Below are 57,671 nucleotides of genomic sequence, written 5' to 3' on the forward strand. Positions count from 1 at the left end.
TTCATTGCTACCTAGCTGCATCACCTTTTTATCTTCAATGACATGAAGAAGCTTTGCTTGCATGGAAGGAGAAATCTCTCCAATCTCATCTAGAAAAATCGTCCCTTTATCTGCAGCAGCGAATTTTCCGATTTTCGTTGTTACAGCTCCGGTAAATGCTCCCTTCTGATAACCAAACAACTCACTTTCGAGAAGGTGCTCAGGTATAGCCGCACAGTTAATCGATAGCATTGGGCCCGCCCCTCGATAACTATTTGAATGAATCCAATGAGCAAGAGCCGTTTTGCCCACGCCACTCTCACCTAGCACTAAAATACTTGCATCCGTATCCTTCACCTGATTTAGAAATGCCATCACACGCTTCATCTCAGGACTTTGAAATACAAATGGATCGTTTTCTTTTGGCGGAGGCTCTACCTTTGTATCGAGTTGTTTCATAACCAAGTCTTTCACTTCTTCGAGCTCCATCGGTTTGTTCAAATAATCGACGGCGCCCAGTTTCATTGCCCCGACAGCACTCTCGACATTTCCATAAGCCGTCATCATAATGACCGGCACATCTGGCTTAAGCCTTTTCATTTCTTCCAATACTTGAAGACCTGTCATATCTGGTAGCATATAATCCAGAATTACGACTGCCGTTTCTTTTCTTTTAAATAAGTCGATAGCAGCACTTCCCTTATGAGCCAAAACTGACGATAGGCCTGCCTTCGTTAACTTCCTGCCGATTAGCTTCGCAAGCTGCATTTCATCATCTACGATCAAAACGGTTTTCTCCATAACGCCACCCCTTTTCTATCGTTGGAACCAACAATGAATCGTTGTCCCCTCACCCTCTACGCTCTCAACCGTAAGATCGCCATTATTTTCTTTAATGATATCTCTCGCGATCGTTAACCCAAGTCCATTCCCTTCTTCCTTAGTCGAAAAAAATGGATCAAAAAGCCATTCAAGATTACTCGTAACAATGCCCGTTCCTGTGTCTCCGATAGCGACATGAACATATTTCTCATCCTCTTCAATCGTAACGGTTAATGTTCCTTCCTCTTTCATTGCATCGATTGCGTTAAGAATGATATTTAAAAAGGCTTGAATTAACTCATCATAGAAACCGACGAGGTCTCCGCTTGTCTCATAGTGCTTTACGACCTCTATATTTAATTCTTTTAGCTTAAATCTCACTAGATGTAGGACTTCATCAATCACTTTCTTTAACTGGATTGGTCGAGCATCGGCTTTGTTAACTTTTGCAAAATTCAAGAAATTATTCACAATGAGCTTCATTCGTTTCACGACTTGATCAATATCACGCGATAATTCAAGAATCTCTTCTGAACTATTGGCTTCCTCCACTTCTTCTCTTAACATCTCAGAAGATCCTGTTAAAATCGCAAGCGGGTTTTTGATTTCATGAGCAATACCCGTGGTAATTTGCCCTATTAATGCAAGCTTATCATTTTGTTTCAAACGTGACTCTAGCATCTTCATTTGTGAAATATCCTGTAGCACAGCAATGCTGCCAATAATTTTATTCTGAGCATTATAGAAGCGAGACGTAGCGATATTCACAATGTGACGCCTTCCATTTGCATCGATAATGTAACTTTCACATTCGATGCTAGGGTCCTCAGAGATTAAGGCTTTTAACAACATAAAGTCTTCATCGGTACTTTTAATCGGAAGTTCTGATAATGACTTTCCGACGAGATCATTTCTACTATACCCAATGAGGTTTTCGAATCGATTGTTCACATGCGTTACGATCGCGTGATCATTAATCGTAATCATGCCATAAGGGATTCCTTCAATCATGTCATTTAAGTAGCGTTCACTTTCTTCTAGCTGATGCTGCTTCTCATAATTACTATTGCCGACAGAAATGATCGTTCGAGTCAATTCTCCCACTTCATCTTTTCGGACACTTTGCGATGGATCATGCTCCTGGTAAAAAACCTTCTCCCTATAATCCTTTGCATAATCTGTTAATCGAATAATGGGATAAACAATATTTCGAATACCGGCAACGATGAAAAAGAATGAAAGAATGAGAATGCCGAGAAAGGATAACGTAAGCACTAGTGATAGTTTTCGAACAGGGGCAAAGGCAATATCTTCTGACACCCCGTAAACTAGACCCCATTCATCACGCAGTGTTTGATAAGCGATGATGCTCTGATTCCCTCCATAAGATGAACGTGCAACCCCTGAAACTTCCTCAAATATTTGCTTAGAAGGTAAATCACTTGAAATAGCTGAGCCGATTGATTGTTCATTGGTAGAAGCCAGGACAATTCCTTCTAGATCAACCATCATCCCAAAATGTCCTTCACTCATGCTGATACTTCTTACGATTTCAGATAAATAATCCTGACTAAATTCAGCAATTAAAGCACCTTGAAAAGCGTTTTTTTCATCAAAGACTGGAATCCCCACCGAAACAATATCCTCACCGCTAAAATTTTGAATAACACTAGAAACAGCATAATTGTGCGTCCATTGAATTCGATCAAACTCTGGATAGTGATAAGAGACACCTTCAAGCTCAGGGGCAAAAGGAGATTCAAATATGACGTTACTAGTGTCATCTAAATAATAGATAGACCGAATAATAGAGCTCTGCGCAATCGCCTGTCTGGATCGCTCATACATACGTTCCGCGTTAATTTCGCTTCCTTCTCCATTTCCTGCCATTAAATGCAGCTGCAAAACAACACTGGAAATTTCATTATTTACACGCTTCACGATACTTTCCGTGTTCGCGACATTCTCACTAATAATGTCCTCTTCAATCATATCTTCCGCATAGTTAATGATCAGCTGATAGATCATTAACGTTGGTATAACAAGAATGAAAACAAAAATCATGACAGACTTTCTTAAAATACTTCCATGAACTGACTCAAATAAACGAATGAGCTGTTTTGTTATGGTTTTCATTCCATCCCACCAGTTGTTGTGATATGTCGAACTTGTCTCATTTAAATTCATCATAATCGTCCACTCGCTCAATTGGCAATAGGAGATTTAGAGATTATACCTTGCTCCCTATTTTCAACACATTCTTCCCCAGCGGAACGAAAAGTAATGTTTCATTCGACTTCTTCCATTCATTTCCCCGGAAATGGTCAACTAAATTACAAAAGAATTCGCTTAAACTAGACAAGGAATTTTTTCCCGGCTCGACACCAATATCCCATTCTTTTACGGAACGTTATGTATAATGATGTCATCAACTTACTTCAGTAGGGAGGAATCATATGAAAACGCTTCGTCTCGTATTGTTGTTTACTTTACTACTCATCGTCACGTCATGTAACTTCTTAACTACTTCTGACTCATCGGAAAAGGTAGAAGCGGAGAAAGAAACGGTGGACAAGCCTTCAGAGGAAGCCGTACAAAAGGACATTCTATTTCAAGATGGCACGTACAAGTGGGAGAAAGATGGAGAAATCCACGGGGGGCTTGATGTAACAGATTCAACTTCTACTTCCTTTACATTTATGCTTCAATCCTATGATGGTCAAAATGTTGGAGAGCTTTCAGGGACTGCTGAGGTTAACGGAGAAATGGCTCATTTCACACACCCTGATAATGAGGCTTGCAAAGCCTCGTTCGGTTGGAAAGAGGACCGCTTAGCCATTGATACGAGTGAAGCATGTGAATCAATGAATGAGAATAGCGCCTCTTTTACAGGCGTATATACTCGAATCGAACTGGAATCGAATACGAATAATGAAGCAGCGAACGAAGAAAGTACTTCTGAATGGAAAGAAGCACTTTATATTGATCCTGCATTCGATCAAGGGAACTTAAGCATATCAAACGTGACGAAAGAATCCTTTCAGTTTACGATCGACGTTAGTAGCGGATCGGATGTTGGGAATTTGAATGGAACAGCTACAATAAACGGTGATGAAGCAACGTTTGAGGATACGGAAGACCCCTCTTGTTCAGGTACGTTTATTCGAACGAATGACGTTATTACATTCATTGAAGAAGCTTGTCTTAGTTACCATGATGCAGCTGTTGGATTCAACGGTGATTATAAGATGACAGATGAAAAACCACTAACATTAGAAGAGGCTTCTTCCTGTGAAAAAGCTCCATTCCATTCAGAATTACTGGATTTTGCAGAGCAAGGTCATCTTAAGGATGCCTCCATTTTTCTTGGTATGTCTGAAGAAGCCCTAAAGAAGATAAAGCCTGAGATGACCTATGATGAAACATTCTATGAAGGAACACCCGGTTTCTATGATGAAAAGTACGCTTACCTAACTGCAAACGAAACGGTAAGTCATTTACGTTATAACGCGCTATCGGAAGGACCCGCTATCCCTTATACAGATGTAGTTTGTCAGTTTGGCGAGCCTGATGAAGTTGTATTTAACGAACTTGATAACGAATACTTGCACGTATATTATACTGGTGAAAATAAGCTAGCGTTTGTTTCAGAAGCAAAGGAAGGTGCTATAAAAGCAGTTGAGCTTGAAACAGCAAATATCCAATAACCTTTCACTTCTCACTACCGCAAAAAAGTTAAGCGCATTTAAGCTTAACCTTTTTGCGGTTTTATTTAATTTGATAAGTAACGTCCATTATCTTCAGCGAAGCCCTTAACAAATGTTCCAGCTTAAACTAGGTAAGAAAAATCTCTCCACTCTTTAACATTTTTTCATCATTTTATTCTTCAACTAAGACTTTTCGTTCTTTAAAAAACATAAGCGTTCGCTTTTGACGAACGCTGTCGGAATTTAAAATATTTATATCGAAATATCTACATAAAATATGGTATTTTATTAATTTATATGCAATTCTATTATTAAGAACTTACCAGCTATTATAACCATTCCTCGTATGGAAATGAACAAAACCATTAGATTCAGCATAAGAAATGCTATTCCATTTCTGCTCTGTTGAAACCGTAAGAACTGCTAAGTCTGTTTCTTGCTGAATTTCTTTTAAATCAGCCATACGATCTTTTGACCATTCGTCCTTCGATACGGTTGAATAATTGAAGTTCTCCCACATAATCGCATCAACGTAAGAACTTGTGTAATCTTTTAACGTTTGAAAGCCCCAATTTTGTATGAGAGAAAGTGAAGGATGTTGTTGCTTGATTTGTTGTAAGAAGGCTACCATTCCTTCTTGTTGAGCTTGAAGGACAGTTGGGTTCTCCCAATGTTCATTATCAATATTACCGACTGTATCAAGGAAAACACCATCAAGTCCCTTTTCAGCGATTTGCGCTGTCACTTCTGATAGAAGAACGTCACGATAGTGAACAGAAGTGATATCGGTGAGATAGGAATCCCATTCGGTGTAGTGAACTCTTTCTCCGTTACGGTGAAAGAAATCAGCTTCATTTAATTGATTGATAAGTGCTGTATTCCAATTATCAGCTTCCATCGTATTAATATAGCCATAAACTTTTGTACCAGAACTTTTAATTTCTGAAATTTGTTGTTTACTATAGTAAACAGGTTCTATGATCATTACGTCGTATTGCTTCATTTTTGTAATTAATCGTGGCGTAGGAGCATCATAATAAACTTTGTAAGAAGTGACGTCAGATAGTGGATGACTGGCGGCGTGAGAGGTCAGAGGAGAAATCATGATAAATGTAAACAGAATAGCACATGACATTGCAACAATTTGCTTTGTTGAGATAACACCCATTGGTTGGCCTCCTGATTAATCAGAGAGCGGCTCTGGCATTGTAGACTGGCGATCGGTATTCACAAAATAGAATCGACGACCCATGTCTTTGCGCCCTTATTTTTCAATAAGTTTGCCCTTCTCCATATTTAGTTTTCAAAAATAGTATATCAGAAATTGGAATTAATTCCACAATATTTTTTGCATAAAAGTATTTAATTTTCTTAGATGAGGATGATTGTATGATTTACACACAGAAAAACACGCTAAGGAAACTGGTTGAGGTCATTATTGTTATTGCACTTATCGGTATTAGTGACCAACTCTTTCAGCTTCACTTAACTACCTGGGAGCTTGATCCATTATTTTTCTTTGTTCTTCTTTTCTCTTTAAGGTATGGATTAACAATGGGGTTGCTTAGCTTCTTTCTAGCCCTTATTTATCATATGATGGCCATCGGCTTTAACGGAGGAGATATATACCTGCTTTTCTATGATACGAGTGAAGCCTCATGGATTTTATTCACCTTATTATTAGCCATCATTTGTGGCTTATACAGTACATCCTTCCAGGAACGATATGAAAGCCTTCATTATCGTCACGATGAGTTAAAAGATGAGAATGAACAATTAACTGAAGCTATTAAACTACTAGAACATTCTCAGAAAACGATGCAAGAAAAAATGCTGGAATCTGAACATAGTCTGACACGTATCTATCAAGTGGGGAAGGCACTTGATCAATCATCACCTGAACTAATTCGAAATGAAGCCATTACGATTATCTCGAATCTCTTTAAAGCGAAAGAATTAGCGATCTATCATTTGGATTCTTCTAAAAGAACTTTACGCCTTCACATTCGAAAGGGCGACTCCAACCATCTTCCGCAAACGGTTTTTATTGAAGAAGATTCGGCGGTTTACAAACGCCTCTTCCGTAATAAAACGATCACACTTCGAACGATAGAAGATGAGAACAATTCCCCAGTTCTAGTTGGACCAATTATTTATGATAACCAGATCAAAGAAGTACTCGTTATCTATCAAGTTGATTTTGCTAAACTAACAACTTATGAAATTCAAATCATGTCGCTTGTCCTTGATTGGATGTCATCAAGGATTGAAAAAGCAACTGAGCTTGAACTGAAAGAAGAGAAAGTAAAGATGTTCCAGGGAACAAATATTTATTTCAAAGAAGCCTTTGATCATAAGGTGCAAATACAGAAGAAACGAAACGAGGAATTTGATCAATCCTATAGTGTTATTCACGTTCACTTTGCTAAATTCGATCGTATTACACCTGTTGAAGCTGAGATCATTCTTAGGTCTTATCTTCGAGAAATTGACATTATGGGATATGATCCATCAGAAAACATTTTCTCTTTCTTATTACCTGGAACAGCTCCGGAAAATGCAGAAATTGTCAAACACCGAATCAAGAAAGCCTTAACCGAAAAGGGTGGCATGCATGTTGGATAATTTATTCTATCCTCTTATCCTTCTTTATATTATCCATGCGATATTCATGTTCATCTTATCCTTTCTGTTAAAACGGGTTGTGGATCAAAACCATCATGGTGTAATTACATGGATTGCTATCGTTTCTTGCTTTTTACCTCTGATTGGTGAGCTTTTCGGAGTCATTTCGTGGCTCTTAGCGAAACGCTGGGTGTCAGATAAAATGCTCGTTGACTACGGAGAATATGTGTCATTCGATGTTTTAAACCTGGAATCGCTTCGTCATGAAGCAGCAACTAGCCTTGACTTAGTCCCGTTAACGGAAGCACTTAACGATCATGAACATACTACTAGAAAAGATTTAATAGTCCGTCTCATTAATTCAAACATTACGAATCAAGGAAAATATTTAAACCTTGGCTTAAATAATAGCGATTCTGAAACCGTTCATTACGCGGCGGCCACGATGAACATTCTTCTTGATCGGTATGAGAAAGAACTCCAGAAAGCGAAAGATCTTTACCGTCTTCATGATGAAAGTAGCTTTCTAAAGGTTGCTGATGTGTACGAGCGTTATATAAAAAGCGGATTACTTGAAGATAGTTCACTTCGTAACGTGCAGAAAGAATATGCTACTTTACTAGAAAATGAAACAAAAAACCCAACAAATGATACGCAGCGATATGTTTATCTTGGTGATCTTTATTTAGAGATGGGTGATGAAGAAAAAGCTATCGAAACGTATACATACATGACCGAGGCCTTTCAGAATGAACCAGAAGGCTACTTTAAATTAATTGAATACTATTACGGAAAGCGGAATTGGGCGATGATCAGACCCCTTCTCAATGCGATAGAAATATACGTACCAGAATGGAAAATACCTGACAAACAACACTTTGTCCTAAAACAACTTGGGGGAAATGCAGAATGAAAAAGCAATCGTATCAATATGTGATCGCCATATTTGTTCTTCTTCTCATCTTTATTGGTGGCTTACAAATGCTTCGTCTTGATCTCTTTCAACAACTTCTTCCTGCAAAGGAATCGAAAGAGGTTTCTTACGCAACAATGAGCTCCTCATCCAACGAGTTGAAAGGAGAAAAGATGAAAATATATATCCATGAAGATGATAGCGACTTATCGAAATCGGTTCTCTCAAATCTCCAACATGCTCTTGATTATGCCAAAGTAGCTTACGAGCCCATTTCGATAGATGAGATTCCTTCCATCGAGGCTTCTCCTTACAATGTCCTCGTCCTAGCAGGAGAACACTCGAAAGACTGGCCTTATGAAGAAATTAAATCGTTCGTCGAGGATGGAGGACGACTTTATATAGGTTCTCGGTTTATTAATGCCGAATGGAATGAGCTTCTTGGCGTAACTGATTTTGGAGATTTTATGGACGGCTATAACGGCCTTTCATTTAAAAAAGAACTGTTTCCAGGTTATATAGATTTAGACAGCAGCTCTACGTTATTCGCCCATAGCATTGCCGATGTGGAACTTAAGAAAACTTCAGAAGTATTCATTAAAGTCGAGGACGAACCTATTTTGTGGACACATGAATTTGGGAAAGGAAAAATCCTATTCTGGAATACTACTTCCGTTGCCGAAAAAATTTCTCGGGGGCTATTGCTACAAGCTATGTCGTTCCTCACCCCAGCTTTTGTCAGCAGTCAGGCCGGTATTAAAGTGGTGTATCTGGATGACTTCCCGTCCCCTGTTCCTTATGAAACAACCGACACCATTCAAAATAAATATGATATGACGATTAAAGAATTTTACACGAATGTTTGGTGGCAGGATATGAAACAGCTTGCTGAGGATTACAATGTATTATACACAGGTGTAATCATTGGAACGTATCGTGATACAACCGAACAAACTAGCGAAGACCTCAATGAGCGAATCCGCTATCCAATGCTGAATTTTGGAAGAGACATATTGAAGCATGATGGAGAGCTAGGCTTACATGGGTATAACCATCAATCACTTGTTCTAGATAACGAACCAATCGATCCTAAACTTGGCTATTCTCCATGGGAAAGTCAGGAAGAAATGACCGTCGGAATCAAGCGCATCAAATCTTCATTCGATTATTTCTTCCCAAAAGAACAAATTAAAAGCTACGTCCCTCCTTCTAATATTATTAATAAAACTGGCATAGCTGCGCTTGTGGAAAGTCTCCCTCACTTGGAGGTGATCGCTGCTCTCTATTCAGGAACCGATCAGGATGGTAGCTATATCCAGGAATTTGGACAAGACGAGTCGTACGATCGCTTATATAACTTCCCAAGAATTTCTAGTGGGTATCTTGAATCTGAAGAAGATCAATTTATCCAAATTGATGCCATTGCGAACTTTGGCATGGTGTCCCATTTTGTTCACCCAGATGATGTGCTAGACCCCGCACGATCCACGGGAGATGGCTGGGAGGGTATGAAAACAAACCTTGAAGCTATGTTAAAGAAAACAAATGATTTCTACCCATACCTTGAACCTTTAACACAACATAATGGTTTATTGAAATACAAAAAATATGAGGAAGCAAGCATTGATGTGACGTATGAAGAAGATTATATTCATGTATCTGGAGAAGACCTGTTAAATCCTTCCACAATGCTCATTCGAGTACAGCAAGGTAAACGAATTGAAACAGGTTCTTTCCCTTATGGAGAAGTGAGCTTATTGAGTAAAGAGGGCTCTCTCTACCAGCTCACTCTTACAAAACCTGAAGCAGACTTACTTATAAAGGATGTTACATCATGAAAATCGGAATTGTTGTCGAAGGAAGCTACCCTTACGTAAGTGGTGGTGTCGCAAGCTGGGTGCATATGATTGCTAATCGTATGCCTCAGTTTGAATTTCAAATCATTGCGATCACACCATCTCAGCTTACAGAAAAAGACTATCGATATGAACTACCATCTAACATAACAGGTATTACGAATTTACCTTTAAATATGAAACAACCGAACAGTAAACAAAAGATCCAGCTCACCCCTTTCGAAGAGGAGGCCCTGACGGATTGGATGATGTTTCGCAAGGTTACACCAGAGGCACTTCATGTTTTTACGACAAAGCTTGGTGGAACGAACAGCTTTTTCTCTAGCAGACTTTTCTGGAATATGGTTCAAGAAAGTTATCAACAGGAAAGCCAAACTGGCTCCTTTATTGATTACTTCTGGATGTGGCGCGGTATGTACACGCCGATTTTAGAATTACTTCAATTCGATTTTCCTGAAGTCGATTTGGTTCACTCTGCTTCAACTGGTTATGCCGGACTGATCTCAGCTGCAATCAAGCAGCAGCAGAACATTCCTTTTCTCTTAACAGAGCATGGCATTTATTCAAGAGAAAGAGAAGAAGAGATCCTGCAAGCTTCCTGGATTCCAGATTATTATAAAAAACGTTGGATTTCGTTCTTCCATCACCTTTCAAAACAGGCTTATGAAGAAGCTGATGACGTCATTACCTTATTTGATAAAAACAGTGACCTTCAAAATGAACTTGGAGCAGCATCAGAAAAACGATCGGTTATCCCAAACGGCATTCACTATGAGCGCTTATCAGGTATTAAAAAAATACAGGGAGATAATAAAGTACTACGCATCGGGGCAATCGTACGAGTCGTTCCGATTAAAGATATTAAAACGATGATCCACGCTGCTAAACTATTACAAGAAACCGAGACTCCGTTCGAGCTAACAATTATGGGCCCACTTGACGAAGAAGAAGAATACGCAGCTGAATGTCAGCAGTTAATCGACCAGCATGAACTCAATCAAAGCGTCTTTCTAGTTGGTAAAGTTAACATTATCGACTATCTACCAAACTTTGATCTGTGTCTGTTAACAAGCATTTCAGAGGGGCAACCTTTAGCCGTACTTGAAGGTATGGCTGCTGCGATTCCATGGATTGTAACAGACGTAGGGTCTTGCTCTGAGCTAATATATGGCCGTGAAAATGATCCTTATGGCCCCGCCGGATTCGTCGTTCCACCTGTTAATCCTAAGAAAATCGCAGAATATTGCACGTGGTTTTATCATCACCCCATCGAAGCGGAGAAATTTGGGCGTAACGGCCAAAACCGCGCCAAAACATTTTATCAAGTGCATCACTTTATCGATCAATATGTTGACTTATATGAAAGGAGAGGTGCTGAATATGGCCGGAATCGGATTTAAATTACAAAAGCTATTTCAAGAAGATTACTTTTCATCACGCCTAAAAGCTTATGCTTTTGCCGGCCTCGTCACTTCAGGACCGTGGCTTATCGTTATCGTCACGATCGCCCTTATTCAGTGGTTAACCTCTTACTTTTCTATTGTAACGCTTGAAGAGCGAGGCATTTTCAATTTATCTGTCTCGTATTGCTTTATCTTTTCACAAGTGATTCTTGGGATTCAACAGCTCGTTGTCACGAGATATGTTGCAGACCTATTCTACGAAAAAAAATTCAAAGAGATATTTGCGACATTTATCGGGATGACGAAATTTACACTTCTCATTGCGACAATCGCCTGGCTGATCTTTATCTGGGTCTCGCCTTTACCTTTTGTGTTTGAGCTTGTGATTTTCTCATTATTTATTACGATTAATTTAATTTGGGTACTTTTTCTATTTTTAAGCGCGGCTAAATTCTATCAAGCAGTTGCATATAGTTTTCTAATCGGAGCCACCATTTCAGTTGGTCTTGTCTATCTTATTAGTGTAAACATTGACCGCCTCCCAAGTTTTGAGCACGCATCTAGTTTATTCTTACTTATTGGATTTACAATCGGCATGATCGTTACGTTGTTTGGTCTTCTGATGTCGATGCTAATGACTTTTCCTGAGAGGGAAATGAAAAGGCAATTTAACTATTTAAGCTATTTTGATCGGTTCCCTTCTCTCTTTTGGACTGGTTTCTTATACAATATCGGTATTTGGGTGTGCAACTGGGTCATTTGGTTTGGAGAAGGAAGTTCTACGTTAGTAGATTCGTTTATTTACAATCGAACATACGACACAGCAATCTTCTGGTCATACTTAACGATCATTCCAACATTGATTATCTTTGTTGTATCTGTCGAAACGCGATTTTATGAGCGCTATCGCGTTTTTTATGGCTATATCAACGAAGGCGGTACTTTGCAGCAAATCAAGCGAGCGAAGGCAAGTATGCAATTGGTTCTGAAACAGGAGATGGAACGCTTATTTCGAAGTCAGGGCGTTTTCACTCTTTTGGTCGTCGTTACAGCAGGTTATCTTCTCAGCTCACTTGCATTAGAATCTACCATCATTTCTATTTTCCGATTCACGACACTTGGTGCCTTTTCAAATGCAATGGTGTTAGTTATCACGTTAATCCTCTTATACTTTGAAGATCGAAAAGGTGCAATGATCACTTCGATTTTATTCTTTGGCTTAAATTTCACTCTCTCCTTTGTCTTTCTACCATTGGGCTATGAGGGGTACGGACTCAGCTTTGCAATTGGATCTTCACTTGCCTTTCTTTATGCCGTCATTCGTTTAATCACGTTTATTGATGAAGTTGATTATTACGCTTTTTGCACTCCGAATGAAAACAATTCTTCCTATTCCAGACAGCCCTTCAGTCGAATGGGTCAGTGGTTAGATGAGAAAACGTTTTTATAATATCGTAGACAGAGCCCCTCGGATTATCGAGGGGCTCTGTGATTTTCCAACAAAAATTCACATTTATTATCAAAAATGATCTTGATTCAAATAATGAAATCAACTAATCTAATAAAGTAATCCAAAATTAACTACTAATGTTATCTTACGAAGGATGGTGTCAGAATGCTACCAATTGAACGAAAGCAACAAATTTTAACATGGATTGAGAAAGAAGGTACGCTTAAAATCTCGGACATTAGCAAACGATTAAGCGTTTCTGAAATGACAGTTTATCGAGATATTAAACCGCTCATCGAAGAATCTAAGGTTGAAAAAACAGCCAACGGCATTGCACTGAAAACACGTACAGAAATTCCATCTGATGTATGCGCTTACTGCCTCAAGCATGTAAGTACACGTTTATCTGTACAGCTCATCAAGCACAACCAGCAAATTGAACATACATGCTGTGCTCACTGTGGTCTTCTTCGTTATCGAGATATTGAGAAGGAAGTCTCTCAAATTATATGTAAAGATTTTTTGAAAGACACCACGATTAGCGCAAAAGTGGCTACGTATTTGTTGAATGCTGAGCTAAATCTTAACTGTTGCCAGCCTCAAGTGATGGCTTTTGACTCTTTGAAACACGCCAAACAGTTTCAATCCGGATTCGGTGGAGAAGTATATACTTTTGAGAAGGCCATTAAGGAGATCGTACGAGAAATGGAAGGAACGTCCTGCTGTCATAAAAACTGAAGAGGTGTCGTTACATGGAAGCAGTCAAAGTAGAGCAACACGTAAATAAAGAGGAAAAACGATCTCACCAAAAGAAGAAAGCTTCTTTTTACCAAACAGTATGGAGATGGCATTTCTATGCAGGTATTATCTTCGCCCCATTTCTCTTAATCCTGGCGTTTAGCGGAGGGGTTTATCTTTTCAAACCACAAATTGAAACAATGCTTTATCAAGATATGTATTATGTAGAAGCTCAAAGTACTGCGATGGCCCCAACTGAATTAGTGAACAATGTAACAGAAGCCAATCCACGTGGAACGGTTACTTCGATTCGATTCTATGACGATCCTACCCGTACCGTAGAAATTGGGTTAATGGAGAATGAACAACTGTCTTCTGTCTTCGTAAATCCATACAGTGGATCGATTGTTGGTTCACTAAATAATGAAGAGAAATTCACGGAAATCTTCAAGAAACTACATAGCGAATTAATTGTTGGAGGAACGGTTGCTAATCGACTCGTTGAGCTAGCCGCTTGCTGGGCGGTTATCCTTCTCTTAACTGGTTTATACATCTGGTGGCCAAGAAAGAAAGCCTCGATTTTTGGAACGGTTATCCCACGATTCAAGAGTAAAGGCAGAACGTTCTGGCGCGACCTTCATGCTGTCCCTGCTTTTTGGCTCTCGATTTTTATCGTTATTTTAATTGCAACAGGACTTCCATGGTCAGGTGTAATGGGAGAACAAATCAATCGCGTTGCGACATCAACAAATACTGGTTATCCCCCCTTTACGTTTGGGGAGAAACCTGACTCTCTTACATTAACAAAAGATGTTGCCGAGGACATCCCATGGGCAGCTGAGAACGTATCTGTTCCGGAATCTGCGTTAAGCGGATATGTTCCGCTGGCACTAGAAGAAATGACGGCTCTAGCAAATGAAGAAAGTATTGAAAAACCTTACACGATCTCAATGCCTCAAGGGGAAACTGGTGTCTATACCGTCTCAACTTCTCACACGAAACCAGGAGACAATGCCACCCTCCATGTTGATCAATATTCAGGAGAGATCCTTGCCGATGTTCGTTTCTCTGATTATGGGGTAATGGCCAAAGGAATCACGCTTGGTATAGCTCTCCATGAAGGTCGACTATTTGGACTTATGAATCAAATCATTGGACTTATTGTCTGTATTGGATTAATCGGTGTAGTAATTAGTTCGTTCATCATGTGGCGTAAGCGGAAACCTACTGGTCATTCAGGTGCGCCGAGAAGTTCCATAGATAAGCGAACAACTCGGACTGTGTTTGCGATTATGATCGTTCTTGGCGTCATTATGCCACTCGTCGGCCTATCCATTATCATCGTTTATTTACTCGACAAATTTATATTTCCACTCGTTACGCCATTAAAAGCGTGGATTCACTAGAAGATGGGAGAAACGGCATGAAGAACATTACATTGTCTATGCTCCTCTGTTTAACTTTAATTACTGCTTGTACTGCAACCGAAGATACAACAAATCCCGTCCTTCAAGCGGATATTCAATTACCAGAACAATTAACATTAAATACACCCTTCACGCTTGCAGTAACATTAACTAATGACGAACAACCAGCAGAAGTGATTTTCAACATTTGGAAAGCTGGAAGTAAGAATACGACTAGAGTCCTTCAAGCAGAAAAAAGCGAGGATAATCTTTATACGGTAACAACGCATTTCGAAGAGGAAGGTCTTTATTACGTTCAAACGCAGATCTCAGCTGGCGAACTCCGCGCAATGCCCAAGAAGCAGTTTATTGTAGGAAAGCTTAGTGATGATGAAATCAATACGCTAACGAAACAAGCAGATTACCCTAAGAATGTAGAAAATCACCATCATTGATCAGATAAGCCGCCCCCTCTAGGGAGCGGCTTTTCTTTATTTAGGCGGATAGAGCTTCTGCATATAATCGACTGACTGATCGATAAGCTCTTTCAATACACCAAGATCAATGTCCGCAAGCTTATTTACATAAACACAGGCCTTCCCTGTTGTATGCTTGCCTAATCGTTCTAAAGCTTCCTCGCGCTCTGGTTCTCCTTGAGCGAGATACAAACTAATCTTAGCCTTCCTAGGAGAAAATCCAACGAGCGGTGCATCCCCCTCATGCCCCGTAGCGTATTTATAATGATAACTTCCAAATCCAATAATACTTGGTCCCCACATTTTCGCTTCATACCCTGTCGTTTCAGTAAAAAGATCTAACAAACGATAGCCATCTTCTCGCTTCTTTGGATGATCAACGCTTTCAATGAATTCAATCACACTATTATCCGTTTCTTTCGTTTTCAGTTCATACATCAATATCCCCCCTCTTTTCATTACTTTCACTTTATATCTACTCCGCTCATTCGCTAATTCCTTTTTATTTGCTCTTGTTCAACAAGGGCAAACTTCGAAAGCTTATTACCGCGATGAACTTATAAGTAAAAATGTATCAAGAGTATTTCTTTTATTACCGTTTCATGTTTCTTATCGAAAATCAGTTAGGAAACGGGTAAACCGGGAACGTTCCTCTTTATAGTCATACCGAACTAGCATTGATACTTACATCTCGGAGGTATAACCATGTTTACTTTAAATGATATTCCAATGTTCTTTGTGAATTTCTTCATAATTCTTCCTATCGTCACTCTTATTCATGAAGCAGGTCACGTGCTCATAGCGCGGCTGTTTGGAGGTAAGGTGAAATTTTGCATCGGTACAGGACGTACACTGTTTCATATAGGACCTCTGGAAATTAGAAGAAAGTATTTCATGGAAGGTTGGTGCCAATACGAAGAATTAACCTACAATAAGACGTGGGCACACGTTGCAATCTATTTAGGTGGCAGTCTATTCAACCTCATCGTGATTTTAATTATTAACTATTTAATCATCTCGAACACAATACCTGTTACGCTATTTTTCTACCAGTTCACATACTTCTCTATCTATTTCATTTTCTTCTCACTTATGCCTTTCCGAAATGACAATGGAAGACCAAGTGATGGGATGGCAGTATTCGATGTTCTTCGATACGGAAAATCCGTCGATCCAATTGATTAGAAATAAATGATAAGAGCCAGATCCTGTTCTCACACAGTATCTGGCTTGTTTCCATTTCGTACCATTATTCTCATTCCTATCGAAATGAAAACCCCAAACCTACTCATAACACCATATATCTATTCGAAGAATTGTAGTAAAATAAAGGTAGAAGAAAACAAAGGGGTGATCACTTGACTAGCAAGATGAACCAGTTGTTCGAGGAGCAGAGGAGTGTTCATGTGCTTTATGCCTACCATGGGGTGAAGAATTACCTGGAACAAGTCGTTAGTTATACTGAAATAGGGGTCGCAAACGGAGATTATGTCATCTTAATCGAAAATGACCGCCTGTATCCGATGATTGAGAAAGAATTATCGTCAAGGTTAACCGCTAACGAAATGAAGTTTGTCCACAGAGTGAACAGCTTCGACTTTTACTTTTCTAGCGGCAGTTATCACCCTCCTGCCATTCATGAATATTTCAAAAAGACCGTTCAACCTTATGTGGAATCTAATCTCTCCTTCCGCTCATGGGCACATGTGGAATGGGCCTCGATGGAAGAGCCTCTTCACCTTATAGAAGACTTCGAAAAAATTGTAGACGAAGCAGTAAACGACCTTTCTTTCCCTCTTATTTGTGCATACGATGGAGAAAGAATGCCAGATTACCTCATTAACATTTTGATGGAAACCCACCCTTACGTGTTAATGGAAGAAGAATTTTTCACTTCAAAACAATATTTAGCTTAAATAGAAATGCACCCCTCTAAGGAAATCTCAGAGTGGTGCATTAGCTTTGATAAGGCTAAACGATGAGACTAGACGTTGATTCTTTCATTCGTCTCCATTGTTTTAACATTTACTTCAAAAGCATCTGGATATTTAATACCAACACCTGTGTTTAAACAAATGACCTGTTCATCTTCTTTGATCCAATTTCGTTCCCTTAATCTTTCCGCAGCAGCGAATGTACTCGCGCCTTCAGGACAAATGAATTGCCCTTCTAACGCAGCAACTTCTCGCTGAGATATTCGAATGGCTTCTTCAGAAACAGTAACGGCACACCCTTCTGTTTGATAGATCGCATCCAACACAAGAAAGTCTCCGATCGCTTTAGAGACGTTTATACCAAATGCATGCGTCGTTGAATTTTCCCAGAACTCAGACTCCGTTTTCCCTTCTTCGAATGCCTTCACAATAGGGGCACACCCCTCCGATTGCACAGCAACTAACCTTGGAAGTTTTTGACCCTTAATCCAACCAAGCTTTTGAAGCTCAAGAAACGCTTTATAGATCCCGATAAGACCAACGCCACCACCTGTTGGATAAAGAATCACATCAGGAAGCTCCCAATTCAGCTGTTCCGCTATTTCATACCCCATCGTTTTTTTTCCTTCAATGCGATAGGGCTCTTTTAGGGTAGATGCATCATAAAATCCTTGCTCTTTCACGAGATCACCAACTATTTTACCAGCGTCACTTATTAACCCGTTGACCAAATAAAGATGAGCACCAGAAATACTCACTTCTTTTCTCGTAATCTCAGGTGCATCAACAGGCATAACGATATGAGCTTCCAACCCAGCCTTTGCTGCATAAAGTGACCAGGCAGCTCCTGCATTTCCATTTGTTGGCATCGCAAGGTTCTGAACGCCAAGCTCCTTCGCCTTCGAAATGCCGACTGCCGCTCCCCGAGCTTTAAATGAACCAGTTGGCACCATTCCCTCGTTTTTTATGTATAAGTTTGAGAGATTCATTTTCTGACCAAGGGATGGTAGTGGCAGGAAAGGCGTCATCCCTTCTTCGAAACTTACTTTATTCTTTTCTTCTTTAACAGGAAGTAATTCATGATAGCGCCAGAGCGACTGTTCTCTTCCGGTTATCATTTCCTTCGTAAGATGCTTTTTCACTTCATCAAGGTCATATTCGACAAGAAGTGGTGAACCACAAATACAAAGCTGTTGAATCGTATCTGAATCATAAGTCTCGTTGCACTTTGGACATGATAAATGAGAAACCATACTGTACGGCATTAAAGCACCTCCAACGATTTAATGAAAGACGTGTTGAAACCCAAAGTTCACACGTGATGAACTTCGGGCTTCATTTCGTCATAACTAGCTATGAAAATCAAGTCCTGATCGCACTTCTTCCACATATCCTGCTCGAATCACATAATCACCGAAATGCTCATGCTCCTCTTTTTCTTTCGCATAGTTAAATAGAATCGGTTTTAATGACGCAAGAATTTCTTCTTCGCCAATGTTTTCTTTATAAAGCTTGCTGAGACGATCCCCAACAAACCCTGCTCCCATGTACATATTGTACTTACCAGGTGCTTTCCCAATAAAGGCAATCTCCCCAAGCGTAGGGCGTGAGCAGCTATTTGGACAACCGGACATGCGGATCACGATTTCTTCTTCTCTCAGTCCCGCTTCATCCACGATCTCTTCAATCTTATCAATGAGAGAAGGTAGATAACGCTCTGCTTCTGCCATCGCTAGGCCGCATGTGGGGAACGCCACGCAGGCCATCGAATTACGGCGCAGTGCTGAATTCTGTTTTCCATCTGTTAAACCATATGTTGCCACAAGTTCATCAATCTCTGCTTTCTTCTCCTCTGATACATTCGCTATGATGAGATTCTGGTTCGGCGTTAGTCTGAAATCCCCTTCGTGAACCTTTGCGATCTCCCGAAGTCCTGTCATAATCTGATAATCTTCTAAATCCACAATACGACCATTTTGGATAAAGAGCGTTAAATGCCACTTGCCATCACCCTTTACCCATCCATAGCGATCACCATTATGATCGAAATGATAAGAACGAGCTTCTTCTAGTTCATAACCCAGTCTATTATTCAATTCGTTCCGAACCCAGTCGAGTCCTCTTCGATCGATCGTATATTTGAAGCGAGCGTTCTTCCGCTCTGAGCGATTGCCATAATCCCGCTGAATTGTAATGATTTTCTCAGCAACATCAACAATCTTTTCAGGTGTACAGAAACCAATGATACGGGACAGTTGAGGATACGTACTTGTGTCCCCATGCGTCATGCCCATGCCACCGCCTACTGCGACATTAAATCCTTGGAGCTTGCCATCTTCAAGAATTGCAATAAACCCCAGATCCTGTGAGAAAATATCCACGTCGTTTGATGGTGGAACAGCGACACCGATTTTAAACTTTCTCGGCAAGTAATGCGGACCATACATTGGCTCAATTTCCTCTTCTTTTCGATCAAGTACTTTTTCTTCGTCTAACCAGATTTCATGGTACGCTCTCGTTCTCGGTAGAAGATCATCGCTTAGCTTCCGTGTCCATCCATGCACCTCGGCATGAATATCCGATTGATATGGATTGGCATTACACATCACATTACGATTCACGTCACCACATGCCGCAAGAGAATCCATGAGAACTCGGTCCATCGCCTGAATGCTTTTCTTCATATTCCACTTCAGAATCCCATGCATCTGGAACGTTTGGCGCGTTGTTAGCTTTAGCGTTCCATTTCCGTATTGATTCGCAAGATCATCCATTACTAACCATTGTTCTGGCGTAGCTACTCCACCAGGTAGTCGCACTCGAACCATAAACTGATAAGCTGGCTCAAGCTTCTGCTGTTTTCGCTCTTGACGAATATCGCGATCGTCCTGCATATAGCTCCCATGAAATTTTAATAGTTTAGTATCTGCGTCTGGGATGGAAGCGGTGATGGGATCCGCAAAGCTTTTCACAAGCGAGCCGCGTAAGTAATCACTTTCGTCTTTAATCTTCTCCATTTCACTCGGTTTGCCGTCTTCTGTTACCGTCTTATTCGACATGACCAATCTCCTTCCCTGATGCGCTTAGTACACATCGCGCTGGTAGCGTTTCGCGTTTCGTAGATCTGCAAGATAAGCTTCTGCTTCTGACTCACTGAAATTCCCCTGTTGCTCTAAAATATTAACAAGTGCCACGTGAACGTCTTTTGCCATATACTTTTCATCTCCACATACATAGACGTGCGCACCTTGTTGAAGCCACTCATATAGTTCTTTACTTCGCTCGAGCATGCGGTGCTGAACATAAACTTTCTCCTCTGTATCACGTGAAAAGGCGACATCCATTCGCGAAAGCACCCCATCTTTCAACCATTTTTGCCATTCGACTTGATAAAGAAAGTCTGTGACAAAATGCTGTTCACCAAAGAATAGCCACGTTTCTCCACTTGCGCCACTTTCTTCTCGCTCTTGTAAGAATGCCCGGTACGGAGCTACGCCAGTGCCTGCGCCTATCATAATGATAGGGGTGTCAGGATGATCCGGAAGTCTAAAGTTTTGATTTCGCTGCACAAATACTGGGAGTGTATCCCCCGCTTGTGAGCGCTCTGCGCATTGGCCAGAGCATACGCCCGTACGAGTTCGACCATGTGCATCATACCTTAGTGCGCCAATTGTGAGATGAACTTCATCTGGATTTGCGTTTGAACTGCTTGCGATCGAATAAAGACGAACCGGAATTTTGCGCAGAACGTTTACGAACTCCTGTACCGAGACGGTCCACGGTCCGTAGTCCTTCACCAAATCAATTAAATCTCTACCGTAAAGGTATGTTTTTAGTTCTTCGCCTTCCGCTTCAACCATGCGCTTAAGTTCAGAACTTGATGTCAGCTCTGCGACCTTCTTGAGCAATGGCTTTGTGAGACTCGTAATCTCATATGTTTTCGTTAAAGCTTCTTCAAGTGGCTGAACGTCACCCTGTTTGTTCACCGTAACCTGTTCTTCTCGCTTCCAGTTCATTTCATCGATTAGCTGACGGACAAGAGCAGTATCATTCTCCGGGTAAATACCAAGGCTATCACCCGGCTCATATTCAAGGTTCGATCCTTCAAGATCAAGCTCAATGTGCCGCGTTTCTTTATTCGATCCACGTCCATTTAAATTAACATTCTCAAGAATTTCGGCTTTGAATGGATTAGTTCTGGAATACGTCTGACTCGACTCATCAGGTTTTGTTTCAGAAGTCGATTCTCTCGTAGACTGATCTTCTTTCAATACTCCCGTCACGCCTTCGAACCATTCTTCTGCCGGCTCTTCGAAATCAAGATCACAATCTACACGAGGATAAAGCCTTGTTGCACCTAATTCTTCAAAGCGCTTGTCAAAATCTTTCCCGGTTTGGCAGAAAAACTCATAGGAGCTATCACCAAGTGATAAGACAGAGAATCTGAGACCTTCTAATTCAGGGGCTCTCTTACTTTGAACAAAGTCATGGAAGCTTAACGCATTATCAGGAGGATCGCCATCTCCGTGGGTGCTTGTAATCAATAATAAATCTTCTACTTTTTTAAGCGACTTTGGCTTAAAATCATCAAGCGATGAAAGGGTAACGTTGAATTTCTCGTTTTCCAATCGCTCAAAGAAAGATTCCGCTAGTGACTGACAATTGCCAGTATGTGAGCCATAGAAAATCGTAAGCTCACGTGTTTTTGCTTCTTGTTTCGAGAATGCTTCTGAAGCAGAAACACCTTGAGCAACCGTCTCAGTAGCTGCCGCAGCTTCAGAGCTTCCTGGTACGGAAAGATATCCGCTCAGCCATATTTTCTGCGTCTCATTTAATGTTGGTAAGAGACGATTTAAAAGCTCCGTTTGTTCATTGTCAAAAGGGCTATTCACAACCTGTAACTGCAATACAATCCACCTCACAATACTCATTTTTAATTCAATGTAATGAAAGTAGTTTACTCGGAATTAAGCGTAAATAAATTCGTCTGCATTCCCCCTAACCCATTCAACACAAAAAACCTCTCTTCTAAAATATAAGAAGAAAGGTTTGTAAGTACGAAGCCAGTCTTCTTATCTTTCAGGATAAACCTGCTGGATTTGGCACAGTATGAGATGAAGAATCATCTCATCGGTTGCCGAAGCTTCATAGGGCCAGTCCCTCCACCTCTCTTGATAAGAAATATTGCTATCAAATTGTAAATGACAATGATTGGTTCAAATGTTATCTCGTGCTCGAATAAAAGTCAATATATTATTAGAAAATTATCATCATTCAATTAACTGAATGGCGATAACACCAGGAATCTTCATGAAAAATAATCCAAATGATTCAGGTCTTTTATCCCTCACGTTGCCCCCTCTAGTATCCTATTCCGCATGCGCATGAAATCAATCGCATTGGCCATGACAAGAGATAGAATCATAAGATTCATCAACCAAACGGAGTAGTCAAAAGGCAGCACCAACAAGAGAAAAGCCGTGAAAGAAAAAACACCGGAGCGAATGACATGATCTTTAGATGTGACGTTAACTTTATTTCCACGTTTCCATTTCAACAAGTTCACCGCAATACCAAATATCGATAGCAGCATGCATATGACATATGACTACAGTGAAAGGTCGTAATCCACTATAAAAATCGTAGACGATAGAAACAGCGTCAATACCGTATATCGAATCGCGATTTCTTTATGCGTTAGCGAATCAAAATCCTTCAATACATTCCTCCTTTTGACAATGATTGAATTTGGACATTTCTTGAGATACACGGTCCTTATGTAGATGGATAAGCTGGCTTCATCTCATTTGAAATCACCTGAACCCAAGGCCGCTCTCTGTTCCACGTCACTTCTAAAGGGACGCCCATACTTTTACTAAGATGTTCAGCTGTTAACACATCTTTCTTCTTGCCATTCACTGCAATTCGACCATTTTCCATAATCATAGCGTGAGTGAATACGGGACAAATCTCTTCAATATGATGAGTGATATACAATATGGTTGGACCCTCTTTCTTCTTTCCAAGTCGTTCAACCTGAGCTAATAACTGTTCGCGTGAATACAGATCCAGTCCGTTGCACGGTTCATCTAGAATAAGAAGCTTTGGAGAAGCCATTAACGCTCTTGCAATCAAGATTTTCTGCTTCTCTCCTTGAGAGCAAATTCGAAAAGGTTTGCCGCGTAAATGAGCAATCCCCCATTCTTGCATCACCTTCATCGCTTGCGATTCATCCTCTTCTGTCACCTGCTCATAAAGTCCAGCTGAGGCAAACTTCCCGCTAATCACAACATCTGTTACTTCCTGCATGGGAGAAATACGCTCAGTGAAAGCGTTGCTCACCCAGCCAATAGATTTTCTAAGTTCATTCAAATCAGTTTTTCCAAGACGCTGCCCTAATACTTCAACGATGGGATCATATCGAAGTAGGGGCCAGATCGAGCCGTGAATTAACTGAAGTAGCGTCGTTTTACCTGATCCATTTAATCCGACAATGGCCTGATGCTGTCCTTTCTCTACCGAAAAAGAAATATCTGATAAAATCATCTGTTTCTCACGTGTGTAATAAGCATTTTCTACATGAATGATTGCCATACATCTCACTCCGTTCTTTGAAGAAAGTCACTCCAACTAGCGCTTTTTACATCGTATACCCGTTAGCAAATTCTTGAATCACTTCAAGCTCCTCTTCGTGTGAGTCTCTGCCAACGTTATGCTCATACAACTTTTGCATCCGTGTAACATCACCGTCGCACTCCTCAGTAATAGAAGCAACAGCACGTAAAAGGTTCACTTCGTTCTTAAAATCCTCCTTAGAGATTGCCTCCCCGTGTGATAAGATGAACCATTCTGCCTCAAAGCTTTCTAACTGATCAAGGAGTCGAGTTGTTGTGTTAACAGTGTAATTGACTTTTTCTGAAAAAATATCAGGATAAAAGCAGTCTCCAAGAAATAGGATTTTCTCTTCCTTCATATAAATCACAACCGAATCAGCCGCGTGATCGCCCCCAACTGGCTTAAGAATACATGTGACACCACCAAGATCAATCTCCATTTTCTCTCCAAACGTTATATCTGGTAGCGTAATGGTAATATCTCGAGAACCCACAAATTCCTTCTTAATCGCATTTGCACAAAATTCAATTTCAGTGCCTTCTTTCACCCGCTCATCCAACTCAACATCAGACCATCCTAACGGAATAAGCTTACTAATTTCCTCTTTCGTCTGATGGGAGGATAAGGAGACAGCATCTTTAAGCACCGATAGTCCAAAAATATGATCCCAATGCCAATGAGTAAGCGTGACCATATCTGGTTCCTTGATTCCTTTTTCCGATAGCTCTTTTAGAAAATAACGAGCATGGTCCTCTGAATTCCCAGCATCGATCATCAGAGACTTTCTATCTCCAATTACCATCCCGAGAATCGGTCGATCCGTATCGGCTACGGGCGTTTGGTAGTAAAAACGAGTGCCGATTTGCTTAATCTGTTGCATAGTATAACCTCCATAACCGACCATATTTTTCGAAATTTTTAATTCTTTTCATCATATCACTATAGGAAGCCACTGCTCAATTCTTATCCTTAACGACGATAGTATAAAAAAAGCGATAGTACCTTTCCTGGCACTGTCGCTCTCATCATCACTTCGAATTCATCTTTTCATACAGCGTCTTCGTCACAATCAAATCAAAAATCGCGATGCCAACTGTTTTAAAGAGAAGTCCTTTTTCATTCAGGTTGTCTGGTCGATGATTTTGTTGAATGATTTCTTCTAACGCCAGAGAATCAGACTCCTGTCTGCCGAGTTCCCGCGCACGAATCAAATCGCCAGATTCATGAAAGCCTCTTCGCGTATCAACATACAGAGCGTCAACAGACTTGAGAAATGAATCCGGAAGCTCCTGCATCGTTGGTTTAAAGGATCCAACTGCCACTACCAATTTACCGTCCCACTCTGAAGCTTCAAGTTCAGGTAGCACAGGATTCGTTGATGTTGTCGTTGTGACGACAATGTCTGACTGTAGGACTAACGTTTCAATCGAAGCCTCTTCTACAATTAAGTAAGGATACGATTCTTGAGCTTTTTCTATAAATGACGATACTTTTTCTTTGCTTCGATTTGCCACGTACACCTTCTCAATCGGTCGAACTGCCATGGCTGCTTGAAGATGACTCCATCCTTGCGTACCGAGGCCAATGACGCCAAGTGTTTTCGCGTCTGGTCTTGATAAGTATTTCATTCCAAGCCCACCTAATGCTCCTGTTCGAAGAGCTGTGATTTTCATAAAATCACAATACATCAATGGCGCAAGGGTCTTGCGATCATTTAAGATCATCATTCCGTGAATCGTTTCTTTCCCATGCTTCCAATTGTCAGGAGCAACGCCCGCCAGCTTCACAGATTGGTAGTTTCCATAAAAGGAGGGCATAAGTAGAAACGTATTGTCCCCATCTTCTACATGCATTCGTTCAGGTGTCACTTCACTCTGGTCTTCTTCTGTTAAATAATACGCTTCAATCGATTCGATTACTTCTTGCATAGATAGGTTCTGTTCGATTTCTTGTCCTGAAAGAATATTCATATGTACCTCCTATAGTTAAGCCACTCTACGTTCAACATACCATTTCAAAGAAGTTGATTCCAAACAATCGTCTTATCCTTTTATTGATTTTTTATTTAATAGGTAAACACCTACCAAAATAACAACCATACCTCCCCAGTCACTTAACAAAATGACTTCATTCGCAAGAAATAAACCGATAAATAAGGCTACCACCGGAGGAATATAGGTAACCGTTGACGCAACCACTGCACCTAACTTATTGACGATCACATAATACAATATATAAGCAAGTCCTGTTCCAACAATCCCAAGACCAATGATCACCCCAAGCAGCGCACCTGTGTCTGTTTTTATATCACTTATTCCTCCTAGGTCGCCAAATATTCCAAGAATCAATAGAGCTAGTATCATTTGGTAACTTGTGAGCGCTGCTGGTGAAATGTTGACATGTGATAAGAATCGTTTCGCATAAACAAAAGAAATCCCAACGGCTAGTGATCCGATTGTCATGTACAATACACCACTTAAATCAAGACCATCTTCCCCATTTACCCAGGGTTTGGCAATAAGTAAAACACCTATAAACCCAACAAACACTCCTGCTAATTTTCGTTTTGATAATCTTTCTTCTTTTAATATAAGAAACGTTATCAGCGTTGAAAATAATGGAATCGAACCACTCAAAGCCCCGGCAATACCGGAGTTTAATAGAGACGTTCCTTTCGCAAAACAATAGAAATAGACGACCGTAGCCAGTATCGCCATCATAAAAAAATGATGAACATATTTGAAGTGCTTAAACTTCATTTGTTTCGTCATAAGGGCATAACTGAGGACTGGGATGAGCCCTGCCAGTATGCGTAGAAAGACAATTTGTTCCGGAGTAATGATAACGGCAGCCCATTTCATAAACAGAAAATTCGTGCCCCAAATCAACCCCAATGAAAGATAGGCTAAATAATAAACGTTCCATGTCTTCACTCGTTCCAAGTCTGATTCTCTCTCCTTTCCCAAAAGCTTATCTGATCTTTTTGATACCATTTTAAAATGGTATAATTATCATATTGAACAAAAAGAACAATATATTAATTTACTATATTGTACAATATGATCATTATATTGTATACAAAAGGAGAATAAGATTGGAACATATCCAGGGAATGATCTCAAATAACTTAAAAATGCTTCGACAACGACATAAGCTTAGCCTTGATGATGTAGCGTCTATGTCAGGTGTGAGTAAGAGTCTGATTCGTCAAATCGAAAAGGAAGAATCCAATCCAACGATTACAACGCTATGGAAAATTGCCAATGGGTTAAAAATCCCTTTTAGTTCACTAATTCAATATGAAATGCCTGATACGGAAATCGTTCGAAAAGTTAACATCTCTCCTCTTAAAGACGACAAGGATTTGTACCGACTGTATCCTTCCTTTGCTTATGAAGACCACAAGCCGTTTGAAATGTATATGGTTGAATTAGATCCTGGGGCTTTAATGGAATCAGGCCCCCACCGCTCTGGCACAATTGAATGCATGACTGTCGTAAGTGGAACTTTAACGATGATCATCGAAAACCATCGTCATACGCTCCAAAAAGGCGACTCTATTAAATTCAACGCAGACCGCGTTCACTCTTACATGAACGAAGGTGATGAAGAAATTCAATTAAGCATGACAATCTATTATCCTTCATAAAAAAAGGACTAAATCGAATTCGATTTAGTCCTTTTTCTCATGATCTTATTCCTGATCTGATAAATACACCCGATGATCTCGGAAGAACGGCATCAAATCCCGATCTGTTGATTTTTCCATCGAAGAAATAAAGTCTCTAGTAGTCGAAATGCCGAATTTCTGTTGCTTAAAATAACGCTGCATTGCGTCATAGAAAGTCTCATCTCCTAGCTCCTGACGAAGGTCGTTGATCGTACTTGATCCATAGTTATAGATCATATAATAATATGCGCTGATCCCTCCTTCATCAGCACGGGCAGTGAAGTCTGCGATCTGACTGGATAGGTGATAATCTTGATCCGGATGAGGAGCGACATCTAGATCATCTAGATCGCCATCATAAAGTGCCGCTGCAAAGCTTGCGAATGATTCGTCTAGCCACGGCTCATCATATTCATTGTTTCCGATAATTCCGTAGAACCACTGATGTCCAATTTCATGAGCATTCACTGACTTCGCCCAATCAAGCGGCCGATCTCCTGCGAGACTAATCATCACGAGCTGTGGGTATTCCATCCCACCAAACCAGCCTTCCATCGTCACGATATCAAGCTCTGGCCACGGGTATTTACCGAATTTCTCACTGAACAGTGCAAGGCTATCAACACCAGACTCGAGTAGGGACGCAGCATACTTCGCGTGTTCACTAGAATAGTAGACATTCACTTTGATGCCATTCACTTTCGAAGAGATGACGCGGTAATTTGGGTTCATTTCCATCGCAAAGTCGCGAACATCCTTTGCCTTATAGCGATGCGTCGCCTGATCTCCTTTAATAACAGGCTTTCCAACTTCTTCTCCTGTCGCCGCGATGACTTGTTCTTTATCAGTCGTCACGGTGACATCATACTTTCCAGAGAGAGAATAAAACGCTTCACCATACGGATAATACGGATCGACATTCCAGCCTTCATCATCGTAAACGCTTAAAATCGGGAACCAGTTGCCCATTGAAACGGTATCACCATACCAGCCAAAGCGATCCTGCTGTTCTGGTAAACTCACTTGAAAGTTCATCGTAACGGTCGATTTCTTATTTTTCGGTAGCGAAAGGTTTTGAATATGTAGTGCCGTTTCGTTTACCTCAAACGTTGCTTTCTTACCGTTTACTTTGATTTTGGAAACATCCATACTTCCGCCATTCTCTTCAAAAGTTTCCGCATTTCCCCAAAGATTGAAGTATAACTCACTTAAATTGTTTTTGATGTTGTTTTTGAACGTTACTTCAAGTGTCCCTTTTACTTTGTGCGTCGTGGCATTATAATCTACATCCATCACATACGAAGGCTTTGTTGGGCCAAGTACCCCTTCTTGCTTAGATGGTTTTTGAAGCTGAAACGGCTGCTTCGGTAATTGAATGCTAGGCGAATCAGTAGGAACGTAAGCCCCCTCCCCCTCAAGCATCAATTCTTTCGTATCAGGTTCAGCTGCACTTGCTGGTAGCGCAAGCCCCATTAATAAGCTGCCTGCAGCAACCCCCTGCAGAAGCTGCTTCATCACTCGCTTTCCCTTCACACAAATCCCTCCTTAGTTATTTCACTTAAGAATTTCTGGATTTAAGGAGGGGTTACCTTGAAACAAACGACTCATTTATGGAAAAATTATCTAGTTATTTCGTAGGTGTAAGAAGTGAATTCCCATTTATTCACCTCTTACTAGACCATCCATCATAGGAAGTTTGTCTGCTAAACGCACAAAAAAAGGTCAGGTACGAACCTGACCCCATTAAGGCAATTGCACAGATTTAATATGGTTTAATCTTAAATAAACAGCCTCTCCACTAGCATTCGCTAGTTCAACGAAATTATTTTCTACTTTCGTTAATAAGCCAATTTTAGTTGGATCGCTTCCTGCATCAAACACGACAAGCTTTCCTTCATCTTTCTTTAACTGTTCTTCAAATGATCGAAGCAATGGGATATTAGACGGATTAACTGGCAGTTTTTCGTTTGAAAGCGTATAGGGTGTATTGTTTTGGCTGTATGGGGTTATCCACTTTATATGACTTAAGGGTAGATACATTGTTTTATAAACTGGGGAATAAAATGAGATGTAATTACTCAGAACGTTCGTAATATATCCATGGAAAGATAAGTTTCCAGTCGCATAAATTTCAGTAAAGATTCCTTTCGCGTTCATGAGTATTTTCCGATACGAAATCGAATCGATGTCATCCGAAAGTGAAGGTGCACTTGGGCTTTCGACAGTATCTGATTTCGTATAGCGATACAGTTTATGAACATGCAGCAGCGGTAAGTAGAGATAATTTTCCCCGTTGAAAAGGACGAGAATGTCTGGTCCAATATCCGTAAGAATTCCGATAAACATTGTTCCTCCAGAAATTTTCACTTCCACATGTTTTCCTAATAAATTAACTAGTCGATCCATTCAAACAGGCTCCTCTCCAAGATTCTTACCCAAATATCAGCTGCACCCAATAGAATAGTAGAAACAGTGTAAAAACAGTCGTTAGAGGAATGACGATAAAAGATACGCTCATGTAATCTTTCCACGTCACTTTAATATGATACTGTCTCAAAATATGCATCCAAATCAAGGATGCAAGCGTTCCGATTGGCAATAGCAAGGACCCCATGTCGCTTCCGATAATATTGGCAAGGTAAATGGTTTTTAATGTGATCGGGTCTAATCCCATTTCCGTTAACGCAATTGTTCCAACCATTAGAGCAGGGTGGTTATTAAAGAGGTTGGAAAGAACGGAGACTAACCCTCCCATAATGAAACTAGCTGCTAACAATCCTTGGTTGACGATCGGATTTAACATGTCCACAAGCAATGCGGTTAACCCTGCATTATGAAGTCCGTAGATAATCACGTACATCGAGAAAGCAAATATTAAAATGTGCCACGGCGTTTTCTTAATGATATCAATAGGATTTGTGCCGAGTGCATACCATCTCCACACGAGCAAGACAGCTGATCCAAGAACAGCAACGAGTGCAATGGGGATCGCGAAGTAAGATGCGACAAAGAGAAGACAGCGCATTATAAAAACAAATAGGAGAAGCTTGATCATAAACTGCGTGCGTTTCTTTTTCGTTTCTACGGAAATCTTCCCTTTTAACGGATGAAAATGCTTCGAAAAGAACATCTCTTCAATGTCATAAGCCGCACCTGGAAGTTCTTTAGGAAGTTTCTTTTTCAGGACGAAAAACATAAATGATGACATAAAGATCAATCCTAAAGTTGCAGGCACAAACATCATCGCCGTATGCATATAAAGCGTCATATGGACAATTTCTAAAGCGATCAGATTAACAATGTTACTCACACCGATCGGAGCACTGGAAGCTGTCGCGATGAGTGCACCACTTAACAAATAAGGAATCATTTGATGTGGCTTTAAACGAAGGTTTTTCAGTAGCAATATTAAGATTGGAGTTGTAATTAAAATGCTTCCATCGTTATTAAATAGTAGAGTCATTAAGAAACAAAGCAACTGAATGTACCAATATAAACGATAGCCCGATCCCTTCGAAAGAACAGCTAGTCTTGCAGCTGCCCAGTGAAAGAAGCCAAAACTTTCTAATATAACAGCCATGACAATCGTCGCCATTATCGTAATGGATGCGCCACTTATTTTACTTAGGATATCAGCTATATCTCCAAGGGATACAGTTCCAGTTACTAAGATGATGAGGGCTCCGATCGAGGCTGGCCATGCTTCATTTATCCCGCCCGGTCTCCAAAATATGACCATCATTGTTACGACGAACACTAATATGGGTATTCCTATGCCTAATGACATATCTAGCCGCCTTTCTTAATCTAGTAAAAAGCTCTTACATGTCCCACCTTGTATAGTTATATTCATTTCGCGTCAAAAGGGATAGGTTTTTGAAGCTAAAATCCTAAAATGTACCTTTGACTCTCCATGGCAGATGTCCGGTCGAGATACTCGTCCATAAATAAAATTCCATATAAAAACAAGCCAGAACGCCTTTTACTAAAGGAATTCTAGCTTGTTTATCGTTAATTTGTATTACGCTTTCGTTCTTACCATACAGGAAGTCCTGTCCTCTCATCATTTTCATCAGTTAGATAGGCTACTTCCAGGTATCCCTTTCTTTTAGCATGATAGAATAACGTTTCACTTAGTACGTTATCTTTACAATATACGGTAACAAAAGTGCCATCAACTATAAGTAAAACAAACTCGCAATCGCTTTCCTTAAAATCCTTATACATCTCTAATCCCTTAGGTACCGAACCTTTCGGAAAAGCTTTTAGATTAGCAAAAATCACATAGGAGAGCTGTTCTTCTATTTTCTTTTGAAGAAGCTGACCTTCCAAATGCAAGGTTTTGTGATTAAACAGCGGCTCACCTAACTCACCATCAACTACATAGTAAGCCTCTTCATCCTTGACCAGCCAATTAAAAGCTGATACATCGATTGGAATCAATATATCCCTCAGAAGGTAACCCTGTTTATTCGGAACCTCAAAAGTAATTCCCGTGATCATTAACTCTCCTCTTTCTGTTAAGAAACATAGTAAACCTAGAAATGCGCATTTCCTTATCATCAGAATGACGCTCTAAAACGAACAATCATTTTATCTTATGGAAGCTTATTCCCTGCAGCACGATAAAGCTCATACCACTCTTCTCTCGTAAGCTCCATATCAGAAGCTCTTGAAATATCCTTTAATCGTTCTGTGTTCATCGTGCCTACAACAGGCTGAATGTTGGCAGGATGACGTAAAATCCATGCGATCGCAATCGTTGAATCAGTCACATTGTATTTCTCTGCAAGCTCCTGAAGTTTTGCATTTACTTCTGGAAAGGCGTTGTTTCCAACGAATGGTCCTTCAATCATGCCGTGCTGAAATGGAGACCACGCTTGAATCGTAACATCGTTCAAACGACAGTACTCAAGAATGTTGCTATCGCGAACGACAGCTGGATCATTCTGCATGTTCACATTAAATCCAGCATCAATCATTGGCGTATGTACAATACTCAATTGAAGCTGATTGATGATTAAGTCATCCTTCAAATACTTCTTCAGCAGTTCCATTTGCATTGGATTTTGATTACTCACGCCAAAGTGACGAACCTTTCCGCTTTCTTTCAAACGAGAGAAGGCCTCGGCTACTTCCTCAGGCTCAAATAGGGCGTCCGGGCGATGAAGAAGCAAAGTATCAACGTAGTCAGTCTTTAGTCGACTTAGGCTTCCATCCACCGATTCAAGAATATGATCTTTGGAAAAATCAAAAAAGCCTTTACGAATACCGCACTTCGTTTGGAGCTTCATTCTCTCACGAAGATCATCGTTTGCAGAGATCGCATTTGCGAATACTTCCTCCGATTTCCCGCCACCATAAATGTCAGCATGATCAAACAAATCCACTCCATGGTCCATCGCATTCTCAATCACGTAAGCGGCATCCTTCTCACTAAGTTCGTTCATGCGCATACAACCTAGTGAAATCTCGCCAACTTCTAAATCACTCGTACCTAGTTTAATCTTTTTCAAAGAAATCACCTCGTTTAATTGATACTGTCATCCTATCATTCAGGTAAAGGAAAAGGTAATATTTAGACTTTTTTGTTATTGCGCTTTCAATGTTATAAATATATTTTGTACCCATATACCCATTGTTTCTCCCCTCTATCAGTTAACCAAATTTATTTCATCTCTTCTAGCCAGATACCATTTATAAAAGGAACCGGCGATTTCAAGCGGCACATCATCAATTCCCGAATGATGAACAGGCTTTGCTCGGTTAATCACTCCAACTGATGCAAGTCCAGCTATTTTCTGAAAAAAGCCTCGTGTTACATTAACTTCAATCACTTTACTTCTTTTTGATACAAATAAAGAAGTGGATAATCCACCCGTTTTAAATTGAACGAATGAAGCATTTAAAGTATATTTCGTATTGCGATAATCAAAGTACCTCATAAAACTGACGATCATAAGAAGCAATACTGAGAAAATCCACCAGGGGACATTCAGAACATCAGGCTTAAAGTACCACAATAATCCCGTTCCAATCATCCACAGAAAACTTGGTCGCAGTTCGCGAATCCAGAGCGAAGAAGGCGGCAATCGATCCATTTTTTCAGTTACCTGATACATTGGTAAAATTTCTTCGACCATCTCATATGCTTGTTGAACTGGTAGAAAGGGATAGAGTGAGTTGCTTTCAAGCTTCTCCTCATCCGCTCGCGATTCACCAACGCTCGTTAACTTCACCTCCGCAAGTCCAAACAAACGCTTGAGAAATGTTTGATTGATTTCAATCGCTTGTACACGGTGTTTTGAAATAGAAAATTTCGTAGCGTCAAGAACTCCTTTTTGAATGTAGATCTGCTCGTTATCTGATGAAATCTCAAACCCACCGTACCTTAAAAACGTACGGGATAGCCCAAAGCCAATGGATATGATCACAGCGGCGATAACGATTATGCCGATCACCCAACCTGACTGAAGAAGAAAGCCAATCAAACCTTCCGCATCCTTTTCCACACCGAAAATATCGTCAAGTTTAGAATAAAACCCTCCAACAACAGGTATAAGGAAAAGAAAACTTAAAGATGTAAACGAAGCTTTAACCAAATCTTTTTTTTGAGCCCGAAAATGAACAATCCGATCTGGTTGCTGTTTGTCTTCCTTTCCTTCCGATACTGTTTCAATCATAGGCCCTGCTTCAGAGTCTTCTACTGATTGGAGTGAAACATACCGTTTCAACTCCTCAGCATGGTTTCGTGAAACAACATCAAATTCTACCGCTGCCTCATCTCCCCTCATACCCGTTTCAAAGGTCAAGGAGGTGGTCCCAGTTAAGCGATGAAAGAAGGACGTGCGCTCGTTTACGTTTTCAATTTTCGAGAACGGAATCGTTCGTTTTGATTTCGTAAAGATCCCCTCGTGAAGATGGAATGCGTCATCAAGACGATATTTTTTCGTTAACCATTTCAGCGCAATCCGAATGAGCGATAATCCAAGTAGAATAAGGACCGCGGGGCGTCCGTATTCAAAGAAAAAGGAATCTGAATCACCTTTGATCAGAAAGAAATAGACTAGAAAGAAAATAGCGCTCTTTCCAAGTTTCCACGTATCAAATAAGAGTAGCCATGGGGAATACCTTTGCAAAGTTCTCATTCCCCCTCCTCCTTCACCTTCGCGTATCGGGCAATTTCATTCCGCAATTGAAAGGCTTCTTCTTTAGGTAACGCTGGAATCATATGTGATGAACCCATCGTCTCAATCGATAGCGCATATAACTGATATCTCCTTAATAGGGGACCTTGACTAGTGGCAACCGCTTGAATTTTGCTCATTGGCACAAGCTGATGCTCTTCATTGATTGCCCCATGTCTAAGCTTCAAGTACTCTTCATCTATTTCATATCGCCAGTGCTTATATTTCAACTTAGGATGAATAAAAACATCCCACATCGTCATGACTATCGTAATAATCAACGCGATCATTAAAAGCCACCTTACCCATCCCCACCAGGTGAACCGATCATCAAGATAAAAAAGAATACCCAAGACGAGAATACCAATACTATTTCCAATGATTGCATTTATCGTCCATACGCGCACAACCTCCTTCGCTAATTGGCGGTTTGGATTGCTAATTTCTGTCGACATACTGACACTCCTCTAACTTACTTTGATTTCATCATTCATCGGACGCTTTTGGTTCCTTCGAAAAGGATTCTCCAAATAAACAAACAAACGCATCACTTTCTCGAGCGGCCCCTGGTTAAAGCGTTTCAAGTAAAACGTACTTTCTATGACTTGGAAGATAAATAGAATGATTCCGAATAATATTGAAAACACCACGCCCATCTTTCCAAATAAACCAATCCCATAGCCATAAAAAATCGTTGTGCAAATTATCGTTTGTAAGATGTAATTGGACAGAGATAGCTTCCCAAGGCTCTCAAATCCCCTCATCCATTCACTTCCTTGAGAACGGCTGTATATGTACCCAAATAAACCGATGTATCCAATTGCAAGCACACTTCCTCCGATTAAACTCATATCCGGAACCCTGCTAATCTCCTTCGATAAATAAAAAGAGACTTTTAAGAGCAGACCAAGCGGAATAAAAAGAACTGACACGTACCAAAACCGTTTCATCTTACTTGAATCGAGCCAACGAACATGTCCCGCATACATTCCGAGGAGCATCATAGGAAGAAGGAGAAATGGAACGAAGAAAACCATCGCAATTTCTTCCCCTACGCTTAACTCCATTGGATCAACGTTGAGCCGATGATTCTTGATCTCTTGATAGTTTCCACTGCTATAAATGTTCACCATATCGTTCATATAAGCAGTCATCTTCGCTTCACTCATTAGAGGCACTTCCTCCCCGCCCCCTAAATAACTAACAAACGTTACGATTGAGAATAGTATTACACACCAGACAAGAATCGTTTTCCGCTTTCGATTAACAAAGAAAAGAAGCAGCATTCCCATCATTCCATAAAGAAAAAGAATATCGCCTTCCCATAGAAAAGTACTATGTAGCACACCCAAACCAATTAAAACCAAAAACCTCCGAAATAAATGCCATTTTACTCGTCGCTCTCTTTGCCTCAAACGATCTCTCATCAATATCAAAGAATACCCAAATAGAAATGTAAAGATCGGCATAAATGAATTTTCTACAAGGACTTTAAGGGTAACATACCCACCATAATCTACTGATGACAGATTAAAAAACGAGATCTCCTCTTTTCCAAATATCCCATATTGAAAGATTAATAGATTCGCTAACAATATCCCGAAAAGACTCCATCCTCTTAATGCATCCACAAGTCCATTTCTTTTTACATTTGTCACATTGTTTACCTCCTAAATTAGAAACTCACATACTTCCACTTCCATGTTTTAAATGATATTCCTTATATTTCCTAAATCAAAGATATCAGGTAAAATACCTATTTTCAATATATATTTATTGTTTTTCGATAAAAAACTATCGAAATGGAAGTGTGTTTGTAGTAAGATCAAGATAGGATAACTGGAATAACTTACAAAGGAGTTTTACTATGAAATGGAAATACGGTTTCAAACTATTATCTAGGATTTGTTTGATCTTGTTTTACATCATTGCTTTGTTGTCTATTTTTACAACAACGGAACATATAACAAGAATTTGGTTTTCTGGAAGTAGTTTTGAAAAATCATTTGGTATATACGAGCCTATATTTACTTACTTTGATCTTTCCTTTAATAAGCAACCAGAGTTGTTTAACAATACTTCTTTCTTAATTTTATCGTTTGTTTCAACAACCGCTTTTTGTAGCTTACTGTTGCTATTTCTATGGTTTCTTCAAAAACTATTAATGAATATTTACAAAGAAAATCTCTTTCTATACGAGAATGTCTCTCTTATATCAAAATTGGGATATACAATCTTATTCTTGGGGACCTTATCAACTTATACTGAAGAACAGTTAGCTTTAAAAGTTCTCGATCTACTGAAAATTACCAACGCTCAAATTAGTCTTTCTACTGGTGCCTATCTCGACACCATCATAGGCGGCGTCGTTCTCCTTCTCATCGCTTCTGCTCTTAAATTTGCAGTTAGCGCAGTGGAAGAAAATAAACAAACAATCTAACAATAAAGCAGGGGATTTACGATGATTCGAATAAAACTAGATGTCATGATGGCAGAGCGGAAAATGTCGCTGAACCGATTGTCTGAACTTGTTGGGATTACACCAGCGAATTTGTCGGTTCTAAAAAATGAAAAGGGAAAAGCCATTCGGTTTACGACTTTAGATGCGCTATGTCAGGCACTGGATTGCCAACCTGGAGATTTACTGGAATATATAGACGATGAATGAAGAGTGGATGCCGCTCTTCTTTTTTCTTAGCTATGCTTGCTTATGCTGTGAATTATCGTTTTTTGGCTCATTCGAGTGAAGTTTTTATCTCACTCGCCTTACAGCTCTGTTGAAAGGTCGCTCTGTGATGACCAATCGCCCGAGCAAATGAGCCAAAAATCAATAACGTTTATTTACATATCCTTTTTCTTCCAACCTACAGCTAAACAGTTCTCTGGATATGCACTATAAACATGTCAGCACATCCAATGTGCTCACAAACCATTTTATGGGTTTATCGCCTCTCAATTCCGGTTACATACCCTATGTACTTAACAAAAAGGAGATGAGCGAAATGGCAGACCGTTACAAAACAGGTGAAAAAGCCCCTGAGAATGGAAAATATGAATTCGATGGTTTAACGAATGGGAACAAATCGAGTAACCCCACAGAGGACGAAAAACACATTAGTCTTGAAAGTGGAGAAACCTTTCCTCCACTTCGATCAAGTAATGAATCAGCATACTGGAAAAAAGCATAGTTTCTAAAAGAACTTTCGTAAGAAAGAATCTAAACACTACTAAGGAGATGAATGAAAATGGCAGAGAAAGATCCAAAACAAGCAGTAGCTAACATGAGCGAGGATAAGAAAGAGGACATCATGCAGAACTTCCAATCGTTTAAAGACTATCTTGGTGATCAAGTAAACAAAGGTGAGAAGCTCGGTCTTGGTGAAGAAGGACTATCAAAAGGTGCTAAGCGCGTTGGAGATTATCTTGCAAAGCACGAAGATCCGCGTAACCGTGAACAAAAAGTACTTAACGAGCTCTGGAACGTAGCAAACGAAGAAGAACGTAAGCATATGGCACACGTTCTCGTTAAGCTAGCAGATCAAACGAACTAAATGACTAAATTGCAAAACGCCGCCACCCTTATTTAAAGGATGGCGGCGTTTTTATGATGATGCTAGATTTCTATAATACTTAGCCATTTCCATCACCATCGCGCCCATACGTGGTGTGGTTGGTGTGAGAACATACTCGATTCCTTGATCCTTTAGATGCTCTTCTGTTACTTCTCCAACAGCTACAGGAAGAATCGTTTCTGTTAAAGAAGATAGGATCCTTTCTCTTTTCTTAACCCTATCAACATATTCAAAAAAGTACCGTACCTGGATGGCGCTTGTGAACGCCACCGCATCAAGCTGTCCGTTTTCTATCTCCTCAATTAACTGCTGAAGCACCGCTTGCTCTGGAGGCGTATGCTCGTATGGATAAATTGTCGTAACAACATTGTTCGCAGCTTCAAGCGACTCAATAAACCCTGGCACATTTTCACCATGCATTTGGAGAACAACCGATTGATTCTCAATCGTTAAGGCATTCTCCAATTGATTCATCGTCCCACGATCCGCCACCGTTTGTGGCGTAATGCCCTTTTGTTTAAAATGCTGGAGCGTTTTCGTACCGCGAACGGCTATTGGAATCGAGCGAAGCAAATGATCGTATTCTTTTTCTAGCCCAGCTAATTCCGCAAGCTCAGTCATTCTTTTTTCTCCCATACCAGTCGTATAAATCAACATATCTGGAGGGTTTTCAATTATTTCTCGTAAAGAATGAACGACATGCTCTTCATTCGTAAAAACAGTCCCCTGTGCAGGTCGAATGAGCGCTTTTCCACCCTGTTTTTCGATAAGTGCACGCATTTCTTCCCCTTTTCTTCCGCCGGTAACCGCTATGGTTTTGTTCATTAAGCCCACGACTGTACCATCTCCTTCACTTATACGTAAATAGAGCGTACAGCACCTCAATGATATGATCAACTACAAATCATTCAAGCGTAACGTAGATCAATCCATCTTCTATTTCAATCGGAAATGTCTCTACCTCGCCAATATGCGGGGAAAGGAGTTTACCTGTCCTAACATCAATTCGGCAATCATGGTTTGCACATATGATAGAATGATCGCTGATCTTCCCACTCACAACCGTTCCACCATATGGGCAACGATTGTGAATAGCGTGGAAAGTTCCATCCGACAAGCAAATAACGGCGATCGAAAGCTGGAGTAAATCAATCGCTCGACTAGAACTAGGGGTGAAATCACGCGTTCTTCCAACGTGAATCTTTACGACATGAACCGGCATCAGAAACATCCTCCCAAGCAATGTTATTTACAAATGCTTCATTAGCTTTGAGCCGTTTTAGATGATCTCCCATCTTTAGGGACAAGAGCTAACGTACTGCGCGTTATTTTTTGTTCTGGAAATAGCTGATTGGATGGGATTTCAGAAACGGGTGCAAGGCTATTCACAAGCTTTGCTAATAAAACTGCCTCTGAAGTATCACCATAAAGAATAGCCCCAATCACTCGTCCATGTAAGGTCACAATTTTTTTGTAAATGTGTCGAATCGGGTCAATCCATTGAAATGTTCTTGTTTCCTCAGTTTCAAGAACATGCCCTGCTGAGAATACGTTAACACTGGCAATGTTTAAGGTCGTGGACATGATTGAGCCTGTATACGGCTCTGGATATCCTGCGAGAGTTCTTGCAAGATGTTCAGCTTGCTCGAGAAGCGGTTCAGTGAGCCCATATGTCATATCGCGATGCTCTGCACATTCCCCGATGGCGTAAATCGAAGGATCACTCGTTTGCAGAAAATCATCCACAAGAATGCCGCGATGAACGTCCAACCCACTTTTCTTAGCAAGTTCAATATTTGGTTTTACTCCAACAGACATGATTATAAGATCCGCTGTAAGAGTCGTTCCATCCGTGAAGCGAACTCCTTCTGCATGCGACGTTCCGATGATCTCCTTCGCTCGCTTACTTAATGAAAAGTGAATACCGATACGTTCTAAATCTTCCTGAAGCATTTCAGACGCAAGCCGGTCGAGCTGCCTGTTCATCACATTCGGCTGATGATGGACTACAGTTGTTTTTATTCCGCGCTGAACAAGTCCCATCGCCGTTTCTAACCCAAGGATGCCTGCTCCAATGACCGCTGCTTTTTGGTAATGATTTGGGGCGTTCATTAATGTCATACAGTCTTCAATCGTCCGAAAGGTCATCACGCCTTCCTTCCCTGCTCCTTGGATGGGAAGGAGATGCGGATGACTACCTGTTGCAAATACGAGAAGATCATAAGCTATTTTTCGACCTCGATCGGTTTTCACATTCCGTACGAGAGGATCAACTGTCACCACGGTCTCATTCTTTAATAAACGAACACCACGCTTTAGATACCAACCCTCATCCTCTAATTTGACATCTTCAAAGGGTAGTTCCTTCTGTAGAACGCGCGATAAAAGATAACGCTTATAGGCAGGCTCCTTTCCAATGACGGTTACTTCAAAACTTGACGGTTTTCTCGATAGCAAGCGTTCAAGAAATTGAATGCCAGCAAGGCCGTTTCCGATCACGACAAGTCGTTTCTTCACACTATCCCCTTCTTTCTGTGTTGCATCAATATGCAAAATCGTACCATGTTTGAAAATTGAAAATAACAAATTGGTTATATATCCTAACAGAGTTTTCAATAGGTGATGGAAAGAACGGATAGTTTCTCCAATTCCGTTAATGATAAAGGGAGATAACTTTCGGAGTGATGGCGATATGAAAAGAAGGCGTTTTACACGATCCTCTTCATTGCTGGAGGATCAAATAAGGCAGGAGTTTCATAACAGCGAAGATCTCAAGCTTAAAACCGTTAAGCTCGATGGCCTCACACTTACACTTGTGTATCTTGACGATATTTCTGATCGAATGGTGATTCAAAAGACGATCATTAGTCCACTACTTACCATTTCAGACGATCAAACAAGAATTAGCGCAGCTGATCTTCCTGATCTTATTCCTATGGCTGCAATTAACAATATTAAAGATAATAGCCTCATTTCAAGGCACCTCATGGATGGATGCACCGTTATTATTGCTCGTGAGGAAGACATTGACACTGTTTACGCTGTGAAAACGACCTATTCTGTGAAGCGCTCACCTGATGAACCGGTCAATGAACCGACGATTAGCGGTCCACGGGATGGTTTTATAGAATGCCTGCAAGACAACAAAGCATTATTACGTGCTCACTTAAAAACAAGTGACCTTTTATTTGAACAACATCTGATTGGAAAAGACGTTGTGAAATACATCTCTTTAACGTATTTGCAAGGAAAAGCCGATCGAAAATTAATTGAAGAAATCAGAGAACGAATAAACGAAATCAATGCTGATTATATAACCGATGCAGGGATACTTGAACAGCTCCTTGAGCGAAATCCGCTGTCAGTCTTTCCCGAATTAACATCAACACAGCATCCAACGAAGGTAGCAAACGCCTTACTTGAAGGACGCGTCGCAATTATGACAGACGGCTCTCCCACTGTCCTTATTGCGCCTACAACGCTTAACATGCTTCTTCAAACACCTGACGATTACTACTTTAAATGGATTCCTGCTTCATTAATTCGGTTATTAAGCTATTTTACTGCACTTATTTCTGTACTATTGCCTGCAACTTACATTGCTTTAGTCTCGTTTCACCACGGGCTTATTCCCACTAGCCTGGCCGTTTCTTTATCCAAAACAAGAGAAGGTGTCCCGTTCCCCTCGGTAATTGAAGCTTTTATTATGGAGCTTACGATCGAAATTTTACGGGAAGCAGGCGTAAGGTTACCAAAACCAATCGGATCCACCGTTAGTATTGTAGGAGCTATTGTTATCGGTGAAACGGCGGTCAGCTCGGGTATCGTGAGTCCAATGATGGTGATGGTCATTTCATTCACAGCGATCTGTTCATTTGCAATTCCGAATTATCAACTCAGCCTGGCGTTAAGAACAATTCGTTTTTTCTTCCTGTTCTCTGCAGCCATACTTGGTGTATACGGTTTGCTAATCGCTATTTTCATCGTAACCACTCATTTAATCAAACTTAGAAGCTTTGGGACGCCATACATGGAACCATTTGCGCCTATTCAGCTGAAAAGCTGGAAAGATTCGTTTGTACGTCTTTATTATCGTGTAGGAAAGAAGGATAGGAAACTACATGAAAAATAACCATACCTCCCTTCCAATCATCATTTTCATCATATCAACGATCGTCGGTGTCGGAATTGTAACGTTGCCAAGACAAACCGCAGCAGTCGTTGGTCAACCAAACATGTGGATGAGCGTTATTCTAGGAGCTGGCATTGCGTTTATAAATGCGATTTTTCTATTTATGCTCATAAAACGATTTCCTATGAAAACAGTCTTTGATATAGGCACAGAATTAACGGGAAAATGGATCGGAAAAGGGATTAATCTCATTTTTGTTACCTACATGATCGCCATCTCATCCTACATCATTCGAACAATGGCCGAGATCGTGAATTACTACCTGCTCGATAATACGCCGAAGTTCGTCGTCTTACTCGTACTCGTCGTTTCATGTATGTATCTTGTATCTAGCGGCCTTTCCAATATTATTCTTTTTTTTCAACTGTACTTTCCAATCATCTTATTCATGTTTTTTGTCTTAACTCTTCTTAGTATCAAAAATATTGAACCAACACACTTACGCCCCATCTTCTATTTTGATGGAATCGAAATATTAAAAGGAGCTCACACAACCTTTTTTTCATTTGTTGGATATGAACTGATTATGGTGTTGTCTGGTAAATTTACGTTTACGAAATGGAAACCAACGCTCACCATTTTCAGCATCAGTATTGGGAGTGTTTGTGTGATTTATGTTCTCTTCTTCATTCTTAACATCGGAGTCCTTAGTATCGAGGAACTAAAGGTAATAACATTTCCAACAATTGAAATGGCAAAAGCAATCGAATTTCAGGGGTTCTTCTTTGAGCGATTCGAACTTCTCTTCCTATTCGGATGGATCATTACGATCTTCACGACTTTAGCCGCCTATTACTATTCGGCAGTGCTTGGAATGAGGAAAACGTTTCAGGTAAAAAACACCCTCCCTATGAATATCATGATTGGATTCATCATTCTGATGCTCTCGTTATTACCGTCAGGCATTACTGAACTATTTTCTTACGGGACATACGTGAATTATTTATCCTACACCGTTCTCATCGCGCTACCCCTATTGCTTCTAGTGCTCTCGTTTAGAAGGGGGACTGCTTAATGAAGAGAACTTTCCTATTTCTAGCTGTCATTCAACTCATCTTGCTTACGGCGTGTTGGGATAGTAATGAAATTGAAGATCTCGGCATGATCATGGGGATTGGACTTGATTACCATGAAGACAAAGAGGAAGTGTTTGCCTTAACAAACCAATACGTCGTTCCAAATAACATCCAAGGAACAGAGACTGGGACGACTGGAGAGCAGCCCTTTCAGAACATAACTTTAAATGGGAATAATTTCTTTGAAGTGATTCGAGAAAATTCACTTGAAACCGACCGGCCACCTAACTATACTCACCTCAAATCCATGGTTCTCTCGGAAGAGCTTCTACAAAAAGAACCGATCAAGCAACTCATCAGTTTCTTTTTGCGTGATCATGAATTTAGGAGAACTGTTTCCTTATTTATTTCAAGAGAGCCTGCCGCTTCGATACTAAATGTCGATCCAACAAAAGAAATGTTTCCTGCCGTACAGCTTAAGGAGCTCACTCAAAACAAAGAGCGGAGTCTGTATGTATTGGATAACCTTAAATTCGGAGAAGCCTCCAATAGAATTACAGAAGATGCAAGCTTCGTCATTCCTGAAGTAGGAATTCACGATAATAGACTCCGATTGCTTGGGGGCGGGATTATATCAAATAAAAACGAAAAATTAGTTGGCTGGCTTTCACCAGAAGAAGTTGGAGGTTTTAAATGGGTGACAGATGAAGTTCAGGGTGGGATCGTAACCATTGAAGCGGAAGAGTCTAGAGAAGATCAAGTCGTCCTAGAAATAATGAAATCGAACACAATCGTTAAGCCAAATGTAGAAAACGGAAAGCTAACCGTCGACCTTATTGTAGAAAGTTCTTTGCGACTTGCGGAGGACTGGGAGATAGAACGCGACGTTTTCAAAGAAGGGTGGGAAACGCCACTCCAAGAAAAGGGACAACAAGTCATCAAGAAAGATATTGAACGCGTTCTTTCCATCGCTCAGAAAGAACAGCAACTCGATTTTCTGGAAATTGGCACATGGGTAAAAATCAAACAACCTCGATACTGGAAGGAACACGAGAAGAATTGGGAAAACATTTTCCCTTCCCTTACTGTTAATGTAGACGTGAATCTCACCATAACAGGGTATGGGACTCAGGATATTAATTAATGAGAGCCAATTAACATCATACGTAATCAATAATAAAAGCAGCGCTCTTAATTAGAAGCGCTGCTTTATTTATGAGAAACTTAGCCGTGATTTTTAGCAATACCTGCTAATTCTTCTTTTGTTCGAAATCCAACCGCATTCTCAACAAGTTCGCCATCTTTAAAGAAAAGCAATGTTGGAATGCTCATCACGTCGTACTTTCTTGCTGTTTCTGGATTTGAATCCACGTCAAGTTGAACAATTTTTAATTGCTCGCCTAGTTCTTCATCTAGTTCATCTAACACTGGCGCGATCATTTTACATGGGCCACACCATGGCGCTCCTAGATCTGCTAGAACGAGTCCTTGATTTGTTTCTTCTTCGAAGTTTTGGTCCGTTACTTTTTGTACTGACATTATATCTCTCCTCTTACTTTATTTTTATAACTACTAAAAACTAATTTAGTGGTTAGAATACTACATTATGTTATAATCGATGTCAACGATAAAGCAAAAGGTGTGTTTCAACATGATACTCGAAACGAGTTTTTCCCATTTTTCTAATTTCCTATTTATTAACTTAATGAACACTCTAAAAATACAAAATCAAAACCCTATCGATCTGCTATTAACGGAAGAGAACGTCGTTCAGTGGATCACATTAATGGAAAACAAGGGGTTGTTAAACAAGAAACAAGTAGAATTCATTAAGAAGGACCCTATTTATACAAATGACATTCAACACTTTCGGAATCAATGTCGCGAATACTTCGCTTCGAACCTTTCTCAAATCGATTTTTTCGAATTGCTAAGTAATGTGACAAAAGCGACCCCACTTTCTTTTACGATCGATGAAAAGTCCCTTATCCCGCTCCCTATTGAGGGTGGAACGAAAGGTTTACTCTCACTCATTGCCTATCAGATGCTTGATCATGAAACAAGTGGTGTATTGGATAAAGTAAAAGCATGCGAAAGTGAACATTGCTTAGCTTTCTTCGTCAATAAGAAGGGAAAGCGGAAATGGTGTTCGATGGAGGTTTGCGGAAATCGTACAAAAGCTAAAAAGCATTATCATAATAAAACCAAAACAGCTTCTTCTAACGAATAAAAAAAGGATGAGGTCCCTAAGGATCTCATCCTTTTTTGTAGCTTATCTATTATGAATTTGTCACAAGCTCAACTGGCTTGGATTCTGGCACAATCGGCTGCTTCACTTCTTCACGACCAGCGCGCTTAATGAAGAATGAGAGCACAAATGCTAGTCCTGCAATAAATGTAGCAACAAAGAAGGCGAAGTTAATTCCTTCAAGCATCGCCTGCATGGCGATTTGTTGCTGCATCGTAGGATCTACTGCTCCGCTTGTCGCAGCTTCCCTCGCGAGGTCAGCTGCAGCTGATTCTGTTCGGTTAGACATAATCGTAACGAGAAGCGCAGTACCAATGGCGCCTGCTACCTGGTTTAACGTATTGTTCATCGCTGTACCGTGTGGATAGAAACGAGCTGGTAGCTGATTTAATCCATTCGTTGATACAGGCATCATAACCATTGACATCCCGAACATGCGCACAGCATGAAGAATCATAATATAGTTATACGTTGTATCCATAGACAATGTACTAAACAGGTATGTTGTGACAACTGTAATAGCAAGACCCGTTGTCGCTAGAATGCGACCGCCAATTTTATCAAATAAGCGTCCTGTGATCGGAGACATAAATGCCATCACAAGTGCACCCGGAAGCATCATCAACCCTGCATCCAGTGGTGAAATGCCTCGAATGGTTTGCACGTAAATCGGGAGCAACAGCATCCCTGAAAACATCGCCATATTTAAAACCATAGTAATGGATGACGAAAGAGCGAACATTGGATATTTGAAAATCGAAAAATTCAACATTGGTCGTTCTTGTTTCGACTGTCTAATAATAAACGTCGTCAGAGAAATAACCCCAATTCCAATCGTTAAATAAACTTGCGGGCTATCCCATCCTTTATTCCCTGCAGAACTAAAGCCGTAAAGAATACCTCCAAAACCAATACTTGATAAGATTAGAGAAAATAAATCCAGACGAATGTTTACTTTTTCTTTCTTATCCTTCAACAAGAAGAAACCAAGTAGAAAAATCGTAATAGCAATTGGAGTCACGAAATGGAAAAGCATTCTCCAATCGTAGTTTTCAATAATCCAACCAGAGAGCGTCGGACCGATTGCTGGCGCCGCCATGAGAATTAAACCGAAAACACCCATTGCCGCCCCTCTTTTTTCAATTGGAAAGCTAACGAGCATGACATTCATCAAGAGCGGCATCATAATCGCTGAACCTGAAGCTTGAAGCATTCTTCCTCCAAGTAGAACCGGGAAGATCTCCGCCATCCCAGCAACAACTGTACCAATTGTAAATAATCCAATCGCAACAAGAAATAAGCGACGCACGGAATATTTCTCAATAAGAAATGCCGTTGCCGGAATCATAATACCGTTCACAAGCATAAATCCTGTTGTAAGCCACTGAACCGTAGCCGTTTCAATTTGTAAATCTGCCATAATCGATGGCAACGCAATATTAAGCAATGTATTATTTAAAAACGCAATAAAAGCACCAACAATCAGAATCGCAAGAATGCCGTACTTTGGTTTTGGCGTCTCTTTCGCTGATTGACTCATCATCATTCCCCCATATACCTTTAGTTCAATTATTTATACCATCGGTTCAAATCTCTAATATCATATACCATGAGTTCAATTTTTGCAATCATTATTTCTTCCCGATTTGAAAGGATTTGTTTCTAATCAAGAAATAAGGTATGATCAATTTTATACCGGCAGTACAACAATAAATTTCATGTAAATATAACGAAGTAAAAGGTGATAGAATGAACGATCGCAAACAGCACGTTATTAAGATGGCGCATCAGCTTTTTATTGAAAGAGGCTTTCAGGCAACATCCATTCAAGACATACTCGAATATAGCGGCATTTCAAAAGGCACGTTCTACAATTACTTCTCATCAAAAAATGAGTTATTAATTGCTCTTTTCAAAGCTCTTTATGGCTCAATGGAAACAAGCCGGGATGAATTGCTGATCGGACAGGACCGTGCTGATCTTACTATCTTTATTAAACAAATTGAACTGCAAATGAATACGAATAAGAAAAACAAGCTGATTACACTTTTTGAAGAAGTGTTTGTCTCGAATGATGAGGATTTGAAGGATTTCCTAAAAGAAGGACAAAAGAGAATGATTCAGTGGGTATTCAATCGTTTTCTTGAGCTATTCGGAGAAGATAAGCGAGCATATCTACTTGATGGGGCGATTATGTTTCTCGGCATACTTCACCACAATGTCAAGTACTATTCGATTGCAAACGGTCCGAGCGTAGACATTTCCCCCGTTGTCCACTATAGCGTCCAGCGTATCGTGACCATCGTTAACGATGCCGCTGCCGCAGAAGAACAACTGAACAAACCTGAACAGATGAGTACCTGGCTACCAAATGCAACGAGTTCCGATGAGGATTTCAAAGAAAAACTTCATCAAACAATCGCAACTCTGAAGAGGGGCTTGAACGAGAAACACACGAAATCAATAGAACTTCTAGACTTTATCCAGGATGAATTTCTTCATTCTAAGAAGTCACGAGAATTTCTCATTGAAAGCGTTCTTTGTTCATTGAGGAACGATCAAACGCTTGACCAAAAATCCGTTGCTACGCTCGATGAATTAGTAAAAGGGTATTTTGTGAAAGTAGCTGAAGCTTGCGAACGTTCAGACACATAATGAGCACTAATGTCATAGAAAAAAGCCGCCCAGTTTGCCTTGGCGGCTTTCATACTAACTAACTTCTTTACGACCGTACAAAGATTAGAATTATGCCGATTTTACCGCACTCTCCACTTCCACTTAGATATCAAATTGAATAAAAGATCTCAATAAATGCTGCTTGGATCAAATCTGGACTTCATTTCGTTTAATCGCTTCCCTTTCCACTCTGTCCATAAATTCCTGAACAACATTCATTTGATCTTTTTGACGGCTTAGCTTAAGCATGGCGCGCCCCACAAAATTCACGCCTTTATTTTGACCTTCGTAAATGAATTTCGTTTCGCTTTCACTCACTTTTTCAAGTATAAATCCAAGCGATATTTCAAACGCCTTTCCTAACACAAAACTAATCCGTTTCTCTTTATATTCTTCTCGATCCTCGTAGGCGATCGTCTCAACCATGTAAGTTTCAAGTCTTTTTCCTTCCCGATACGTTTGACGATGCTTCGCTCCGACTTGATCCTCTTCCAATTCCATTAATACATGCTCTTCAACTTTCGGCATAATCATTTGAATATTTTCGTCTCTAAACAAATCCCAAACCGTTTCGATCGACACACGAATCATTTTCTCTTCTTTCCAGCTAATCATTCTTTTCCCTCCCTGATTTAAGAAACTCATCAATGTCGTTAAGTTGAAGTTGCAAATCGTTTATTTGTTCTTCTATACGCAATTTCTTTTGACTCAAAAGATCTTCTAAATGAGCGAATGACTCATCTTCCATCACAGACTTCATTTCCTGAATGGTAAATCCAAACCGCCTTAGCTTTGCTAATAATAGTGCTAGAAAATAACTGCCATCATCGTAGTATTTATAACGGCTGTTCGGATCGATATAGGCTGGCTCTAACAGCTTAACTTCTGAGTAATAGCGAAGCGTTTCTTTACTTAACCCTGTTAACTGAGCAAACTCGCTTATTTTATACATGTCCCCTCCCCCTTCATCATAAACTGCGGGGTACACCACCTAGTCAAGTATACTATATCAATTATTTAGAACGGGGTCAGGCCTACCTCCCCCTTTAAACGAAAAAAGGAACGCTTAACTCTAAGCGTTCCCTCATTTCTTATTTTTTTGTGATCAACACGCGTCCTACTGAACGATCCGTTGCTTCACCTGTTACTTTGAATTTCAAGCCATATTGAGGTACATTACGTCCTGCATCAGGGATGGCTTCATTCAAATAACTTTTCTTATCGTTGAACTCTTTCACAAATTGATTTTTCTTATCTGTCATTGTGCGACCAAGAAGCTCGCTGTAGTCAATGAACATCTTCTCATCTTTACGAAGGCTGAATGCCGCATCATGAATTTGGTAACGTGTTTGGGCAACCGTTCCGTCACTCCAGAACAATTCGTGCTGATCCGCATCGACAACCCCAAGGAATCCTTCGCCAGGGTGAACTCCTGTCCAGTTATCAGAATACTTGTTATCCACGTACCAAACAACTAAACCAGGATCATAAGACATCAAGCTAGCACCACGACGAATGTGATCAAGTCCTTCATCGACACCTTGATGATTTCTCCATTCAAGAAGGTAGTAGTGTTCTGAAACCTTCACTCCTTTATCCTTTGCAAAACCATCTAACGCCACTTTAGGCTCACCTTCTGCATCGTCAAAGAGAAGCTCGTTCCCATCAGCAGTGACGCGAATTTCATCAACATAGAAGCCAGGGTTAATCGCAGCTCCATCTGTCCAATAGTTCACTTTCACTTGAACGTCCTTTCCAGCGTAAGAACTCAAATCAAATGTAGCATCAATCCAACCATTTGAGTTACCCGTAATCCCATGTCCAGGATTACTATCATTAGGATTTGTATCTGTGGTAATGTTTCCAGGAATGGATGTCCAAACTTCGCCATCTTCACTTACTTGAATCGAACCATAATCCCAGTCCTCTTCAATGTCATACCATGTCTTAAACGTCAATTCGGCTGATGACGCATCTGAAAGATCTACATTCATGACAGCGGAATTATCTAAATCATTATCACTTCCACTGAAATACTCGAATTCGCCGCTAAATGGCGTGTTAATTTCCGTTTCTTTGTCTGGAAGGTTGATACGAAGCGCGTCAAGGTTTGTCCCTTTCGTGTTCGCTTGATCCAAATATACTTCCAAACCTTTTTTGCCAATCTCATCTAAATCAACTTCATCATACTTCAACCAATTTCCACCTTGAGCAGCCTGAAGAAATTCTTTAGACCATGCGCTGAAACCAGTAGGTTCTGTTCCAGGAAGTGCACCAGCCCAGCTTCCGCTCGCCATGATTGACCAGTAAGATACTGCTTCACCAGCCCCAGTATATTGTGTGTCGTACTCATCTGGTAAACCTAAATCGTGACCATATTCATGAGCAAACACTCCTGCTGCTCCGTCAGCTGGTTCAATAGTATAGTCATATGCATACATGGAACCTGCACCAAAGTAATCCTCCTCTGGTTCTGGTGATCCTTCGATTGGGAAAATACTACCAAGGTTCCAGCGGTGAGACCAAATCGCATCAGATCCTAATTGTCCACCACCAGCTTCTTCTCCAACTGCTGAGTGAACAACCATCAAGTGATCAATAAGACCATCTGGCTCACGGAAATTACCGTCACCGTCAAGATCATAGCGATCTTCTTGATCATATTCTGCTAGATTGACAGAAGGATCAGCAGCCGCTGCATTCAAGGCTTCTTTTACAAGACCACGCGCATTCTTGTCGCTATCAGCTTCTGTCGGATAGTTACCACCGTATTCAGCTGCATTTTGGGATGCCATATACCAACCAGCAACAGTGCCATCTACCGTGTAAGCGCCATTTGATTGTTCTTCATAATATTGTTTCATAGAGATAAGATCTTCACCATTCGGACCTTCATACCCATCTTCACCGAAAATCATATCTTGATAGTGTTCTTTCACGTAATCTTCATAATACATATCAGATTCATCTGGCTGAATACTGTTGTGTGGAAAATCAGGGAATTCGACTAAAAGGACTAGGACGTTATCAGAACGAACATCACCGTGGTAGTCTTCTTCAACGACTTTATCAAGTTTCTTGCCGCCTTTTTTTCCTTTATCCTTTCCCTTACCTTTATTATCATTCTTTAACTTTTCTTTAATGTCAGCTTCAACCTCAAGCTTTTCATCTTCTAATTCCCCGTTCGTATCTTTTTCCATAAGCGACTCAAACTTTTCTTTCAAAAACACATCCAATGCTTGTTCTGCTTCTTTGGCAGATGCGTTTTTAGAGATTTTCCCACTCTCTTTCAGCATTTCAATTAGCTTTTCTTCATTTGCAATAGCTAGATCAAATGGACCTTGCTTATGTACAACTTCTTCCTTCACTTGCGGCGTGTCTACACTAGCTTGACTACTTGCTCCAGGTGCTGTGAAAGCACTTAAGGTTAGCGCAGCCACCATCGCCATTGACAGTACATTTTTCCCCTTCAAAATCTCATTCCCCCCAGAAAATGTTTTTTACAATAGTTTTACAATAATCATACTATAATCCTTTTTCAGAAAAATTTGAATGATTCAAAAGTATCGATATTACCTATCAAACTTCTTTTTATGACGGTTTTTCTTACTAATAAATGATTATTCATACAATAGACTCAGACCTAAAGGACCATTACCTTATCGCTTTATTTATTTTCTTGCAATAACGCTTCAACACATTAAACCGAATAAATTATCTAAATAATAAGAAGAAAAAACCCTGCAAATCAGGAATCCTGTTTGCAGGTTTTTCTATGAATTATGTGTGTCAATAATTACTTTAACTTCTCCCCAACATCAGTAAAGATGTTAACCATCAACAGTATGGTTAAAAACCAATTATAGATCATTATACTTTCTTCGCTATCTTGAAAATATATTACCAATACGCTCAAAAGGAGAAGGTAAATGACAACAGGTTTATTCAACTTTACTCACTCCCATCCGACATTTATGTGATTTCATCACACCACGAAGCATCCAATTATTTCTAACACAAAAACTAAAAAGGAGCCAATGAAGAACGGTATTCTTCATTGACCCCTTAACAACAAATCTCTTGTCTGTTATCTCATATGAAGTTTTTATAAATCTTCTTCCAAATCTTGTTGAATTTGTTTCTTCAAATCCTCGATATATTTCTCACTTGATTTTGAGCCCTGGTCTATCCCTTCTGCTTTCTCCTTCAAGTACTCTTCTAGCGCATTCTGTATTTCGGCTGGCGTCGCACCTTCCTTAATCACTCCGGTAGACTTAAGCATTTCAATGAGCTTCTCATCATTTGCGATCATTCTTGCTTCTTGAGAGAAGTCATCTTCTGATGTAGCGGGAGCTGCCGTCTCTTCCCCCACGTCAACCTTTGATGTATTTACGGTTTGAGCTTCATTTTCCCCGCATCCTGCTAACCCAATGAGTAATAAGATTCCTAATAAAATCGATAGAGACTTTATCTTCATTATGAACTCCTCCATTCGCTCAGCCTTTTCCTAATAAACGAGTCGAGTGGTGAAAAGGTTACACATAGGGATAAAGACACTTGGTGACAGGCACTTACAACTCAAAGCCTTCATAAAGCGGATGATATAGAAGACTGGGGTGAGCTATGCTGATTAAAAAATGCAAGCGAAGCATCGTTAAACTCCCTTGGTTTTTCCACGTTACAAACATGACCGCATTGCTTTAAGATCAAATGCTGTGCCCGTTCATCGCTTTTCGTATCTTCTAATAAAGGATCCAAAAAGAGATGATCCTGTTCCCCAGAAATGTAGAGCTTCGGGATGTTTTGGCTATATTGTTGAACATTCACATATGCTGCATTTACTTCAGGTGTTAACGCATACCAAGCTAGGAAGTCTCTTCGATTCATTTTAAGAGCTTCTCTGATAAATAGCTCTCTAGAGCTAGCATGATTCGCTTTAGGCATCATAATATATGCGAACAGTTTATATAACCACATATATGGCACGAATGCTTTCACTGCATTTCCAGCACGAAGCATGAAGGTAGCTAATGGCGCATAGCGAGTAATTGCGCCTCCTAGTACAGCACTTTGAACGCGTTCTGGCACTCGTTGAAGCAAATGATGTACGGCAACAGATCCTAGTGAAATGCCTACTAAATGCGCTTTAGAAATCTTCAACTCATCTAGAAGCAGAATCACTTCATCTGCAACTAATTCTCTATTGAAAGGCATGTTGTAACTGTAAGTGCTCGGCGATTTCCCATGCCCTGGTAGGTTGATAGCAAGCACATCATATTCTTTTTTATATGTGGCAATCTGGTTACAGAAGATCCCATAGTTCCCACCAAGACCGTGAATCAACACGATCGTTTCACTGCAGTTCGCCTTCTTACTTTTGTAAAGCTTATAATCAAGCATGCTGTTAAATCCTCTCTGTATAAGGGGTGTTGCGCCCCATAGTTGATCCGATACTCTTGCATAAGTATAACCGTGAATGGGAGGAGATTGAAAGAAGAAAATCGTTAAGCTAACAAAACGGGGCAACGGTAATGAAAAACACCCATCCTTTAACTAATAGCACGATCCTGCTAGTCTCCTAGACAGAAATCTAACAAAGAAACACCTTTCTATAACAAAGCATAGCCAAAAAGCCAGATCAGATTGACCTGGCTTTTCATCTATTAAAAATAGTATTTTAACCAACCAAGAAATGAAACGGTATATCACTCGTTCTTCTAATTGTTTCCAAAGAAAAACGACTCTGGCTTACAAATAAGCCTTGGTCTTCTCAAGATAAATTGAAATGGCTTTTTCTAAAGGTTTGATCGAAGTCTCCCAGAAAAATGGTTCAGTTAAATTTTGGTCTAGGAACTCAACGCCTAATTCTTCCATCGTTTTATTGCCTGAAGAACTGAGTAGCTGACTATATCGTTCAGGAAGCGTTTCTTTATCTAGCAAATAAAGCGAATAAACACCATTACTGAACAAATAGCCAATTGTATATGGCAGATTAAAAAAAGCTTTTTCTGTATTAAAGAAATGCGGAATCGTCATCCAGTTATGTGTGTTCACCTTTTCTAATGAATCCTGAAACCAGTCTCTTTCACTTTTTTCCATCAAATCAGCCAATTCCGTTGCTGAAAGCATCTGGGACTTACGCTTTTCGTAAAACTGCTGTTCAAACTCGAATTTAGCGGGGATATAAGCAATATACTTTAACCCATTAATAATTTTCAACTCTAGCAAGGATAATTTATCTTCTTCAGAATCCGCTAATTCGATTGCGGCATCAAGTACTAGATTCTCTGCGAAAGTCGATGCTGTCTCTGCTAATCCCGTTCCGGTTTGATGAGCAAATCCTGGTTCTTCATGAAGGTGAAGATTATGATAAGCATGTCCTAACTCATGAGCAAGAGTAACGACATCCTGATAGTTCCCTGTGAAAGATAGGAGTACTCGACTTTCCTTCGAATTTGGCAACGATGCGCAGAATGCTCCATGTCGCTTAGAATCAGAGAGTTCTCCATCAATCCATCCTTCTTCAAAAGCTCGTTCAGCAAATTTGCCCATTTTTTCACTAAATCGATAAAACTGACTTATGACGATTTCTGTTGCCTGGTCATATGTAACAGTTTCCTTAGAAGTAAACGTTGGAGAGTAAATATCAAACCAACTCAACTTCTCTAGTTGATTTAACTCCGCTTTCCGGTCTAAAAATTGATGTAGCAAAGTTTTGCTTTGATGGAGTGCTTGCATCATGCTATTAACTGAAGCTTCACTGATTCGGTTTTGTTCATACATTTCCTTCATAGGGTTTGACCACCCCCTTAAACGGTAAAGTTCGTTCCGATAACCTGCAAGGTGATTAAAAATCGAAGCAAAACGCATTTCGTTTTCACGACAAACGTTTATCATGGATGAAGCAATTTCCTCCCTAATTTTTCGGTCACTTGAGAGCATTGCACGCATAAATGCCGAATCAAAAGATATGTTTTCTACCCCAACTTCATTACTCACAGGCACTGTAAGTTGAGCAAATTCCTGTTCATAATGGTCTTCCCATCCATCAAAACCATTTACTGAAAGAGAGTGAATGACTTTCTCCAGCTCTGGGCTTAACTGGTCTTGAACTTTTTGTCGTTGATCCGTTAAGAACGTTTCAATTCCTTGAACGTCTGGACTTTTGAGCAAAGCATGCCACTGATCATCTGAAATAGCTGCGAGATAGTGACGAAAAGTAAGCAATAGCGTCTCCATCCGTGACTTCATCCGAGTGCTTAGTTCATTAAGCGTTTTTAGCTGTGGATCGTGAACGGCTACTGAAAATTTACAAATAATATACTCATCCATTTCAAAAACGTTTGTGTTGATTGTTTGAACAAGTTCTATCGCCTTAACCATTTCAAGTATTTCTTGAGGATGAGTTTGATTTTCCAAATCTGTTTGTACTTGATCAATATGTAAAATGATAGTAGAGACCTGTTCTTTTAATGAAATTACTTTATCTCCTGGATAAACACGATCTAAATCCCACTTCTTTGTTTGTGTATTTCCCACTAACATCCCTCCCATTTTTTATAGCACAACCTAACGTTAACATAATTATCCATATTTTATTCAGAATAATTAAAAAACCCATTCGAATCTTGAATAAAGAATAAAAAAATGGGGGCTGAATTGAAATGCTATTCAGCGCCCACTGTTGTCTTTTTCTCATGTAATTTAATCTAGATACTTATAATCTAGTATGCTTTCTTCATTCCTCTATAACTTCACAACTAAAAAGCCTAATGGCAGTAAAAGAACAACAGCATTTAAGGCAATCCCCATTACTGCAAGTCTTCTTTTTGAAATGCGAAAAGCAACCACTCCTAGAAAAATGCCGACAGCGCAAATAATGATGGGGAAGAATATAGGGAAGATTTCAATTGTTGCTAGTTCAATAGCTCCGGATAGGAAGCTGCCTGCAATGATAGCAGCAAGACAGCCCGCTACAATGGAAACAATTGCAATAAAGGTACTGCTTCCATTGATTGATGAAGGTTTCTCTGACATATGTCTCTCTCTCCTTTGGTGATAACCATCTCTCTCTACACCCTATTTACCCGAAAAAAATGGAAAATAACCATCCTAATGTTCAGTCGTCGGAAGGATTTGTGTCTCTAGTGCTTGCGCATTTTCTTTCAGCACATCTTCTTCTTTCAGTAAATGAAACAGCCCTCTCATCACAATCTCATCAGGCTTTGACTTTCTAGATTCTTCCGATATGCGATCCGTTACCTCAAGATAGTATTGAGGCTGCTTTAATTCATGGATATTATTATAAAGCGCCTTCCAGGCATTCTCTCTTTTCTCAAACGATGTGAAAGCACCTTCTCGATCCATCCCTACGGAAAAAGGACGCATCATTTCATCATCTAGAAGAGGCGCGCTATTTCCTGCTAGAAAATCCGATGCTAGAATATCAATCTGCCTAACGATGTGCTTTCCAAGCTTTTCTGGAGAAAGCAGACTCTCAGAAGAAATCATAAGACCAGTATAAGAGGTATAAATGGATTGCGTCATCCACATCAAATCCCATTTATAAGGTGCAATCTTCTCCCCATATAAATCAATCAAATTCCGTTCTAGCCAGCTAAAGAGTCTCCCTCTCATGCGATGGCCCATTCCTTCAAGCTTTTCACTGCTTTGAGCGGATTCCCCGCGCATATGCATTTTCATATAAGATTTATATTCCAATATCCCTTCGAATTGCACTTGAAATTGTTTTGCGAACCGCTCATATGGTGGTAGATTACCGTCTAATCCCACAACAAAAGCACGTTCAAAAACGAGCTGTTGATAGTGTTCATAAATCGAAATAATCAAATCTTCCTTAGATGGAAAAAATGAATAAAGCGAACCTTTTGAGACACCCACGCTATCAGCGATCTGCTGCATCGATGTATGCGTGTATCCTTTCTCTGCGATCAATTCAACAGCCGCTTCTAATATTGCTTTTCGTTTATCCATATCGTTCACCTCGATGTCTTCTTCCATCAGAATACACTACTTGATGAGTGGAATGATAGTCACAATATGCCCTCGAGCTTAAACTGGATATCTCGATTTAAAGAAGAAGTTTACATAACCATACCTGACTAACCTTCCCCCTTTCGAATTCGTTTTCTAGCACACTCATTTCTTGACTTCCAAGCTGATCTC

General features: G+C 40.1%; 54 protein-coding genes and 2 riboswitches (1 of these 56 only partly in view). Of the genes, 21 read left to right on the forward strand and 33 right to left on the reverse strand.

What is annotated here, in order from left to right:
- Positions 1 to 780: the 5' portion of a sigma-54-dependent transcriptional regulator gene (locus Q4550_RS00315; RefSeq protein ID WP_194220964.1), read on the reverse strand. It extends 552 nt beyond the left edge of the window; the window shows 780 of its 1,332 coding nt (coding positions 1-780); its start codon is at positions 778 to 780; its stop codon lies off the left edge, out of view.
- 15 nt (positions 781 to 795) lie between these two features.
- A complete protein-coding gene (locus tag Q4550_RS00320) occupies positions 796 to 2,937 on the reverse strand; it encodes a sensor histidine kinase (protein WP_303529282.1) in 2,142 nt (713 codons plus the stop codon).
- Between the two features lie 320 nt (positions 2,938 to 3,257).
- Here Q4550_RS00320 and Q4550_RS00325 point away from each other — a divergent pair, with 320 nt between their 5' ends.
- Positions 3,258 to 4,508: a hypothetical protein gene (locus tag Q4550_RS00325; protein ID WP_303529285.1), complete on the forward strand. Its 1,251-nt coding sequence runs from the start codon at positions 3,258 to 3,260 to the stop codon at positions 4,506 to 4,508.
- Positions 4,509 to 4,827: 319 nt separating this feature from the next.
- Here the strand turns inward: Q4550_RS00325 and Q4550_RS00330 are convergent, their stop codons facing one another.
- Positions 4,828 to 5,676, reverse strand: coding sequence for a glycoside hydrolase family 191 protein (locus tag Q4550_RS00330; RefSeq protein WP_303529287.1), 849 nt, complete (start codon positions 5,674 to 5,676; stop codon positions 4,828 to 4,830).
- A gap of 36 nt (positions 5,677 to 5,712) precedes the next feature.
- Positions 5,713 to 5,803, reverse strand: a riboswitch (cyclic di-GMP riboswitch).
- Between the two features lie 94 nt (positions 5,804 to 5,897).
- On the opposite strand from Q4550_RS00330, the gene Q4550_RS00335 reads away from it, so the two are divergent.
- The 8 genes from Q4550_RS00335 to Q4550_RS00370 all read left to right on the forward strand — a co-directional run bounded on the left by Q4550_RS00335 (position 5,898) and on the right by Q4550_RS00370 (position 15,354).
- Positions 5,898 to 7,133 (forward strand): GAF domain-containing protein, encoded by a 1,236-nt coding sequence (locus Q4550_RS00335; protein WP_303529289.1) that lies wholly within the window; start codon positions 5,898 to 5,900, stop codon positions 7,131 to 7,133.
- A complete protein-coding gene (locus Q4550_RS00340; RefSeq protein WP_303529291.1) occupies positions 7,123 to 8,046 on the forward strand; it encodes a hypothetical protein in 924 nt (307 codons plus the stop codon). The genes Q4550_RS00335 and Q4550_RS00340 overlap by 11 nt, the downstream gene beginning before the upstream one ends.
- Positions 8,043 to 9,884, forward strand: a complete 1,842-nt coding sequence (locus Q4550_RS00345; protein ID WP_303529293.1) for a DUF2194 domain-containing protein — start codon at positions 8,043 to 8,045, stop codon at positions 9,882 to 9,884. Before Q4550_RS00340 ends, Q4550_RS00345 begins: the two co-directional genes overlap by 4 nt.
- Positions 9,881 to 11,302 (forward strand): GT4 family glycosyltransferase PelF, encoded by a 1,422-nt coding sequence (gene pelF / locus Q4550_RS00350; protein ID WP_303529296.1) that lies wholly within the window; start codon positions 9,881 to 9,883, stop codon positions 11,300 to 11,302. Before Q4550_RS00345 ends, pelF begins: the two co-directional genes overlap by 4 nt.
- Complete coding sequence (gene pelG, locus Q4550_RS00355) at positions 11,283 to 12,755, forward strand: exopolysaccharide Pel transporter PelG (RefSeq protein ID WP_303529300.1); 1,473 nt, start codon at positions 11,283 to 11,285, stop codon at positions 12,753 to 12,755. The genes pelF and pelG overlap by 20 nt, the downstream gene beginning before the upstream one ends.
- A gap of 165 nt (positions 12,756 to 12,920) precedes the next feature.
- Positions 12,921 to 13,493, forward strand: a complete 573-nt coding sequence (locus tag Q4550_RS00360; protein WP_303529303.1) for a DeoR family transcriptional regulator — start codon at positions 12,921 to 12,923, stop codon at positions 13,491 to 13,493.
- A 14-nt stretch (positions 13,494 to 13,507) separates the two neighbouring features.
- Positions 13,508 to 14,899 (forward strand): PepSY-associated TM helix domain-containing protein, encoded by a 1,392-nt coding sequence (locus tag Q4550_RS00365; protein WP_303529306.1) that lies wholly within the window; start codon positions 13,508 to 13,510, stop codon positions 14,897 to 14,899.
- A gap of 17 nt (positions 14,900 to 14,916) precedes the next feature.
- Positions 14,917 to 15,354: a FixH family protein gene (locus Q4550_RS00370; RefSeq protein WP_303529309.1), complete on the forward strand. Its 438-nt coding sequence runs from the start codon at positions 14,917 to 14,919 to the stop codon at positions 15,352 to 15,354.
- A 36-nt stretch (positions 15,355 to 15,390) separates the two neighbouring features.
- On the opposite strand, the gene Q4550_RS00375 is transcribed toward Q4550_RS00370, so the two are convergent.
- Positions 15,391 to 15,813: a DUF1801 domain-containing protein gene (locus Q4550_RS00375; RefSeq protein ID WP_303529311.1), complete on the reverse strand. Its 423-nt coding sequence runs from the start codon at positions 15,811 to 15,813 to the stop codon at positions 15,391 to 15,393.
- A 267-nt stretch (positions 15,814 to 16,080) separates the two neighbouring features.
- Between Q4550_RS00375 and Q4550_RS00380 the strand changes: the two genes are divergently transcribed.
- The gene (locus tag Q4550_RS00380; protein WP_303529315.1) at positions 16,081 to 16,560 is read left to right on the forward strand and encodes a site-2 protease family protein; all 480 of its coding nucleotides are present in this window, start codon (positions 16,081 to 16,083) and stop codon (positions 16,558 to 16,560) included.
- Between the two features lie 173 nt (positions 16,561 to 16,733).
- A complete protein-coding gene (locus Q4550_RS00385; RefSeq protein WP_303529318.1) occupies positions 16,734 to 17,291 on the forward strand; it encodes an MEDS domain-containing protein in 558 nt (185 codons plus the stop codon).
- Between the two features lie 68 nt (positions 17,292 to 17,359).
- Here the strand turns inward: Q4550_RS00385 and Q4550_RS00390 are convergent, their stop codons facing one another.
- The 8 genes from Q4550_RS00390 to Q4550_RS00425 form a co-directional block, all read right to left on the reverse strand.
- Complete coding sequence (locus tag Q4550_RS00390) at positions 17,360 to 18,574, reverse strand: threonine synthase (RefSeq protein WP_303529319.1); 1,215 nt, start codon at positions 18,572 to 18,574, stop codon at positions 17,360 to 17,362.
- Positions 18,575 to 18,658: 84 nt separating this feature from the next.
- Entirely contained in the window at positions 18,659 to 20,368 is a 1,710-nt protein-coding gene (gene cysI / locus Q4550_RS00395; RefSeq protein WP_303529320.1) for an assimilatory sulfite reductase (NADPH) hemoprotein subunit, read from the reverse strand.
- A gap of 24 nt (positions 20,369 to 20,392) precedes the next feature.
- Positions 20,393 to 22,216: an assimilatory sulfite reductase (NADPH) flavoprotein subunit gene (locus Q4550_RS00400; RefSeq protein ID WP_303529321.1), complete on the reverse strand. Its 1,824-nt coding sequence runs from the start codon at positions 22,214 to 22,216 to the stop codon at positions 20,393 to 20,395.
- A 162-nt stretch (positions 22,217 to 22,378) separates the two neighbouring features.
- A riboswitch (SAM riboswitch) is annotated at positions 22,379 to 22,490 on the reverse strand.
- 166 nt (positions 22,491 to 22,656) lie between these two features.
- Complete coding sequence (locus Q4550_RS00405; protein WP_303529322.1) at positions 22,657 to 22,866, reverse strand: hypothetical protein; 210 nt, start codon at positions 22,864 to 22,866, stop codon at positions 22,657 to 22,659.
- Positions 22,867 to 23,084: 218 nt separating this feature from the next.
- Entirely contained in the window at positions 23,085 to 23,903 is an 819-nt protein-coding gene (locus Q4550_RS00410; RefSeq protein ID WP_303529324.1) for an ABC transporter ATP-binding protein, read from the reverse strand.
- A 46-nt stretch (positions 23,904 to 23,949) separates the two neighbouring features.
- Positions 23,950 to 24,804: an MBL fold metallo-hydrolase gene (locus tag Q4550_RS00415; RefSeq protein ID WP_303529326.1), complete on the reverse strand. Its 855-nt coding sequence runs from the start codon at positions 24,802 to 24,804 to the stop codon at positions 23,950 to 23,952.
- Between the two features lie 148 nt (positions 24,805 to 24,952).
- The gene (locus tag Q4550_RS00420; RefSeq protein WP_303529327.1) at positions 24,953 to 25,894 is read right to left on the reverse strand and encodes an ornithine cyclodeaminase family protein; all 942 of its coding nucleotides are present in this window, start codon (positions 25,892 to 25,894) and stop codon (positions 24,953 to 24,955) included.
- A 72-nt stretch (positions 25,895 to 25,966) separates the two neighbouring features.
- A complete protein-coding gene (locus tag Q4550_RS00425; protein ID WP_303530451.1) occupies positions 25,967 to 26,857 on the reverse strand; it encodes a DMT family transporter in 891 nt (296 codons plus the stop codon).
- A 161-nt stretch (positions 26,858 to 27,018) separates the two neighbouring features.
- Here Q4550_RS00425 and Q4550_RS00430 point away from each other — a divergent pair, with 161 nt between their 5' ends.
- A complete protein-coding gene (locus Q4550_RS00430; RefSeq protein ID WP_303529329.1) occupies positions 27,019 to 27,573 on the forward strand; it encodes a helix-turn-helix domain-containing protein in 555 nt (184 codons plus the stop codon).
- A gap of 45 nt (positions 27,574 to 27,618) precedes the next feature.
- On the opposite strand, the gene Q4550_RS00435 is transcribed toward Q4550_RS00430, so the two are convergent.
- The 8 genes from Q4550_RS00435 to Q4550_RS00470 all read right to left on the reverse strand — a co-directional run bounded on the left by Q4550_RS00435 (position 27,619) and on the right by Q4550_RS00470 (position 36,439).
- Positions 27,619 to 29,127 (reverse strand): M1 family metallopeptidase, encoded by a 1,509-nt coding sequence (locus Q4550_RS00435; RefSeq protein ID WP_303529332.1) that lies wholly within the window; start codon positions 29,125 to 29,127, stop codon positions 27,619 to 27,621.
- Between the two features lie 210 nt (positions 29,128 to 29,337).
- Positions 29,338 to 30,000, reverse strand: coding sequence for a DUF2642 domain-containing protein (locus Q4550_RS00440; protein WP_303529334.1), 663 nt, complete (start codon positions 29,998 to 30,000; stop codon positions 29,338 to 29,340).
- Positions 30,001 to 30,025: 25 nt separating this feature from the next.
- The gene (locus Q4550_RS00445; protein ID WP_303529337.1) at positions 30,026 to 31,381 is read right to left on the reverse strand and encodes an arsenic transporter; all 1,356 of its coding nucleotides are present in this window, start codon (positions 31,379 to 31,381) and stop codon (positions 30,026 to 30,028) included.
- Between the two features lie 248 nt (positions 31,382 to 31,629).
- Complete coding sequence (locus Q4550_RS00450; RefSeq protein WP_303529338.1) at positions 31,630 to 32,097, reverse strand: DUF2691 family protein; 468 nt, start codon at positions 32,095 to 32,097, stop codon at positions 31,630 to 31,632.
- 95 nt (positions 32,098 to 32,192) lie between these two features.
- Entirely contained in the window at positions 32,193 to 33,110 is a 918-nt protein-coding gene (locus tag Q4550_RS00455; RefSeq protein WP_194220937.1) for an aldo/keto reductase, read from the reverse strand.
- A 138-nt stretch (positions 33,111 to 33,248) separates the two neighbouring features.
- Positions 33,249 to 34,742: a PH domain-containing protein gene (locus Q4550_RS00460; protein ID WP_303529340.1), complete on the reverse strand. Its 1,494-nt coding sequence runs from the start codon at positions 34,740 to 34,742 to the stop codon at positions 33,249 to 33,251.
- Positions 34,739 to 35,236, reverse strand: a complete 498-nt coding sequence (locus Q4550_RS00465; RefSeq protein WP_303529342.1) for a PH domain-containing protein — start codon at positions 35,234 to 35,236, stop codon at positions 34,739 to 34,741. The genes Q4550_RS00460 and Q4550_RS00465 overlap by 4 nt, the downstream gene beginning before the upstream one ends.
- A gap of 12 nt (positions 35,237 to 35,248) precedes the next feature.
- On the reverse strand, positions 35,249 to 36,439 hold the full coding sequence (locus Q4550_RS00470; RefSeq protein WP_303529344.1) for a DUF418 domain-containing protein: 1,191 nt from the start codon (positions 36,437 to 36,439) through the stop codon (positions 35,249 to 35,251).
- Positions 36,440 to 36,648: 209 nt separating this feature from the next.
- Here Q4550_RS00470 and Q4550_RS00475 point away from each other — a divergent pair, with 209 nt between their 5' ends.
- The 4 genes from Q4550_RS00475 to Q4550_RS00490 all read left to right on the forward strand — a co-directional run bounded on the left by Q4550_RS00475 (position 36,649) and on the right by Q4550_RS00490 (position 38,332).
- A complete protein-coding gene (locus Q4550_RS00475; RefSeq protein WP_303529345.1) occupies positions 36,649 to 37,221 on the forward strand; it encodes a hypothetical protein in 573 nt (190 codons plus the stop codon).
- A 21-nt stretch (positions 37,222 to 37,242) separates the two neighbouring features.
- Entirely contained in the window at positions 37,243 to 37,449 is a 207-nt protein-coding gene (locus tag Q4550_RS00480) for a helix-turn-helix domain-containing protein (protein WP_194220932.1), read from the forward strand.
- A gap of 334 nt (positions 37,450 to 37,783) precedes the next feature.
- The gene (locus tag Q4550_RS00485) at positions 37,784 to 37,969 is read left to right on the forward strand and encodes a YjzC family protein (RefSeq protein ID WP_194220931.1); all 186 of its coding nucleotides are present in this window, start codon (positions 37,784 to 37,786) and stop codon (positions 37,967 to 37,969) included.
- Positions 37,970 to 38,026: 57 nt separating this feature from the next.
- On the forward strand, positions 38,027 to 38,332 hold the full coding sequence (locus tag Q4550_RS00490) for a DUF3243 domain-containing protein (RefSeq protein WP_226612230.1): 306 nt from the start codon (positions 38,027 to 38,029) through the stop codon (positions 38,330 to 38,332).
- A gap of 51 nt (positions 38,333 to 38,383) precedes the next feature.
- Here Q4550_RS00490 and Q4550_RS00495 read toward each other — a convergent pair whose 3' ends face one another.
- The 3 genes from Q4550_RS00495 to Q4550_RS00505 form a co-directional block, all read right to left on the reverse strand.
- Positions 38,384 to 39,178, reverse strand: a complete 795-nt coding sequence (locus Q4550_RS00495; RefSeq protein ID WP_303530452.1) for a uroporphyrinogen-III synthase — start codon at positions 39,176 to 39,178, stop codon at positions 38,384 to 38,386.
- Positions 39,179 to 39,257: 79 nt separating this feature from the next.
- A complete protein-coding gene (locus Q4550_RS00500) occupies positions 39,258 to 39,575 on the reverse strand; it encodes a Rieske 2Fe-2S domain-containing protein (RefSeq protein WP_303529348.1) in 318 nt (105 codons plus the stop codon).
- Positions 39,576 to 39,616: 41 nt separating this feature from the next.
- Positions 39,617 to 40,870, reverse strand: a complete 1,254-nt coding sequence (locus Q4550_RS00505; protein WP_303529351.1) for an NAD(P)/FAD-dependent oxidoreductase — start codon at positions 40,868 to 40,870, stop codon at positions 39,617 to 39,619.
- Positions 40,871 to 41,045: 175 nt separating this feature from the next.
- Here Q4550_RS00505 and Q4550_RS00510 point away from each other — a divergent pair, with 175 nt between their 5' ends.
- The 3 genes from Q4550_RS00510 to Q4550_RS00520 are packed head-to-tail and all read left to right on the forward strand — an operon-like array spanning position 41,046 to position 44,705.
- Entirely contained in the window at positions 41,046 to 42,485 is a 1,440-nt protein-coding gene (locus Q4550_RS00510) for a spore germination protein (RefSeq protein WP_303529354.1), read from the forward strand.
- Positions 42,475 to 43,560, forward strand: a complete 1,086-nt coding sequence (locus Q4550_RS00515; protein WP_303529357.1) for a GerAB/ArcD/ProY family transporter — start codon at positions 42,475 to 42,477, stop codon at positions 43,558 to 43,560. The genes Q4550_RS00510 and Q4550_RS00515 overlap by 11 nt, the downstream gene beginning before the upstream one ends.
- Positions 43,560 to 44,705: a Ger(x)C family spore germination protein gene (locus Q4550_RS00520; protein WP_303529360.1), complete on the forward strand. Its 1,146-nt coding sequence runs from the start codon at positions 43,560 to 43,562 to the stop codon at positions 44,703 to 44,705. Before Q4550_RS00515 ends, Q4550_RS00520 begins: the two co-directional genes overlap by 1 nt.
- A gap of 80 nt (positions 44,706 to 44,785) precedes the next feature.
- On the opposite strand, the gene trxA is transcribed toward Q4550_RS00520, so the two are convergent.
- Positions 44,786 to 45,100: a thioredoxin gene (gene trxA, locus Q4550_RS00525; RefSeq protein ID WP_303529363.1), complete on the reverse strand. Its 315-nt coding sequence runs from the start codon at positions 45,098 to 45,100 to the stop codon at positions 44,786 to 44,788.
- Between the two features lie 112 nt (positions 45,101 to 45,212).
- On the opposite strand from trxA, the gene Q4550_RS00530 reads away from it, so the two are divergent.
- On the forward strand, positions 45,213 to 45,791 hold the full coding sequence (locus Q4550_RS00530; RefSeq protein ID WP_303529366.1) for a CGNR zinc finger domain-containing protein: 579 nt from the start codon (positions 45,213 to 45,215) through the stop codon (positions 45,789 to 45,791).
- Between the two features lie 49 nt (positions 45,792 to 45,840).
- On the opposite strand, the gene Q4550_RS00535 is transcribed toward Q4550_RS00530, so the two are convergent.
- Positions 45,841 to 47,349, reverse strand: coding sequence for a DHA2 family efflux MFS transporter permease subunit (locus tag Q4550_RS00535; protein ID WP_303529369.1), 1,509 nt, complete (start codon positions 47,347 to 47,349; stop codon positions 45,841 to 45,843).
- Between the two features lie 209 nt (positions 47,350 to 47,558).
- Between Q4550_RS00535 and Q4550_RS00540 the strand changes: the two genes are divergently transcribed.
- On the forward strand, positions 47,559 to 48,464 hold the full coding sequence (locus tag Q4550_RS00540; protein WP_303529370.1) for a TetR/AcrR family transcriptional regulator: 906 nt from the start codon (positions 47,559 to 47,561) through the stop codon (positions 48,462 to 48,464).
- Between the two features lie 168 nt (positions 48,465 to 48,632).
- Here Q4550_RS00540 and Q4550_RS00545 read toward each other — a convergent pair whose 3' ends face one another.
- The 8 genes from Q4550_RS00545 to Q4550_RS00580 form a co-directional block, all read right to left on the reverse strand.
- Entirely contained in the window at positions 48,633 to 49,100 is a 468-nt protein-coding gene (locus Q4550_RS00545; protein WP_303529371.1) for an SRPBCC family protein, read from the reverse strand.
- Positions 49,093 to 49,437, reverse strand: coding sequence for a MerR family transcriptional regulator (locus tag Q4550_RS00550; protein ID WP_303529374.1), 345 nt, complete (start codon positions 49,435 to 49,437; stop codon positions 49,093 to 49,095). The genes Q4550_RS00545 and Q4550_RS00550 overlap by 8 nt, the downstream gene beginning before the upstream one ends.
- 139 nt (positions 49,438 to 49,576) lie before the next feature.
- Positions 49,577 to 51,958 carry an immune inhibitor A domain-containing protein gene (locus Q4550_RS00555; protein ID WP_483298547.1) on the reverse strand — a complete coding sequence of 794 codons (2,382 nt, stop codon included), beginning with the start codon at positions 51,956 to 51,958 and terminating at the stop codon, positions 49,577 to 49,579.
- A 632-nt stretch (positions 51,959 to 52,590) separates the two neighbouring features.
- A complete protein-coding gene (locus Q4550_RS00560) occupies positions 52,591 to 52,962 on the reverse strand; it encodes a hypothetical protein (RefSeq protein ID WP_303529380.1) in 372 nt (123 codons plus the stop codon).
- A 110-nt stretch (positions 52,963 to 53,072) separates the two neighbouring features.
- Positions 53,073 to 53,885, reverse strand: a complete 813-nt coding sequence (locus Q4550_RS00565; RefSeq protein WP_303529382.1) for an alpha/beta fold hydrolase — start codon at positions 53,883 to 53,885, stop codon at positions 53,073 to 53,075.
- Between the two features lie 348 nt (positions 53,886 to 54,233).
- Positions 54,234 to 56,024 carry a M3 family oligoendopeptidase gene (locus Q4550_RS00570; RefSeq protein ID WP_303529385.1) on the reverse strand — a complete coding sequence of 597 codons (1,791 nt, stop codon included), beginning with the start codon at positions 56,022 to 56,024 and terminating at the stop codon, positions 54,234 to 54,236.
- A gap of 207 nt (positions 56,025 to 56,231) precedes the next feature.
- Positions 56,232 to 56,522: a hypothetical protein gene (locus Q4550_RS00575; RefSeq protein WP_303529388.1), complete on the reverse strand. Its 291-nt coding sequence runs from the start codon at positions 56,520 to 56,522 to the stop codon at positions 56,232 to 56,234.
- 75 nt (positions 56,523 to 56,597) lie between these two features.
- Positions 56,598 to 57,479 carry a TetR/AcrR family transcriptional regulator gene (locus Q4550_RS00580; protein ID WP_303529389.1) on the reverse strand — a complete coding sequence of 294 codons (882 nt, stop codon included), beginning with the start codon at positions 57,477 to 57,479 and terminating at the stop codon, positions 56,598 to 56,600.
- Between the last annotated feature and the right edge of the window lie 192 nt (positions 57,480 to 57,671).

This window comes from Anaerobacillus sp. 1_MG-2023, from assembly GCF_030547345.1.
GTDB lineage: Bacteria > Bacillota > Bacilli > Bacillales > Guptibacillaceae > Guptibacillus > Guptibacillus hwajinpoensis_B.

Excerpts from the sequence above, each read along its gene's own strand:
- Q4550_RS00390 (WP_303529319.1), bottom strand. The coding sequence starts at position 18,574 with ATGCCGTACAGTATGGTTTCTCATTTATCATGTCCAAAGTGCAACGAG.
- Q4550_RS00530 (WP_303529366.1), top strand. The coding sequence starts at position 45,213 with ATGATACTCGAAACGAGTTTTTCCCATTTTTCTAATTTCCTATTTATT.
- Q4550_RS00510 (WP_303529354.1), top strand. The coding sequence starts at position 41,046 with ATGAAAAGAAGGCGTTTTACACGATCCTCTTCATTGCTGGAGGATCAA.
- pelG (WP_303529300.1), top strand. The coding sequence starts at position 11,283 with ATGGCCGGAATCGGATTTAAATTACAAAAGCTATTTCAAGAAGATTAC.
- Q4550_RS00410 (WP_303529324.1), bottom strand. The coding sequence starts at position 23,903 with ATGGCAATCATTCATGTAGAAAATGCTTATTACACACGTGAGAAACAG.
- Q4550_RS00440 (WP_303529334.1), bottom strand. The coding sequence starts at position 30,000 with ATGGATCGACTAGTTAATTTATTAGGAAAACATGTGGAAGTGAAAATT.
- Q4550_RS00345 (WP_303529293.1), top strand. The coding sequence starts at position 8,043 with ATGAAAAAGCAATCGTATCAATATGTGATCGCCATATTTGTTCTTCTT.
- Q4550_RS00330 (WP_303529287.1), bottom strand. The coding sequence starts at position 5,676 with ATGGGTGTTATCTCAACAAAGCAAATTGTTGCAATGTCATGTGCTATT.
- Q4550_RS00445 (WP_303529337.1), bottom strand. The coding sequence starts at position 31,381 with ATGTCATTAGGCATAGGAATACCCATATTAGTGTTCGTCGTAACAATG.
- Q4550_RS00370 (WP_303529309.1), top strand. The coding sequence starts at position 14,917 with ATGAAGAACATTACATTGTCTATGCTCCTCTGTTTAACTTTAATTACT.
- Q4550_RS00420 (WP_303529327.1), bottom strand. The coding sequence starts at position 25,894 with ATGAATATTCTTTCAGGACAAGAAATCGAACAGAACCTATCTATGCAA.
- Q4550_RS00550 (WP_303529374.1), bottom strand. The coding sequence starts at position 49,437 with ATGTATAAAATAAGCGAGTTTGCTCAGTTAACAGGGTTAAGTAAAGAA.
- Q4550_RS00545 (WP_303529371.1), bottom strand. The coding sequence starts at position 49,100 with ATGATTAGCTGGAAAGAAGAGAAAATGATTCGTGTGTCGATCGAAACG.
- Q4550_RS00580 (WP_303529389.1), bottom strand. The coding sequence starts at position 57,479 with ATGGATAAACGAAAAGCAATATTAGAAGCGGCTGTTGAATTGATCGCA.
- Q4550_RS00520 (WP_303529360.1), top strand. The coding sequence starts at position 43,560 with ATGAAGAGAACTTTCCTATTTCTAGCTGTCATTCAACTCATCTTGCTT.
- Q4550_RS00500 (WP_303529348.1), bottom strand. The coding sequence starts at position 39,575 with ATGCCGGTTCATGTCGTAAAGATTCACGTTGGAAGAACGCGTGATTTC.
- Q4550_RS00375 (WP_303529311.1), bottom strand. The coding sequence starts at position 15,813 with ATGTATGAACTGAAAACGAAAGAAACGGATAATAGTGTGATTGAATTC.
- Q4550_RS00380 (WP_303529315.1), top strand. The coding sequence starts at position 16,081 with ATGTTTACTTTAAATGATATTCCAATGTTCTTTGTGAATTTCTTCATA.
- Q4550_RS00515 (WP_303529357.1), top strand. The coding sequence starts at position 42,475 with ATGAAAAATAACCATACCTCCCTTCCAATCATCATTTTCATCATATCA.
- Q4550_RS00490 (WP_226612230.1), top strand. The coding sequence starts at position 38,027 with ATGGCAGAGAAAGATCCAAAACAAGCAGTAGCTAACATGAGCGAGGAT.
- Q4550_RS00365 (WP_303529306.1), top strand. The coding sequence starts at position 13,508 with ATGGAAGCAGTCAAAGTAGAGCAACACGTAAATAAAGAGGAAAAACGA.
- trxA (WP_303529363.1), bottom strand. The coding sequence starts at position 45,100 with ATGTCAGTACAAAAAGTAACGGACCAAAACTTCGAAGAAGAAACAAAT.
- Q4550_RS00335 (WP_303529289.1), top strand. The coding sequence starts at position 5,898 with ATGATTTACACACAGAAAAACACGCTAAGGAAACTGGTTGAGGTCATT.
- Q4550_RS00485 (WP_194220931.1), top strand. The coding sequence starts at position 37,784 with ATGGCAGACCGTTACAAAACAGGTGAAAAAGCCCCTGAGAATGGAAAA.
- Q4550_RS00495 (WP_303530452.1), bottom strand. The coding sequence starts at position 39,178 with ATGAACAAAACCATAGCGGTTACCGGCGGAAGAAAAGGGGAAGAAATG.
- Q4550_RS00565 (WP_303529382.1), bottom strand. The coding sequence starts at position 53,885 with ATGCTTGATTATAAGCTTTACAAAAGTAAGAAGGCGAACTGCAGTGAA.
- Q4550_RS00475 (WP_303529345.1), top strand. The coding sequence starts at position 36,649 with ATGAAATGGAAATACGGTTTCAAACTATTATCTAGGATTTGTTTGATC.
- Q4550_RS00325 (WP_303529285.1), top strand. The coding sequence starts at position 3,258 with ATGAAAACGCTTCGTCTCGTATTGTTGTTTACTTTACTACTCATCGTC.
- Q4550_RS00535 (WP_303529369.1), bottom strand. The coding sequence starts at position 47,349 with ATGAGTCAATCAGCGAAAGAGACGCCAAAACCAAAGTACGGCATTCTT.
- Q4550_RS00415 (WP_303529326.1), bottom strand. The coding sequence starts at position 24,804 with ATGCAACAGATTAAGCAAATCGGCACTCGTTTTTACTACCAAACGCCC.
- Q4550_RS00540 (WP_303529370.1), top strand. The coding sequence starts at position 47,559 with ATGAACGATCGCAAACAGCACGTTATTAAGATGGCGCATCAGCTTTTT.
- Q4550_RS00560 (WP_303529380.1), bottom strand. The coding sequence starts at position 52,962 with ATGAAGATAAAGTCTCTATCGATTTTATTAGGAATCTTATTACTCATT.
- Q4550_RS00320 (WP_303529282.1), bottom strand. The coding sequence starts at position 2,937 with ATGAAAACCATAACAAAACAGCTCATTCGTTTATTTGAGTCAGTTCAT.
- Q4550_RS00575 (WP_303529388.1), bottom strand. The coding sequence starts at position 56,522 with ATGTCAGAGAAACCTTCATCAATCAATGGAAGCAGTACCTTTATTGCA.
- cysI (WP_303529320.1), bottom strand. The coding sequence starts at position 20,368 with ATGTCGAATAAGACGGTAACAGAAGACGGCAAACCGAGTGAAATGGAG.
- Q4550_RS00450 (WP_303529338.1), bottom strand. The coding sequence starts at position 32,097 with ATGATCACGGGAATTACTTTTGAGGTTCCGAATAAACAGGGTTACCTT.
- Q4550_RS00480 (WP_194220932.1), top strand. The coding sequence starts at position 37,243 with ATGATTCGAATAAAACTAGATGTCATGATGGCAGAGCGGAAAATGTCG.
- Q4550_RS00340 (WP_303529291.1), top strand. The coding sequence starts at position 7,123 with ATGTTGGATAATTTATTCTATCCTCTTATCCTTCTTTATATTATCCAT.
- Q4550_RS00460 (WP_303529340.1), bottom strand. The coding sequence starts at position 34,742 with ATGAGAACTTTGCAAAGGTATTCCCCATGGCTACTCTTATTTGATACG.
- pelF (WP_303529296.1), top strand. The coding sequence starts at position 9,881 with ATGAAAATCGGAATTGTTGTCGAAGGAAGCTACCCTTACGTAAGTGGT.
- Q4550_RS00360 (WP_303529303.1), top strand. The coding sequence starts at position 12,921 with ATGCTACCAATTGAACGAAAGCAACAAATTTTAACATGGATTGAGAAA.
- Q4550_RS00465 (WP_303529342.1), bottom strand. The coding sequence starts at position 35,236 with ATGTCGACAGAAATTAGCAATCCAAACCGCCAATTAGCGAAGGAGGTT.